Genomic DNA, 57,671 nt, shown 5'->3' with positions numbered 1-57,671 from the left:
CGCCGCCGGCGCCACCGGAGGAGTACGTAGACTCGCGATAGATCACGGGGACGTTAATGTCGAACTGCCAGCGTTGCGCTACGTTGTAGCGGGCGGTCAGGTCCAGTGTCCAGTTGTCGGCCTTGATGCGGTCCAGGTTGATGTTGCCGAGAAAAATCGAGTCCAGTGCCAGGAAGCCATTGAGCGTCAGCGCACGGGTATCGTAGTGCGTGTAGGTCAGGCCGGTTTCGACGCTGAACTTGCCACCGCCGAAGAACCCGCTGGCTTCGTCGTACAGGTTGGAAACGCTTTGTGCCGGTTCCGAGTCATCCTTGAGCGCCTGCCCGTAGGAGCTGCCCGTGGTTCCGGGCGCGCCGGTAGCCACCTTCTGGCCACTATTGGGCGATTCCGCGGGGGACTTGGTCAGGCGTTTGGGCGCAGGTGTCGCAGGAGCTTCTTCGACTTGTCGAACGCGCTGTTCGAGGACCATCAGCGCGTTCTGTTGTGCTTCGTAACGCTGTTTCAACTCCATGAGTTCTTGTTTTAGTGCTTCTACCTGGGGGTCCGGTGCTGCGTATAGCAATGGGGCCGGTGCCAGGCTACTCAGACAAACGATAACTCTGAACGTTAACGATCGGTGCATGGGTTAGCCGTCCCTTCTGACTACAGATGATGAGACTGAGCGTAGATCAGAATCCTTGAGTGCGAAGACCTTTGAGCTGGTCCAGGTTGCCGTTCAACGAGCCGGCTGTCGCCATGTTGTCGCGCAGCACGACATTCAACGATGTGAGGTTCCTGACCTGGTTGCTATTGCCGAGCAACGTCGTGTTCTGCATCAACCCGCCCTGGGCCAGGCGTTGCATGGTACTGCCCTGGTTGTTGTTGGCCATGATGTTAAGTTGCACCCCAGAACCGCTCGAGGAAACGCTCAGCGTGCCCGCGCCATTGGAACCGACCAAGGTCGAACCCGCGGCAAGTGCCTGGCCCTGCTGTTGCGTGGCTGGCGCCTGGTTGGCCTTGGTAACGTTGATATCGACGTTGTTGTAGGCACTGTTGTTGTCGCCGGCAGCCCGCACGACTTGAGTGACGCCTTCGGTGCTGTTGAGGCCGCCACCGCCGGTGACCGTGCCGGTGCCGGTGCTTTGGGTACGCGCTGAACCAGTGCCTTTTTCGTCGATCAACGACACATAGAATTGTGGCTTGATGGTCGACTGTTGAATTTGCATCGAGGACGTTGCCCCGATCACTTCCCCGTTGGCGTTTTGCCAGGTGCTGGTCATGGCAATCCCGAAACTGATGATCCGTCCCGGCAAGACATAACGCCCGCGCAGGCTTGCCAGTTCCTGGTCGTTCAACTCAATGGGTTTCAATATTTCTGCATGGATCGGCAGGCTGGCGGCCAGGCAAACGACGGCCAGCCAGATTGGAGTCTTCATTGGATACTCCCCGAGCATCATGCTCGCTTGTTATTAGAAGAAGTCGCTTTGTATGAATCCGAAATCCATCAACTCCGCGTCCTGCACCGGGCTGAAGGTATTGACGCGGTTCTTGGCAGTCAGTGGCAGGGGCGGGTCGAGCAATGCATTATTTTTGTCGTAGCCTTGGCCGATGACGGCAAAGATGATGCCGTTCCAGCCTTTGATAAAGTCATCGACTTTGTAGCGTTTATGCCCGAGTACCGGATCGCCGATATAGACCCAGTCGTTATGGACTCTTTGCATGACCACAAAGTGTTTGTAGCCACGGATGTCCATGAGTACCACCACCGGAATCCTGATCTCCTTCAAAGATTCAGGTGATACACGATAGCCACGCGCCCGCATCCCGAGACTTTCCACGTAGCGCTTCATGTCGAGCATGGAGAAACCCTGGACGCGGACCAGATCCTGATCGGAATGTGACAGCATGCCTTCGATGATCTGTTCTTCGTCTACGTCAAGCCAGTAGGCCTGGCGCAAGATGGTCGCAAGCGCAGCGGCGCCGCAACTGAAATCGGTTTTCTGCTGCACCAGGTCGGCAAATTTGCGCTCGCGAATGCTCTGGATCGGTTTGTACACCACCGCACCGCCTGGCAGGACAGACAGCGGCAGTTGTGCAGCCTCGATCACACTGGACACGCAAAGCAAGATTGCCAAGGCGATAATACGCATGGTGGGGACGCCTTCTGGTTGGGTTGAAAAGGCCCCCGGAAGGGGGCCTCGACTGACAGCATTAGAACGATTGGTTGGAGATGGCCAACGAGTTGCTTTGTTGGTTGCCCACACCAGCAGCCACGTTGACGCCCAGGTTGCCGCTGCCGCCGTTCACCGAACCGCTCAGGGTTGCAGTGTTGGTTACAGGGTTGGCCCAGCCGGTTGGAGTCAGCACTTGATAAGAGTAGGTGTTGCTCAAATCATAAGAGCTGCTTTCGCTCCAGCTTTTCGCTTTTGCGTACTCGGATTCGGACGACTTGCTGCCCGATTTGTCATACGACGACGCGTTGGCTTTCTCGAACGAAGTGTCGAACGATTTTTCGAACGAGGAATCGCGCGATTTGTCGTACGAGGATTCACGGGATTTGTCGTACGAGACATCGAGAGACTTGTCGAACGAGGATTCGCGAGACCTGTCGAACGAGGATTCGCGCGATTTGTCGTATGATTTGTCTACCGACACGTCAAGCGAAGCGCTAAGCGAAGCGGTAAGCGATGCATCGGACTCTCTGCTGCGGGTGCGATCGCCCCAGCCATTGTTGACGGTAGTGGAGTGGGAAGACGCCGCCGCAGCGTCCAGGGAAGCGTCCAGGGAAGCATTCAAAGAAGCACTCGATGAACCGCTTGCACTGCTGCTATTGGAACCACTTGCAGCGCTGCTGTTGGAACCGCTTGCATCCAGGCTGAAGGAACCGCTTGCGCTGCTGCTGTTGGATCCGCTTGCATTGCTGCTTTTGGAACCGCTTGCATCCAGGCTGAAGGAACCGCTGGAGCTAGAGTTTTTGGAACCGGCAGCGGCCCAGCTCGACGAAGCGCTTTGACTGCCGCTAGCCTCGAAGGATTTCTCGCGAGAGGCACTACCGCTTGCGGTTTTGGTAACCGTAATGGTATCCACGCGATAGGTCCGGTCAGCGGTGTTATTCACGATCAAGCCAGGACCGTCCTGGTTGGCGGAGGCGGTGGCTCTTGCGCTACCCAGTGGGGCATTGGTGTTGGCAATTGCCATGGTGTTTTTCTGCTGGTTCAGGTCGCCGCCAGCAATGTTGACACCCACGTTACCGCTGCTGCCATCGGCGGATCCACTCATCACGGCAGAGTTGGTTACGCCGAAGTTGTGGACGACGTTACGGTTGCTGGTTTGCCGCACGTCGGCGGAGGCAGTGGCCGTGCCGAACACGAAGCTGTTGTCGATCGCGGCGTTGTCGGAGGCTGCGTTGGCGATGGCGGCGGCGTTGTCTTGCTGGTTGCCGTTACCTGCCGCCACGTTGACGCCGACGTTGCCACTTGCGCCTTGGGCCGAACTGCTCATCTCGGCCGAGTTTTCTACCCCTTCATTCCAGATGCGATTGTTGGTGCTGCTCTGTCTGTCGTGAGCATTGGCAGTCGCACTGATAGGGATCATTTTTGCAGGAGGGGTGTGGTGGCCTCCGTTGTGATGATGGTTACCACGCCGATCGTTTTGCCCAGCTTGTACAGCAACAGCCATGACCGCAGCAATTGCGAAAACCAGAGGCTTTAATGCCATCGAAGGTTTCATGGTGATTCTCCGTACTTATTTTAGGTTAAGTGTTGTTATTACCTGTTTGGGTCAGTCCACGACCCGTACGCTGAGGGTGTTGGCCATTCGGTTTCCCACCCCGGCGCTCTGATTCAACTGAATGAGCCCACGGCTACCGGTGAAAGCCTGGTCACTGGTGGTGACCTGGCGATAGCCTGGTGCGGAGTCAGTTGGATCGGAGTTGGAGAGCAGCGTCACGTTCTGTTGCATGAGGACGCTGTCATCGATACTTTGCGGCTGTGCGCTGGTGCTGATCCGCAGCGCATTGGCTTGCTGGTTGCTGGCGCCCGCGCTCTGGTTGACGCCCAACGCGCCATTGCCATGGCTGAAGGAGTCGCCTTGAATGCTGGATCGGGCATCCATGTTGGGGTCGACAATGGTGCGTAACCGTTGGCGAATCTCTGTGGTCGCGCTGGCGTTATGACCCGCGGCGATGGCCCGGGCATTAGCCTGTTGCTGCAGGTCGCCGGCCGCCTGGTTGACCGCGAAGTTGCCTTGATACTGCGCGCCCGAACCGTCGATGTCGGCGTTATTGATGACGGGGACGGGGGATTGGGCGAAGGTCGATGCACTGCAAAACATGGCGATCATCAGCAGCGTACGATTCATCTTAACGGTCTCCCGTTATGATTCTCAGAGCGCCCAGGCCCTGCTGGACGTTTGAATTGACCATGTTGGCAATGCCGCTGCCGGAATTGCCCGAACGCCCGGCGGGGAGGTTGGAAAGTTGGGTCTGGGTGCTGATATTGCCGCCCAGGTTGTTGGTGTTTTGCGTCACCAGTCGGGAGATGCCTGCACCACTGGCAACGCCGGCAAAGTCACCGTCACTCAACTCGTTGGTTTGAGCGAGGACCTGTTTGGACGGGTTGGCATTGACGGTCGTGGGGTTAGGGTCGGGAACGAGCGGCGCAGTCGTCGCGTTGCGCACCTGGACATCACGCTTGATGATGATAATGCCGTTGTCCGCTTGTGCAGACAGGCAGGCCATTGAGCTCAGTGTGCATCCGACCAGCAGGAGGCTATGGATTTTGTTCTGGAGTTTCCCCACGGCGGCAATTCCTTCTGTAAGTGGAACGCTGGCCCTTATCAGCGTTGCAGGGGAAGAGAGCAGAAGGTGTGCCGGTTTTTGATTTGTCTTCAATAACAGTGGCTTGGCTTTAACTGTTGAGGTGGAGAAAAACACTTTGTAACGTCACTGAGACAAAGGCGCGCGAAAGTGCCGTCCATGCTGGCGGCATTGCTTGCTAAGGGCGTTTAGGGGGCGTTGTATCAGCGGCTTAACATTTTCTTGAGAAAATGCTTGAGCCGCTCTAGCTTGAGGGTTTGCGCGGGGCGAGGTGTTTCAGTAATGGACATTTTCTGGCAGGGCGGGGGCCGCCCTGTCAGGTGCGTAGCAAGTGTGTCACAGCCTCGAAAGCCATGTCCTTGCGTTGTTGCCAGTCACCTTGCAGTACCTGGTAAGGCTGGCGATGCAGGTCAAACCACTGGCGGCTGGCCTGGAAAAAAGCCTGGCGTTCTTCCAGTTGCGGCTGGCAACGCTGTCCGTCGTCATGCCAGGCCACGGTATCAGGGCTCAGCAGCAGGTGAAGGTCGTAATGGCGTTTCTGCAAAGCCCGTTCGATCCATGACGGGCAAGCGCCGAACAACGTTCGACTCCAAAGTACATTGCTTAACAGGTGCGTATCGAGAATCAACAGTGGCGGCTGTTTCGCCCGTGCCTGATCTTCCCAAGTAAGCTGGCCAAGTGCTATGGGCGTAATGTCTTCGTAGCAGGTTAGCCGGGCTTCATTCTCGATGAAATACCGAACATATTCGCCGACCAATATGCCGCCGAAATTGGCGTAAATCTCGCTCGAAAGCCAGCTTTTGCCACTCGATTCCGGTCCTGCCAGCACCAGCACCTTCATGGGCATAGCACCGGGTCGCTGCGCCATGTCCGCCAGCCTTGAATAGCCAACAGGGCGAACAACCCATACAGGGCAGCCGTCAGGTACATCCCCTTATAGAGGAACAAGCCGACGAAGACGCAGTCCAGGACGATCCACAACGGCCAGCATTGCAGGCGTTTTTGCGCCATCCACCATTGCGCCACCAGGCTGAAAGCCGTGAGGGCGGCATCTAGCCAGGGTTGTGCGGCATCGGTCCAGTGTGCCATGGCGGCGCCCAGCAACAGGCTGCCGAGCGCGCCCAGGGCCAGCCCCGAAGCCACCGCCTGCCCATCCAGCCGGCTGACCTCGCGTCCAAGATGCGCCTGGCCTGCGCGCGTCCATTGCCACCAGCCATAAATCTGCAGCGCGGCATATATCACTTGCAGCAACATGTCCGAATACAGCTTCACCTCAAAAAAGATCCAGCTGTAGATCAGCACCATGACCAGGCCGATCGGCCAGCACCAAGGGTTCTGCTTGACCGTCAACCAGACGGCGATGACGCCGAGGGTAGCGGCAAACAGTTCAAGCCCGGACATAAGTTTCCCTGGAAAATCGAAGAGGGGGCGAATTGTAACCGGATTACCGCGAAGAGGCTTGATGCAGCGTCTCTATCGGGGCCTGCAACACGACAGCATTAGGCGTACTTGTCTGCTAGGATTTCGTCCCGCACGCAAAAACCTGAAATCAAACTGATTTTTCACGAAACTCTGGAGATTTTTGCGTAGGCTTGTGCGCGCGGGACTCAACGACGCTGATTTACAGTAAACGGCTTTGAATAAATTAACGGGGCATGCGTCGACGCATTGCCTTTTGGGGGATTGATGGATCTTTGGACGGCCTTTCAGGCTTTGATTCTTGGCATTGTAGAAGGGCTGACGGAGTTCTTGCCCATTTCCAGTACCGGGCACCAGATTATTGTCGCCGACTTGCTCAACTTCGGTGGTGAGCGTGCCATGGCGTTCAACATCATTATCCAGCTCGGCGCCATCCTGGCGGTAGTCTGGCAGTTTCGTCGCAAGATTTTCGATGTGGTAGTGGGCCTGCCGACGCAGCCCAATGCCCGGCGCTTTACCGCCAACCTGCTGATTGCCTTCTTTCCGGCGGTGGTATTGGGGGTGATTTTCGCCGACTTGATTCACCACTACCTGTTCAACCCGATCACGGTAGCCACGGCATTGGTCGTGGGCGGCATCGTCATGTTGTGGGCTGAAAAGCGCCAGCACGAAGTACATGCAGAAAGCGTCGATGACATGACCTGGAAAGACGCCCTTATAGTCGGCCTGGCCCAGTGCCTGGCGATGATTCCGGGCACCTCGCGCTCAGGCTCGACGATCATCGGCGGCTTGTTGTTCGGCCTGTCGCGCAAGACCGCTACCGAGTTTTCCTTCTTCCTGGCCATGCCGACCATGGTGGGGGCTGCGGTGTACTCGGGGTACAAGTATCGCGACCTGTTCGTGCCTGCGGATTTCCCGGTGTTTGCGATTGGCTTCATCACGGCGTTCATTTTCGCGATGATCGCGGTGCGAGGCTTGCTCATGTTCATCGCCAGCCACAGTTATGCGGTGTTCGCCTGGTACCGCATTGCTTTCGGCTTGCTCATCCTGGCCACCTGGCAATTCGGTTGGGTTGACTGGACCGCGGCCAAGCCATGAATGGTGTCAGCGCGCGCAACGGGGCAAACATCCGCCACCTGCGCCTGAAGCTGCTGGTGTTTGCGATGGTGTGCGCGCTGCCGCTGTTCGGTTCGATGTCGTGGTGGCTGCAAGGGGGTTCACTGATTCCCCTGGCGGCCTACGGTATCGTCAGCGTGCTGGCGTTCCTGCTGTACTGGAGCGACAAGCGCAAAGCGCGCGTTGATCACTGGCGTACGCCGGAAAACGTCCTGCATGCGCTGGAATTCGCTGGCGGCTGGCCGGGCGCCTTGCTCGCGCAGCAAGTGTTTCGGCACAAGACGCGCAAGGTGTCCTTTCAACTGGTGTTCTGGATCATCGTGCTGCTGCACCAGGTGTTCTGGATCGACCAGCTGTTCCTCGAGGCGCAGCTGTTCTCACTGTTCTGATCGAGGCGCTGCTAGAGCAGCAGTCCGACCTGCGTGCGCTTGGGCAACTTGCTCACCACCAGTTGATGAGAACGCTTCAGCAAGCCTTGCAATTCCTCGGCGCCGAGCGGGTAGGGCGTGGTCATGATAATCCATTGTGCCCGGGCCAGATAAGGCGCCGGGTGAATGCCGGGACGGTCGCAGTGCCCCAGAAACAGGTCCTTGTCGACCTTGAAAGCCAGTGACTCGCTGCGCAGGTTCTGCAAGGCAAACATCTTGTTGCCGGCAATCGAAAATACCCGCACGCCACCCCATTTGTAATCTTCACGGGCACCCGGCAAAGCCAGGCAAAAAGCCGCTACGTCGGCCTCGCTCATGCGTCCTGCCTTCATATCAAGCGATCTCCACAGGCATTGAATGTTTCGATCAGATGGTCAAGCCAGGCGCGCACGGCCGGCATCACGCCGCGTCGATGAGGGTAGACCGCCTGCAACCAACCCCCGGGCAGCGACCACTCGGGCAGTAACTGTACCAGCGAGCCATATGCCAGCTCCTGCTCGCAATACATCATCGGCAGCGTCGTAAAGCCCTGGCCAGCCAGTGTGCAGGTCTTGCGCACGATGAAGTCGTCGATGCCCAGCCGCGCTTCAAGGGCCAGGTCGTGTTTTTTGCCCTGGCGATCGACCAGGCCAATGTGCACCAGGCGATCGGGTTCGAGGGCGCCAAGTACCGGCAGGTTTTTCAGGTCGTCGGGATGATTGATCTCGAGCCCCTCTAGAAAGGCGGGGCTGGCGACCATCAGCATCTGCGCCTGGCGCAGGCGGCGAGTCACCAACAGCGGGTCTTCATCACCCGGTTCGCGCACGCGTAATGCAACGTCTACACCTTCGGTCACCAGGTCGACGCGTCGATTGACCAGCATCACCTCCAGCTGCACTTGCGGATACTTCTCGAGGAAGTTGCTGATTACCCCTGGCAGCATCTCGTGAGCCAGGCCGACCGGGGAAGAGACCCGCAAGCGCCCACGGGGTTCGCTGGACATACTGGCCACCGCTTCGTCAGCCATTTCCGCTTCCAGTAGCATCGCCTGGCAGTGGCGCAGATAACGTTCGCCTACGGCAGTGAGTTTCAGTTGCCTTGTGGTGCGTTGCAGTAAACGTGCACCCAGGCGCTCTTCCAGCTCGGCGATGCGCCTGGACAAGCGCGACTTGGGAATCCCCAGTAAACGCCCGGCGGCCGCGAACCCGCCAGCCTCGACGACTTTGGCGAAGTAATAGAGATCATTGAGGTCTTGCATGGGCGTTTTCTCGATCGTTCTACCAGTGAGACAAACTATCGCATTGTTGCAGTCTAATCAGTTATTGGTTTGATCTGTAGGATTGTTTCCATCAGATCGCCCCTGACGGCGATCCTCACCTGGAGATCCCACATGAAACTGCTGCATATCGATTCGAGCATTCTTGGTGACAACTCGGCTTCCCGTCAGCTGAGCAGCGAAGTCGTCAAAGCCTGGCAAGCCGCCGAGCCGTCCGCCGTTGTGACCTACCGCGATCTGGCAGCCGACGCCATCAGCCATTTCTCCTCGACCACACTGGTTGCAGCGGGTACCACGGCTGAACTGCGCAACGCGGCCCAACAGCACGAAGCCGAACTGAGCGCGTCTACCCTGGCCGAGTTCCTCGCCGCGGATGCCGTGGTGATTGCAGCGCCGATGTATAACTTCACCATCCCGACCCAATTGAAGGCCTGGATCGACCGCATTGCCGTCGCCGGCCAGACATTCCGCTACACCGAAGCCGGCCCTGAAGGCCTGTGCGGTGGCAAGAAAGTGGTGGTCGTTTCGACTTCCGGTGGCCTGCACGCCGGCCAGGCAACCGGTGTTGCCCACGAAGACTACTTGAAGGTGCTGTTTGGTTTCATCGGCATTACCGACATCGAATTCGTCCGTGCCCACGGCCTGGCTTACGGTGACGAAGTGCGCGGTAAAGCGATGAGTGATGCCCAGGCACAAATCAGCGAGCAGCTGTTCGCCGCCGCATAAGGTTTGGATAAAGACCCCGCTGTCGCTGCAGGCAATCCCCAAAAAACTCTGTATTCTGTTCACGCAAGTGGCAGATGCGGAGTTTTTTGTTTCTCAGTATTGCTAATTGCGCTTGCAAAATTGTGGCCCGAGTCATGCAGTCGAGGCTTAACGTCTCCGTTCCGTAGCAAGGTGGGGCATCCCATGGTGCGTCTTTGTGCAGCTTTACTGATCTGTCTGCTCGCCAGCCTGAATTCAGTGCACGCCGCACCTGCGCCGCATCCTCACTGGAGCGTCGGTTTTCATGAAATGAGCTTTCTCGATCCGCTCGATCTGCAACCGATGCGGGCCATTGCGTTCTACCCTTCGAGCGCGAAGGAACACTCCAGTCGGCTTGAGGGCTACACCGTCGAAGCCGGCGAAGACACCAAAGTCGCCATGGGCCGGTTTCCAATGCTGATGCTGTCCCATGGCAACACCGGCACGCCATTGGCCCTGCATGACCTGGCCACGTCGCTGGCACGCAAGGGTTTTGTGGTAGTGGCTGTTATTCATCCCGGCGATAACTCCAAAGACCACAGCCGCCTTGGCACCTTGAGCAATTTGTACGGCCGGCCGATCCAGATTTCCGAAGCCATCACCGCGACCCTGGGCGATCCCATGCTCGCGCCTTATGTCAATGCCGAGCAGGTTGGCGTCATCGGCTATTCGGCAGGCGGCGAGACGGCATTGATACTGTCGGGCGCGACTCCGGACCTGGATCGTCTGCGCCGCTACTGCCAGGAGCGCCCGGACGATCGTGATGCCTGCAATACCCAGGGTGAACTGATTGTCGACCGCGATGATTTGCAACCGGTAGCCGACCCGCGCGTCCATGCATTGCTGCTGATGGCGCCACTGAGCCTGAAGTTCGGTCGTCATACCCTGGCCGATGTGCATGTTCCGGTGCTGCTTTACAGCGGCGATGGCGACAAGCTGGTGTACCCCGACAAGAACGCCGCCGCCCTGGCGCGCAAACTGCCCGTCGCCCCCGATTTCAAGCTGCTGGCCGGGGCCGGGCACTTCGTATTCATGGCCCCGTGCAATGACGAGCAGATCGTTGTCACGCCAGCCTTGTGCACCGATGCCGACGGTGTCGATCGAGTGGACATACACCGTAACCTGATCTCCGAAGCCGGACGCTTTTTTTCTCGCACACTGGGCAGAGCGACGCGAGCAGGAATGCAGACCGCCGATCAATGAATGGCAACCAGGCGCTTTTATAATTCGTTACTTGTTAGCCAAGGCTGTTTCCAGGGTTTGAACTCTGGCATTCAGTTCGCGAACGGATTCAATCAATGGTGCAACAAGTTTCTGATAGTCCACTTGCAGGTGATCACCTTCTGTGCGTACCAACTGTGGATAGACCTTCTGTACATCTTGTGCGATCAGGCCAACATCAGGCTGGTCGTTGTGCTTCCAGTTGAATGTCACGCCACGGAGTTTAAGCAGATTCTCCGTCGGGTTTTCCAGGCGCTGGACATTTTGTTTCAGGCGTTCATCGCTGAATGGGCAGCAATCGCCGCCAATGCCACCAGAGTCTGGCGGGCCGCCAACATCATAGCAGACGCCATTGTGGCAGATTTGCTGTTGAACCGAACTTTCGGCATTTGCAGTGGGGGCCAGTAAGAACGCCAGTATTGGAGTAAACACGGTTAGAGCTGTTCGCATCGTCTATTCTTTCCGAGTAAGAATTTAATGTAGGTGTGTCATCCGTGATTTTGTCAAAGTTGATGATTATAACAACGATGGCACTCTGCATTAATTGATGCGTGATATTGCGTGCTAATGTGTTTGCAAATGCTTATAGGGTTGTAATGGTGTATTTATTTAACTAGCAGGACTTGTGACCCGACGTGAAAGCAACAAAGTAAGACAAAGTCCGGTGACGGACAGCAACGCCGCGCACAAGAAGATCCACGGATACCCCAGGTTCAACGCCACCGCCCCCATCAGCGGGCCGGCAATCGCCAGGGCCAGGTCGAAAAACACCGCGTAAGCACTCAAGCCCGCGCCGCGACTGGCGTTGGGCACCTGCTTGATTGCCTCGACGCCCAGTGCCGGATACACCAGCGACAAGCCGAACCCGGTCAGGCCGGCACCGATCAAGGCATAGCCAGTCGAAGGCGCCAGCCACAGCAGCGCCAGGCCGATGGTCTCGATGGTCATACAGGCGATGGCCGACGGGAAGCCGCCAAATCGGCTAATGCTGGAAATGAACAGCAACCGGGCCAGGATGAAACATACCCCGAATACCGTCAGGCAATACGCCGCACCGCTCCAGCCTCGATTGATGTAATAAAGGGTAATAAAGGTGGTGAGGGTGCCGTAGCCGATCGAAGCCAGGCTGAGGCTTGCGCCAAACGGTGCAATGCGCCCGAACACCGCCCAAAAGGGCAGGCGCTCACCGCGCACGACCGGCACCGACGGTTTGTTGCGAATCAGCAGCAGCGCCGCCAGGGCCAGCACCGACAGGGCGATACCCAGGCTGGCAAACCCCAGTTGACCGACCATCACCACCCCCAGCGGCGCCCCGATGGCAATCGCCCCGTAGGAGGCAATACCGTTCCAGGAGATCGAGCGCGCGGTGTGTTCGGCACCCACCTGTCCCATGCACCAACTGATGGTGCCGACCCCGATCAGCCCTTGGGCGATGCCCAGCAAAAGGCGTCCGGCGATCAGGACCAGCAAGCTGATTAAAGGTGCGCTTTGCAACAACACCGACAACAAAGTCAGCCCGCCACTCAGCACAATCCCCGACAGGCCATAAACGATCGCGCGCTTGGTACCGACATTGTCCGACATGCGCCCGGCCATGGGCCGGCTGAGCAGGGTAGCCAGGTATTGCGAGCCAATGGTCAGCCCTGCGACGACGGCACTGAACCCGAGCTGTTCATGGACGTATCCTGGCAACACCGCAATGGGCAGGCCAATGCAGAGGAAGGCGACAAAGGTATAGAAAACGATGGAAACGATCTGCAGGGTGATCGCCATGGAGCTTTGCGGTGGCTGTTCTTGCGCAGACATGAAGGGCTCGTTCGCGGGCGGCGGCAGGAGAACTGCATGATGGAGTGGCGGCGAGATAAAAGAAAGCAGGCTAACTAATTAGGCTTGAGATTTGATCGTTCCTACGCGCTGCGTGGGAATGCCTCAACGGACGCTCCGCGTTCGGCTCTGGATTGGGACGCGGAGCGTCCCGGGCTGCATTCCCACGCAGAGCGTGGGAATGATCTAAAACGTTCGGATAACGCATTCATCCAGATTTCACGCGTTATCGTTAACGTCCATCGCGAGCATGCTCGCTCCTACAGGCTGCTCTTAGAACACTACGCCCTGGCTACGCAGGTAGTCGTCATAGGTGCCGCTGAAGTCAGTCACGCCATTAGGGCTCAACTCGATGATGCGGGTTGCCAGGGACGACACGAACTCGCGGTCGTGGCTGACGAAGATCAGCGTGCCCGGGTAGTTTTCCAGCGCCAGGTTCAGCGCCTCGATGGATTCCATGTCCAAGTGGTTGGTTGGTTCGTCCATCACCAGCACGTTCGGCTTTTGCAGGATCAGCTTGCCAAACAGCATGCGACCTTGCTCACCACCGGAGATGACCTTGACCGACTTGAGGATCTCGTCGTTGGAGAACAGCATCCGGCCCAGGGTGCCACGAATGATCTGCTCGCCCTGGGTCCACTGGCCCATCCAGTCGAACAGGCTGACATCGTCTTCGAAGTCGTGGGCGTGGTCCTGGGCGTAGTAGCCCAGCTCTGCGCTTTCGGTCCATTTTACGGAGCCGGCATCCGGGGTCAGTTCGCCCATCAAGGTACGCAGCAGGGTGGTCTTGCCGATGCCGTTCGGGCCGATGATCGCCACGCGCTCGCCAGCTTCGACGGTGAAGCTGAAGTTCTTGAACAGGGTCTTGCCATCGAAGCCCTTGGACATCTGCTCGATGGTCACGGCCTGGCGGTGCAGCTTCTTGGTCTGCTCGAACCGGATGAACGGGCTCACGCGGCTCGAGGGCTTGACCTCGGCCAGCTGGATCTTGTCGATCTGCTTGGCACGGGAAGTGGCCTGCTTGGCTTTCGAGGCGTTCGCCGAGAAGCGGCTGACGAAGGTTTGCAGTTCGGCAATCTGGGCTTTTTTCTTGGCGTTGTCCGACAGCAACTGCTCGCGGGACTGGGTCGCCGCGGTCATGTACTCGTCGTAGTTACCCGGGAACAGGCGCAGCTCACCGTAGTCCAGGTCGGCCATGTGGGTGCAGACGCTGTTGAGGAAGTGACGGTCGTGGGAAATGATGATCATGGTGCTGTTTCGCACCGTGAGGATGGATTCCAGCCAGCGAATGGTGTTGATGTCCAGGTGGTTGGTCGGTTCATCGAGCAACAGCACTTCCGGATCGGAGAACAGGGCCTGGGCCAGCAACACCCGAAGTTTCCACCCTGGAGCCACTTCGGACATCGGGCCGAAATGCTGTTCCAGCGGAATTCCCAGGCCCAGCAGCAGTTCACCAGCACGGGATTCGGCGGTGTAGCCGTCCATTTCGGCGAATTCGGTTTCCAGCTCGGCCACGGCCATGCCGTCTTCCTCGCTCATTTCCGGCAGCGAGTAGATGCGATCGCGCTCGGCCTTGACCTTCCACAGCTCTTCGTGACCCATGATCACGGTGTCGATCACGGTGAATTCTTCGTAGGCGAACTGGTCCTGGCGCAATTTACCCAGGCGCACGTTCGGCTCCAGCATGACCTGGCCGCCGGACGGCTCGAGGTCACCGCCCAAGATCTTCATGAACGTCGACTTGCCGCAACCATTGGCCCCGATCAGGCCATAGCGGTTGCCGCCGTTGAATTTGACCGAAACGTTTTCGAACAACGGCTTGGCGCCGAACTGCATCGTGATGTTAGCTGTAGAAATCAAAGGTTTTTCCTGCGAAGCATTCAGAGTAGCTAGGGTTGCGGCAGTACCGATTCAGTACCCGTTAACGCTGTTCGACCATGGGACGTACATCCCGGTCAGCAGCGCAAGATCCATCTGGCAATAAGTGGACAGCAGCATTGGGAGCGCTTGGCCCGAGTCGAAGTGCGCTGAGGCCGGGATTTCCCGTCATCAACCAAGGGGGGCGCGTAAAGTTTGGCGGCGATTGTACTGGTCTGGCCATATAAACGATAGGGCAATAAGGCCGCACCGACGCATTGACGGTATCAACGGACAGATTTTCACATCTCAAGGCTAACAATTGGTTACGGACGATGGCTAAAATGCCATCTTTCACTGATGCCAAACGTTGGCGTCGGCTCAAGGACGGGCCACCGGGCCCGTTGTCTGGTTTTCAGGCACTACTCAGGCTCCGCAGGCTATTGGTTGCCAGGGAGCGCAGTTTGCTCACCTCTGACGTGTGACGATTTTCGTGAAACTCATCATTGCCGCTGTCTACGTTATATCCATCGCGTATGTCCATCTGCGTGGCCGTGTACGCCACAAACTGGGCCGTCAGCTGAGCGACCACTCGACGTTCCTGGCGCCGATCAATTGCTTGCTTTATCTGTTCTCGAAGATCCCTAACAAGCCGTTTCTCAACCCGGCGGACTTTCCCGACCTCGCGCCACTGCAGACGCATTGGGAGGAGATTCGCGCCGAAGGCCAGAACCTGCTGAAGGCGGGGGAGATCAAGCGCTCCAATGATTACGATGACGTCGGCTTCAACTCCTTCTTCAAGACCGGCTGGAAGCGCTTCTACCTCAAGTGGTACGGCGATAGCCACCCATCGGCCATGAAGCTTTGCCCGCGCACCACCGAATTGGTACAGAGCATCGGCTCGATCAAGGCGGCGATGTTCGCCGAATTGCCGCCGGGTTCGAAACTGGTTCGCCATCGTGATCCGTATGCCGGCTCCTACCGCTATCACCTGGGCCTGGAGACACCTAACGATTCGGGCTGCTACATCAACGTCGACGGCGAAAACTATCATTGGCGCGACGGTGAAGCGGTGATGTTCGACGAGACGTTCATTCATTACGCACACAACACCACCGAGCAGAACCGCATCATTCTGTTTTGCGATGTGGAGCGCCCGATGAAGTACCGCTGGGTGGCCGCATTCAACCGCTGGTTCAGCCGCAATGTGATGGCGGCTGCCGGTGCGCCGAATGAGGCGGGCGACAAGACCGGAGGCATCAACCGCCTGTTCGGCAAGATTTACAAGATCCGCTTGAATGGCAAAGCCTTGAAAAAGCGTAATCGCAAGCTTTATTACCTGCAGAAGTGGGCCTTCTTTGGTGGGTTGCTGGCGATTTTTGTCCTGGTTTGATTTTCGTTTGTCAAAACTGACGTCATCGCCGGCGAGCTCGCTCCCACAGGTTTTGTGGCCACCGCCTATCTTTGCAGGAGCTGGCTTGCCAGCGATGAGGCCGGAACGTTCAACCCCTCACTTGCTGACTTTTTTCCGCGCCGCCGGTTTTGTCGGCGACTTGGCCTTGGCTGTCTCCTTGCTTGCGCCCTTGCCCCCCAGGCTACGCTTGAGCAACTCAGTCAAGTCAATGACATCCGCGGTCTTGCGCTCCTCCTCGCCAGTGGCTGTTTCAACATCCTCGATTTTGCCTTCATGGGCTTTCTTGTCCACCAGGGCCATGATCTTGTCTTCGAATTCGTCCCGGTAATCCTCCGGCGACCATTCGACGCTCATGTCCTCTACCAGGCGCTTGGCCATGTCGAGTTCGCCCTTGGCCAACTCGGCCTTGGTCACATCCGGTCCTAATGCCAACTCGTCCAGACTGCGCACTTCCGCCGGCCAGCGCAGCTTCACGAGGACCATGGCCGATTCCAGCGGCATCAAGGCCGCGAGGTATTGGCGGGTATGCAGCACCACGCGGGCCAGCGCGACTTTATTGGTTTTGGTCAAGGTTTCACGCAACAGGGCATAGACCTTGCCGCCGCGTTTATCCGGTGCCAGGTAGTAGGGCGTGTCGATGTTCTGCAGCGGGATTTGCTTGCTGTCGACAAAGGCAAAGATATCGATAGTCTGGGTCGAGAGTGGATGCGCCGAGCGAATCTCCTCCTCGCTGAGCACCACATATCGACCTTTTTCGTATTGCACGCCTTTGACGATGTGCTCTTTGGTGACTTCCTTGCCGGTGACTTTATTGACGCGTTTGTAGCCCACCGGGTCCATGCTGCGACTGTCGAGCCAGTCGAAATCCACCCCGTGGGAGGACGTCGCCGAGACCAGCGCCACAGGGATATGCACCAGCCCGAAACTGATCGCGCCTTTCCAGATTGCCCGTGCCATGGTCGTCTTTCCGAAAGTGATGTTCAGGTGACCTTGGGCCTCGTGCAAAAGTTTCAGCGGCCTGCAGGCCGTGTGGGGCTGTGCGTCGACGTCGTGTTACATCTTGCCGGGAAGTTTGGGTTAACAAATCCCGATCCCAGGCGTAGCGTGCTATGGACGAATCTATTCACGCATCCTTCGCGAGGCTCGCCAATGAACCGATACGTACCTGGCCTTATCGTGCTGGCATTGAGCGGCGTACTCGGTCACATGGCCCAGGCCGGCACCGCTTCGCCCGGCGCTCCGATACAGTTGGCGCAAAACCTGCCGGGCAGCACCCACAACAATCCCTACAACAGTCCGATCCGCCGGGCCAACCCAAACAGCATGCAAGGCACACAGCCCAGTGCCCCGGCCATCCGCGGGCCGAACACCGTACCCGTGCCACGACCGCCCACCCTTGACAACGGCGGCATCGGCAATCGCTACCCCCAGGATCGCTCGGCCCCCAGCAGTGCCCCGAAGTTCATCCCCAATCCACCGCCCCGTAGCCCTTGAAGGACAGGGCTGGCGTCCTGTTGGCCCATCCCATGACAAAAGGAATCGTGCATGTTGCGTAGTAGCCTCCTGAGCACTTTTTTTGCCAGCACCTTGTTAGCCGCCAGCGCGCCTGTTCTGGCAGCAACCACCCAGGACATGCAAAGCGAGCAGGGCACCCTTGAGGTGACGCTGATCGCCTCGGGACTTGTACACCCCTGGGCGCTGGCTTTTCTGCCGGACCGGCAGGGCATGCTGGTCACCGAGCGACCGGGCAACCTGCGTGTGGTGACGGCCGACGGCAAGTTGTCAGCACCGCTCAACGGCGTGCCCAAGGTCTGGGCCAAGGGGCAGGGCGGCTTGCTGGATGTGGCGCTGTCGCCTGACTTCAGGCAAGACCGGATGATTTACCTGTCCTATGCCGAAGGCGGCGGCCAGGGTGGCAAGGCGGGTACTGCGGTTGGCCGCGCACGGTTGTCCGAAGACCTGACGACCCTGAAGGATTTCCGGGTAATTTTCCGTCAGGAGCCCAAGCTCTCGGTGGGCAACCATTTTGGCTCGCGGCTGGTTTTCGACCGGGACGGCTTCCTGTTCATTACGCTGGGGGAAAACAACGACCGGCCCACCGCCCAGGACCTCGACAAGTTGCAGGGCAAGGTCATAAGGATCTATCCCGACGGCCAGGTGCCTGGAGACAACCCCTTTGTCGGACAGGCCGACGTGCGCCCGGAAATATGGGCCTACGGCGTTCGTAACCCACAAGGCGCGGCGCTCAATCCTTGGACCGGCACGCTCTGGGAAAACGAACACGGTCCCCTGGGCGGTGATGAGGTCAATATCATCGAGCGCGGCAAGAATTACGGTTGGCCGCTGGCCACCCACGGCATCAATTACTCGGGCCAGCCGATCCCGGAAGCCAAAGGTAAAACCGCCGAAGGTACTCGTGGGCCAAATCATGTCTGGGAAAAGTCCCCCGGGCTGAGCGGCTTGGCATTCTACGACGGCGACCGCTTCAAGGACTGGCAGCACAACGCGTTCATTGGCGCGCTGGTGACCCGGGAATTGATTCGCCTGCAGTTCGACGGCGACAAGGTGATTCACGAAGAACGCTTGCTGGGCGAACTCGACAAGCGCATCCGCGATGTGCGGCAGGGGCCGGATGGGTATTTGTATGTGCTGACCGATGAAGAGGACGGAGCGTTGTACAAGATAGGGTTGAAATAACGCTTACCCGATCGTTCTCACGTTTGGGAGCGATCGGGTAGACCGGGCTCAAAATGGCAGTTATTCCTCGACAGCCTTCTCAACCTTGCTCGAGGCCGACCAGACCCGGTAGCGAACCTCGATGTCCTTGGGCACATAGAGCACGATCGGCAGTTTGCTGTTGTAGCGCAGCATGAAACCGTCACCGACCACCGGCACGAAATCCTGCTGGCGCTTGCCATCCGGGCAGGCCATCAGCGTGCTCATCGGGCCGATGACTTTTTCCAGGCGGTAGAACGGATACCCCCAACCTTCGAGGTTCTTCTCGTCGAGAATGCCACCCAGGCGTTGGCGATTGCAGTCGACTTCCAAGATCTTGCCAGCAAGGATCTGGACCTGAAAGTCGTCTTCACGGGTTTGCGGGGCGAGGTGGATGACCTGACGACTGAAACCCTTTTCAGGTTTCGGAAAGGGTGCAACATCTTCGAGCTTTGCCCCATGGGCGATGCTCGACAGCGTGACGGCGATCAGCCCGATGGTGGTGCTGATGGTCGATGAACCCATGATGCCTCCTTGCGTATGTGTAGGTGAGCCGATTCTTGATCGGCCGGGCGCCATTCTCGACGCCGGCAGCGGCCAATGCAAATCCCTTGCCTGAACATGCAATTTGCAGGGCCTTCATCAACCTTTTTTGCAATTTGCATGACCGTAATCACGAGTCCTTACAATAACCCCTTGAATTACCGATGAGCTGCACAGCGAGATTCAAGGCATGTTTTATGCTGTAGCTGTTCTCAAGCTGACCGGGATTCCATATGAGTCAGTGTCGATGATTAATTGGCAGTCTCACAACGGAGAAGGTCGCCATGTTTCTTTCTGCCTTGGAACTTCGCAACATCATTGAAAGCAGTTTTCTACCGAGACGCTGTCAATGCACGCTGTCGCCGGACATGTCCATGACTGTAAAAGTGTATGCCGATGGGGAGACCGATCAGCTCGATCTGGTAAAAACCGGAATCGATGCCCATCAACTCAATGGCTGTCGGGAAATCAACGAGCTGATAGCTGTCCTGCGTACCGATCTTCAAAAGCATTACACAGAACCCGGGCATAACCAGGGGCTGCGTAAAGCGTTTTAAGCCGGCATTTCATGCTCTACCGATTCGCGCCGGGGCGGGAAAACCCCAGATCCGGCGCGTCTGTTTTTAACTGCGAGCAACTATTTTGGTCCTTTCCCTTCAGTTTTGATAACTGCAGGCGTCAGACAGTTTTCGGTAGGCGATTTCTGCAGGTTGACCCGACTGTGAGTCGATGTATTTCATCGTCGCTGTGATCACTTCGCAATCCAGGGTGGTGGGTTCGTTCAGCGCAATCACTTTGCCCACGTGCAACGGCATGCCGTAGTGGTAGGAAGGCACGTTTTGTGTGGACGTGGTGTCGTTGGCCTGTGCAATGCCGGTCGATGAGGCACAGAAAAGGGCGATTGAAACGAGCAGGGCGCGCGAGTTCATGAGGCAATCTCCAGTGCAGTCGCAAGTTAGCTCGACGTGTCGTCGAACCTGCCGCACTGGGCGTCAGAGGGCTCTGAGGGCGTGCGGTCCAGTAGAGTGTTGGACTGCGCGATTAAGCATTGGTTAACTTCGCTGAACGCCACCTGTCGTACTGCCACTACCGTTCGGCGGCATTTTTCCATCAAACCGGATCACTATTGAGACTAAAGTCGTCTGCAGCAAGAAAAAGCCTTCTGCCATCATTGCCGTTCACCCCCGCGTGTTCACTTCAGCCCGATCCTCTACTGGTCCGGGGCGAAGGCTATTTCTGGCTGATTGCGCCCTGGCGCAATCGCTGCATTGTTGGAGCTTTTTTTTAATGCGTCCCCCTTTTACGTTCATCCGCGCTCGCCAGTCATTCGGCTTCGGCGCCCTGGTCCTGTGCGCCGGTTTTACCGGGCCGGTTCAAGCGAGCGGTTTTATCGATGACACCACAGCGAAAATCGAATCACGTACGGTGTATTTCAACCGCGATTTTCGTGACGGGCACACCTCCAACAAACAGGGCGCGTCCAAGCGCGAAGAGTCAGCCCAGGGTTTCATTCTGAATCTGCAATCGGGGTACACCGAGGGCACGCTCGGGTTCGGTGTCGATGCATTGGGCATGGCGGGATTCAAGCTCGATTCCAGCCCAGACAGCAGCAACAGCGGCTTGCTGCCGTCCAGCGGCAGTAACCCGCGTGGTTCGGCGGATGAATACACCAAGCTGGGCCTGACCGCCAAGGTGCGCGTTTCGCAAACCGTGCTGAAGTACGGCGCGCTGCTGCCGGATGTGCCGCTGCTCAAGTACAACGACGGTCGCTTGCTGCCAACCATGTTCAACGGTGCGATGCTCACGTCCAGGGAAGTGCAGGATCTGAATTTCATGGCCGCGCGCCTGGACAAGTATACCGCCCGGGACTCCACCGACTCCCAGGACATCCGCCTGCACTGCAAGAACAAGCGTTATGCCTGCAACATCACGGCCAACCATTTCGACATGTACGGCTTCGATTACCGGATCAACGAGCGGCTGACAGCCCAGTATCACTACGCGGAACTGGAAGACATCTACCGTCAGCACTTCCTCGGCCTGCTGGCCAGTCAACCCCTGGGTGGCGGTGTGCTCAAGGCCGATCTGCGCTTGCTCAAGAGTGCCGACAGCGGTGCTGCCCGCGCCGGCTCCATTGACAACCGCGCGCTGAGCACGATGCTCGCTTATGCCAACGGCGGCCATACGTTCAGCGCGGGCTGGCAGCGCATGAATGGCGACAACTCGATGCCGTACCTCGATGGTAGCAATCCGTATCTGGTCAACTACGTGCAGGTCAACGACTTCGCCGCAGCGCAGGAACGTTCGTGGCAGCTGCGATACGATTACGACTTCAAGGCCATCGGCATCAACGGCCTGACCTTCCTGACCCGCTATGTGAACGGTGACCACATCAAGGTGCCCGGCAGCGATCAGGAAGGCAAAGAGTGGGAGCGTGACAGCGAGCTCAAGTATGTGGTGCAGGGCGGGACGTTCAAGGATGTCAGCCTGCGGTTGCGCAATGCGACCTACCGCACCAACTACGAGCAATATGCCCGGGATGTGGATGAGACGCGGCTGATCGTCAGCTACAACTTTTCGATCCTGTAGGAGCTGCCGCAGGCTGCGATCTTTTGATCTTGCTTTTAAAAATCAAAAGATCGCAGCCTCGTTGCACTCGACAGCTCCTACAGGGGAGGTGCGTCAGGTCAACTGATGCCGATACGGCAAATCCGGCCCGGTCTTGCTGCACGTCAGCGCCGTCGCCTGCACCGCAAACCTCGCCATCTCATCGATCTGCTGGCGACTCAATTGGCGAACGCCTTCGACCGAATCCAGCCCCTGCTCGGTCAGCCAGGTAATCAACGCCGCCTGGAAGGTATCGCCAGCGCCCACGGTGTCGGCGATGGTCACCGTGCAGGCCGGCACCGACCACGAACCATGGCTTCGACTGAATACGCTCGCACCTTCGCCGCCACGGGTCAGGAATACCAGTTGACAGCGGTGTTGCAGCCAGCCCTCTATAACCTGCGCCGGGTCCTGCCCGGGGTACAGCAAACCCAGGTCCTCATCGCTGACCTTGATCAGGTCGGCATGCTCGACGAGGGTCGCAATCCGCGAACGCCACAGCTCGATGTTTGGCTGCGGATTAAGCCGCACGTTCGGATCAAGGCTGATCAAGCGCTTGCCGCTTTCCCGGCGCACCAGCTCCAGCAGCGTGTCGGCAATCGGTTGCACCACCAGGGAAAACGAGCCGATGTGCAGGCCGCGCACTTGCGACCCCAACGCCGGCAGATGCTCGGGTTTGAGTTGTCGATCCGCGCAGCCTTCGCCGCGAAAGCTGTAGTGGGGCGAGCCATTGGCCCCGAGCGCCACCATCGCCAGGGTGGTCGGTGCAGCAAAATCCACCAGGTAGTCCGTGCGTACGCCTTCCTCCTCCAGCACCTGGAGCAAGCGCCGGCCAAGGTAGTCGGTGGACAACCCGGCGAACAACGCAGCCTCCACGCCCAGGCGGCGCAAACCCACTGCGACATTGAACGGCGAGCCACCGGCGATGGCCTTGAAATTCACTTTTGAAGCCAGGCCGCTGGCGTCGTTTTCACTGAAGAAATCGAACAGCGCTTCGCCACACACCAGATACATAGTTGTTCGCTCTTTATAGGGTTGCGACATGTTGTCGATAGCGTTCATAGGCCAGCTGCGAGGCCGCCACGTTTTGCGCGATCGGCATGCACACGCCTTCGGCGCCGATGGGGACCTGGGCAACAAGCGCATTGAAACGCTCGATATCCAGATCGAACAGTGCTCGAATCGACTCCGTGGCGTTGGTCAGGTTCATGGTGCAAATCAATGGCAACCAACCGCCGGCCGGCAACGCGGCCTGCAGACGCCCGCTGGGGTCGATGTCGCGCAGCAGCTGCAAATCCCATTGGCGAGTACGCACGTTGAAGTAAACCGTGCCCGAGGCATCGCCATACTCAGTGCAACGACGACCGGTGGAAATGCCCGCGCACCAAAGGGCAGGGGAAGCCGTGCTGGCGATAGATGATGGACAACCCGTTATGGTCGTCCATCAATTCGTAGGAAGGGTCGGTGACACGGGGCGTTCGGCTCATGTCGGAGCGTCTTCTTTATGGCGGTTCTTGGCTTCAATCCATTGCGCCATGTATTGCGTGCTCTTGTGTTGATGATGACGCAGCATGCTGCCGGTGAAGTTGTCTCTCCTGATCGAAGCCAGGTGTTGGCGGCAGTGCTCGAGCCGTGCAATCAGCGCCGGCCCATGAATGCGTGGCTGATAACGGCTCGCCAGCAATTCCAGGCCCTGGGCCTGGGCCTTGAGCCATTGCGTCTTGTCCTGGTAGAGCTGCACGGCACTATCGGCAAAGGACCTGGCAGTGCGGGTGATCGCCCCCGGCCATGGCTCAGCTGCGTGCATGCCCTCCGCGCCGATGGGCGTGGTGACATTCGGTGTGCCACAGAGCATTGCGTCGACAATCTTGCCTTTGATCCCCGCGCCAAAGCGCAACGGTGCCATGCACACCCGTGCCGCCGACATCACCTGCAAGGCGTCCTCAGCCCAGTTCATCACATGAAAGCCCTGCGCCGCGTTATGCAGCGCGGTCGCCTTGGGCGGTGTGTAGGCGCCGTAGATGTGCAGTTGAGCGGCGGGTAATTGCTGGCGAATCATCGGCCAGATAGTGGTCTTGAGCCAGAGCACCGCATCCCAGTTGGGGGCATGGCGAAAATTGCCGATGTGAATAAAGTGCGCCCGGTCCTCGAACGGCACCGGCGCATGGGTGGGCAGGTCCACCATCAGCGGGCACCCATGCAACAGGCTGCGCGGCAGCTTGAAGTGTTCGACCAGCAACTCGATCTCGACTTCGGAGATCATCAGGCTCAAGTCGCAACGATAAATCGCTGCGATCTCCCGCTGGGCCAGATCGGTCTCGGCCATGAGCTCAAATTCCTCACGCAGTGCCGGCGCGAAGAGCTCGCTGAAATCATTGCCGTCTTCGCTTGCCTTCAAGCGGTTCTTGAGTCGTTGCTGGCGCGCATCGCGAAGGCTTTGCAGGTCGGAGGTCTCGAGAACTCGCAGTGCTTCGGGGCAGTGTTTCTCGACGCGCCAGCCAAACTGTTCCTCCATCATGAAACGATCGAACAAGACGATGTCCGGGGCCAGTTCGCTGATGAAGGTGTCGAAACTGCTGTTGTTCAGCTCGATCGGTATTTCACGGATACCCAGCGCCGTCAGGTCGGCCCGATGTTCGCCGCTGCCGGCCGGGCTGCTGAATGTGACGTGCCAGCCTTGCTGCAGGAAGCTTTCGAGGATTTGCATCATATGCCCGCCAGCCGCCGAAGAGCGGGGCTCGGGCCAGACGTAACCAATAACCAGGACTTTGGTTGCGTGGGACTGACTCATGAACCGGAATTCCTTGAAACGAGCATGGCGCTGGAGAGGTAAAGGAGGCCGGCGATAAAGCGGCGCCCGAAGTCAGGCATTATCGAGGATACCCTTGACCTTGTCCCGCAACTGATCGATGGAAAACGGTTTGCCTATGAGATGCATGCCTTCGGGTACATCGATGTTCTCGGCATAACCGCTGGCGAACAGGATGGGCAGTCCAGGGCGCAGCAACCGGGCCTGGGTGGCCAGTTCTCGGCCGTCCATGACGGGTAAGCCCACGTCAGTCATCATCAGGTTGATGTGCTGGTTCTCATTCTCGAGAATCGCCAGCGCCTGCTCGCTGCTATCGGCCTCAAGGACCTTGTACTCCAGCTCCTCCAGCACGTCGACGATCAACATGCGCACGATGGCATCGTCTTCGACGACCAGGAGGGTGGGGGTATTGGCGGTCATGATGGGGTTCTCGGAAAGGGTGGATGGCTTTTTCGGCCGACCAGAATCGCCGGCTCTCTTGCATGAGTAAGTGAGGGGTCCCGACAAGTTCCCGATAGGCTATAAAAAGAAGGGTCGGCCCGCATTAGGGCAAAGGATAACCGCTGCGTTGGCGCAACAGCAGTTGAAAGTGCATTTTGCGGCCAATCCCGCGAGAAAATTCGATCAGTGCGTCAGTTTTGGGGCAAACTCCTTGGTTTTCACCCGTTCAACAAGGCTTAACTATGACCACTGAGTCTTCGGTTGATCAGCAGCGATTCCGCAAGCTCCTTAGCCGCAACATCAGTCTGCCGCTGGGCGTCGGCGCCATCAGTGCGGTTTTTTTCGTTTCGCTGATCACTTATCTGCTGTCGACGATCCAGTGGGTCGAGCACACCGACCGGGTGATCAATAACGCCAATGAGGCGGTCAAGCTGACGGTCGACCTGGAAACCGGCATGCGCGGCTACCTGCTCACCAGCGACGATAAATTCCTCGAACCCTATGAAACGGCGAAGCCACGCATCGAGGTGGTGCTCAACACCTTGCTCGAACTGACCGCGGACAACCCGGTCCAGACCGACCGCTTGCACAGGCTGGAGTCGTTGCAGCAGGAGTGGGCCGGTTACGCGCAATCGATGATCGATCTGCAGCGAAGCAACGGTGACTATCGTGGCGCGGTCAAGGCCGGCAAAGGCAAGCGCCTGACCGATGAAATCCGCAAGCAGTACGAAGACGTGATCGACATGGAGCAGCAGTTGCGCGCCACGCGTAACGAGGAAGTGCGCCGTACCACGATCTGGAGCATCACCCTTTATCTGTTATTCATTGCCGGCATCAGCGGGTTGCTGGCCTACATCGGCCGTCGCGATCTGCTCAATCTGTCGCAAAGCTACGCAGCGACCCTGGCGGCGCAACAGGCCAGTGCCCAGCGGCTGGAGCAACAGGCCTGGCTGCGCAATGGCCAGACCCAACTGGCCGAACAAGTGCTGGGGCAACTGTCGCTCAACCTGTTGGGGCGCAACATCCTGCAGTTCTGCGCGCAGTACCTGGGCAGTGCCGTGGCGGCCATTTATGTGCGCGAAGAACACGGCGGCCTGCGCCGCGTGGCGTCCTATGGGTTTTCCCGAGAGCAGGAGGCGCGTGAGCAGCAAATCTACAGTGACGAAGGCATTGTCGGCCAGGTGGCGCAACAGGCCCACCTGATTCGCCTGGACGATGTGCCCAGCGACTACTTCAAGGTCAGTTCCGGGCTGGGCGAAGGTTTACCGCGCAGCGTGCTGGTGGTCCCGACCAGCGACGACGAGCGGGTCAACGGCGTCATTGAGCTGGGCTTCCTGCGCCCGTTGACCGACCGTGACATCGATTTGCTGGAGCTCATTGCCGGTAACATCGGCACCTCCATCGAGGCGGCGCGTTATCGCCAGCGTTTGCAGGAAGTGCTGGCTGAAACCCAGCAACTCAACGAAGAGTTGCAGGTTCAGCAGGAAGAGCTCAAGACCGCCAATGAAGAGCTGGAAGAGCAGTCGCGGATTCTCAAGGAATCCCAGGCGCATCTGGAAACCCAGCAGGTCGAGCTCGAACAGACCAACGAACAACTTGCCGAACAGGCGCAGGTGTTGGCCGAGCAACGTGACGCCATGGACCTCAAGAATACCGAGCTCAACCAGGCCCAGGCCCAGCTCGAAGAGCGCGCCGAAGAACTGCAGCGTTCGAGCAAATACAAGTCCGAATTCCTCGCCAACATGTCCCACGAGTTGCGCACGCCGTTGAACAGCTCGCTGATCCTGGCCAAGTTGCTGGCGGAAAACCCGCAGGAAAACCTGAGTGCCGAGCAGGTCAAGTTCGCCGAGTCGATCTATTCGGCGGGCAACGACTTGCTCAACCTGATCAACGATATTCTCGATATCTCCAAGGTCGAAGCCGGCAAACTGGAGATACGCCCGGAAAACACCAGCGTTGCGCGCCTGGTGGACGGCTTGCGCGGGATGTTCCAGCCGCTGGCTGCGCACAAGCAACTGGATTTCCAGGTCGAGTTGCAGGACGGTGCGCCAACCATGATGTACACCGACCGCCAGCGCGTGGAGCAGATCATCAAGAATCTGCTCTCCAATGCCGTCAAGTTCACCGAGAAAGGTCGGGTCTCCCTGACCGTGAGCGCGGCGTCGAACCAAGGCATTGCCTTTGTCGTCAGCGATTCGGGGATCGGTATTGCCGCCGATCAACAGGAAAGCATTTTCGAGGCCTTTCGCCAGGCCGATGGCACTACCAATCGTCGTTATGGCGGGACCGGCCTGGGCCTGTCGATTTCCCGTGACCTGGCCGCGCTGCTCGGCGGCTCGATCAATGTCTCCAGCACGCCGGGGCAGGGCAGCCAGTTCAGCCTGATCCTGCCGCAGCAATACGTGGAACATGGCGACGAGCCCGTTGAGCGGATGCATGCCATGCCAACCCACGCTCCAACCCCGGTTGCGCCCATTGCGGTTGCGCCGGCGGTGGTCCAGGAGATCGCGCGGTTCGCCGATGACCGCCTCAAGGCACCCTTCACCGTGCGTTGTATCCTGGTGGTGGAGGACGAGCCGAATTTTGCGCACATCCTTTATGACCTCGCCCATGAACTGGGTTACCAGTGCCTGGTGGCCCATGGCGCCGACGAGGGCTACGACCTGGCCAGGCAATACATTCCGGACGCCATCCTGCTGGACATGCGCCTGCCGGATCATTCCGGGCTGACGGTGCTGCAACGCCTGAAGGAACACGCAGAGACCCGGCATATTCCCGTGCATGTGATTTCGGTCGAAGACCGGGTCGAAGCGGCGATGCACATGGGAGCCATCGGTTATGCGGTCAAGCCGACCACCCGCGAAGAGCTCAAGGACGTGTTCGCGCGCCTGGAGGCCAAGCTGACCCAGAAGGTCAAGCGTGTGTTGCTGGTCGAGGACGACGACTTGCAGCGCGATAGCATTTCCCGGCTGATCGGCGACGATGACATCGAAATCACCGCCGTCGGCCTGGCGCAGGATGCCCTGGCACTGCTGCGGAACACCGTGTTCGATTGCATGATCATCGACCTCAAGCTGCCGGACATGCTCGGCAACGACCTGCTCAAGCGCATGTCCAGCGAGAACATCTGCTCGTTCCCGCCGGTGATTGTCTATACCGGGCGCAACCTGACCCGGGACGAAGAGGCTGAGCTGCGCCGGTATTCGCGCTCGATCATCATCAAGGGCGCGCGCTCTCCCGAGCGCCTGCTGGACGAAGTGACACTTTTTCTGCACAAAGTCGAATCACGGTTGTCCCATGACCGGCAGAAGATGCTCAAGACCGCCCGCAGCCGTGACAAGGTGTTCGAGGGGCGCAAGGTGTTGCTGGTGGACGACGATGTGCGCAACATTTTCGCCCTCACCAGTGCGTTGGAGCAAAAGGGCGCCGTCGTGGTCATCGGCCGCAACGGGCGTGAAGCGATTGAGCGATTGAATGAATTCGAAGACATCGACCTGGTGCTGATGGACGTGATGATGCCGGAAATGGATGGTTTCGCCGCCACCACCTTGATTCGCAAGGAGGCGCGCTGGCGCAAACTGCCGATCATCGCGGTGACGGCCAAGGCCATGAAAGACGATCAGGAGCGCTGCCTGCAGGCCGGCGCCAACGATTACCTGGCCAAGCCCATCGACCTCGATCGCCTGTTCTCGCTGATTCGTGTGTGGTTACCGAAGATGGAACGCATTTAAGTGCAGAGCAATCATTCAGGGGAGCGCAGCAGCGAAATCGAATTGCGCTTGTTGATCGAGGCGATCTACCTCAAGTACAGCTACGATTTTCGCGATTACTCCGGCGCCTCGATCAAGCGCCGGGTGACGCACGCCTTGAGCCAGTTCGAGTGCAATACCATTTCGGCATTGCAGGAAAAAGTCCTGCACGACCCGACGGCGTTCATGCAGTTGCTGCAACTGCTGACGATTCCGGTCAGTGAAATGTTTCGCGACCCTTCGCACTTCCTGGCCATCCGCCGCGAAGTGGTGCCGTTGCTCAAGACCTACCCTTCGCTGAAGATCTGGATCGCCGGGTGCAGCACCGGTGAAGAAGTCTATTCGATGGCCATCCTGTTGCGCGAAGAGGGCCTGCTCGAGCGCACGATCATCTATGCCACTGACATCAATCCGCGTTCGCTGGACAAAGCCAAGCAAGGGATTTTCTCCATGGAGAATGTCCGCGCCTACACTTCCAACTACCAGCAGGCCGGCGGCAAGTGCTCCTTCGCCGACTATTACACGGCGGCGTATGGGTTCGCGATTTTCGACAAGTCGCTGTGCGAAAACGTGACCTTCGCCGATCATAGCCTGGCGACGGACAGCGTATTTTCAGAAACTCAGTTAATTTCATGTCGTAATGTATTGATTTACTTCAATAAAAAATTACAGGATCGCGCTTTCGGCTTGTTTCATGAGTCACTTTGCCACCGCGGTTTCCTCGCTCTGGGCAGCAAGGAAACGCCAGATTTTTCAGCCTTCGGCAACCAGTTCGAGCCGTTGGTCAAACAAGAACGGATCTATCGCAAATCATGAACAGCGCAACGGGCTTACCTTCAATAGAAGCGATTGTGATCGGTGCGTCGGCTGGCGGAGTTGAGGCGCTGCTCAGTATCCTGGGTCCGCTGCGACAAGGTTTCGCATTGCCGATCATCGTGGTCCTGCACCTGCCGGGCGAGCGCCGTAGTCACCTGGTGGACGTCTTCGCCAGGCGTGTCTCGCTGCCGGTCGTGGAGGCCACGGACAAGACCCCGGTTGAAGCCGGTACCCTGTATTTCGCCACGCCCGGGTATCACTTGTCGGTGGAGCGGGACCGCAGCTTTTCCCTGAGCCTGGAAGACCGGGTGCATTATTCGCGGCCGGCCATCGACTTCCTGTTCGAATCGGCTGCCGATGCCTACGGCGCGAAGCTGGCCGCGGTATTGCTGACCGGCGCCAACCAGGATGGCGCCAAGGGTATGTCCCAGGTCAAGCAGCATGGCGGGCTGACCATCGTCCAGGACCCGGGCGAGGCCCAGGTCGCGACCATGCCCCAAGCGGCACTGAATATCCTGCAGCCCGATCACATACTCCCCATACGCGGCATCGGCCGTTTGCTTGTCGAGCTGGAACGAATCGCATGCTAAGTAATATCCAGGCCAAACTGCTGATCGTCGACGATTTGCCAGAAAACCTATTGGCACTCGAAGCGCTGATCAAGCGTGAAGATCGCATCGTCTACAAGGCTTTGTCGGCCGACGAAGCCTTGTCGCTGTTGCTGCAACACGAATTCGCCATTGCCATCCTCGACGTGCAGATGCCCGGCATGAATGGCTTCGAGCTGGCCGAGTTGATGCGTGGCACGGAAAAGACCAGGAACATCCCGATCGTGTTCGTCAGTGCCGCCGGTCGCGAGCTGAACTACGCGTTCAAGGGCTACGAAAGCGGCGCCGTCGATTTCCTGCACAAGCCCCTGGATATCCAGGCGGTCAAGAGCAAGGTCAATGTCTTCGTCGACCTCTACCGCCAGAGCAAGGCCATGAAACAACAGGTCGAAGCGCTGGAACAGAGCCGTCGGGAGCAGGAAGCGTTGCTCATGCAGTTGCGCAGTACCCAGCTTGAGCTGGAGCAGGCGGTGCGCATGCGCGATGACTTCATGTCCATCGTTGCCCATGAAGTGCGCACGCCGCTCAATGGACTGATTCTAGAAACCCAGTTGCGCAAGATGCACCTGGCCCGGGACAACGCTGCTGCCTTCACCCTGGACAAGATGCACGCCATGGTCGATCGCGATGAACGGCAGATCAAAAGCCTGATCCGGCTGATCGAAGACATGCTCGATGTGTCACGTATTCGTACCGGCAAGTTGTCGATTCGCCCGACACACTTTGATCTGGCGGCGCTGGTTCGCGGTTTGTTGCACAATTTTGCCCCGCAGATCGAGGCCGCCGAAACGTCGGTCAGCCTGGACGCCGAGCAATCGGTGATGGGCGATTGGGATGAGTTTCGTATTGAGCAGGTGATTTCCAACCTGCTGACCAACGCCCTGCGTTATGGCGCCAAGAGCCCGATCAACCTGAAGGTGTACAGTGAGAACGGTGAAGCACGGGTGGAAGTCCGTGATTTTGGAATCGGCATCAGCGAGGAGAACCAGCAACGGATTTTCCAGCAATTCGAGCGCGTCTCGGCCAACCATGTCGCCACCGGGCTGGGCTTGGGGTTGTTTATTTCCGAACAGATAGTTGCCGCCCATGGCGGTACCATTACCGTCGAAAGCCGGATTGGCGAAGGCGCCCTGTTTCGCGTTTGTCTGCCGCTGTAGGAAAACCGCGCGATAAACGCAACCTCTGATCGACCTCGGGGTCGTATCAGCAGCTATTGACCGAACAAAGGCTTCCCATGAGTGAAGATGCACAAGATGTAGTCCTCGTCGTCGAGGACGATCCCTCAATCCTGATGGTGCTGTCGGCCTATCTGTCGGGAGAGGGCTACCGGGTGCTGCAAGCCGAAAACGGCGAGCAGGCCTTCGAGATCCTCGCCAGCAAGCCACACTTGGACATGATGATCACCGATTTTCGCCTGCCCGGCGGGATTTCTGGCGTGCAGATCGCCGAGCCCGCGGTGAAGCTACGGCCTGAGCTCAAGGTGATTTTCATCAGCGGCTACGCCCAGGAAATTCGCGAGACTGATAGCCCGATTACTCGCAAGGCACCGATTCTTGAGAAACCATTCGATCTGGACACGTTGCAGGAACTGATGCAGGACATGCTGTCCTGATCGGGTAGGAGCTGCCGCAGGCTGCGATCTTTTGATCTTGCTTTTAAAGATCAAAAGATCGCAGCCTGCGGCAGCTCCGACAGGGGATGGTTGTGTTCGACGCTTGCGCATCGGCGCGTTCAGACACGAATCATCTCCTGCACCTTCGCCGTCAACAGATCGAAGGTAAAAGGCTTGGTGATCATCTGCATGCCCGGATCGAGGAACCCGCCGCGCACCGCCGCATGTTCGGCATAGCCGGTAATGAACAAGACCCTCAGGTCCGGCCGCAGTTGCCGGCCGATTTCCGCCAGTTGACGACCATTCATGCCGGGCAGTCCGACGTCGCTGATCAGCAGGTCGATGCGTTGGGCCGAGTCGAGGATCGGCATCGCACTGTCGGCATCGCTGGCCTCGACAAAGGCATACCCCAGATCTCCCAGCACGTTGCTGACCAGCAGTCGCACCGCCGGATCGTCCTCGACGATCAAAACGGTCTCGCCATTTTTCGCGTAGGGGGCGTGTTCGATGTTGACCGGGTTGTCCTGGGGCAGGTCACCCCCAAAACGCGGTAGATACAAGTTCACCGTGGTGCCTGCGCCGACTTCACTCTGAATGGCGACATGCCCACCCGATTGCTTGCTGAAACCATAGATCATCGACAAACCCAGGCCGGTGCCCTGGCCGATGGGCTTGGTGGTGAAGAACGGGTCGAAGGCCCGGTTGATGGTGCTTTGCGGCATACCGCAGCCATTGTCGGTGACGCTCAGTACCACATAGTCGCCTGGCGCGAGATTACCGTAGGGCTTGGTGAAATCGGCATCCAGGTGGCGGTTCGAGGTCTGCACCAGCAGTTTTCCACCATCGGGCATGGCGTCGCGGGCATTGATGACCAGGTTGAGCAGGGCGCTTTCCAGTTGATTGGGGTCGGCTTCGGCGACCCATAGCTGATCGCTCAGTTGCATGTCCAAGTGAATGCTTTCATTGATGCTGCGTTGCAACAGTTCGCCCATGGAGACCACCAGGTTATTCATCTCCACGGGCTTGGAGTCGAGCGACTGGCGACGGGAAAACGCCAGCAGACGATGAGTCAGGCTCGCCGCACGATTGGCCGACGTCACGCCAAGGTCGATCAGGCTGTCCAGATCCTCTGTGCGCCCCCGGGCCAGTCGCCGGCGCAATAACTCCAAACTGCCGATGATGCCGGTCAGCATGTTGTTGAAGTCATGGGCAATGCCACCGGTGAGTTGGCCGACCGCCTCCATTTTTTGCGACTGGCGCAGTGCTTCTTCATTGTGGCGCAGTTGTGCGGTGCGCTCTTCAACCTGTTGTTCCAGGGTCTCGAGGGTGTTTTGCAGGCGCAGTTCGCTCATGCTCAAGTCCACCAGCCGATCCCTGGCTTCATACTGTCGCCTTCGGCCGCGCAAGGCGGCGGCGACCAGGCTGATTAATGTTTCGGGGTGGAAGGGTCGTTCGAGGAACGTGACATTGCCCAGGAGGGGGCCAAAGCGTGACGCCGGATTATGTTCCGGGCCACCATGGTGAGTCAGCAATACGATCGGCAAATCAGACCACGCCGGTTGCTGCTCGATCAGGCTCAACAGGGGTTCGAGATCGCTGCGCAGCAAGGCTTCGGAAGACATGAGCAACAAGCCGGCTCCTTGCTCAACTTCGAGGCAAAGCCCCGGCAGATCAGTACTGACGACTCCGCCGAAGCCCGCTTCATTGAGCAGCATCAAGGCGATCTGACTGTCCCGCCCCAAGGGGGCAAGAATGATCGCACGCTCGGACGTCGCTTCATTGACCGTCACGGGATTTCATCCCCGAGCAGAGGATTGCTGGCACCCAAATAGGTCGGGACTCCGCGCAATACGCCCTGGAAGGTTTCCAGCGGTTCGCCGATGGTCATGCCTTTGGTGCTGATTTTGTATTCGCGGATGGTCGATTCATGGCTGCCTGTGCGTTTCTTGATGATGGAAATGGCTCGCCGCACCTTGCCCAGGGCTTCGAAGTAGCGCAGCAGAATGACCGTATCGGCCAGGTACGTGATGTCTACCGGGGCCTGCATGTCACCGACCAGGCCATGCTGGGCGACTGTCATGAACGTCGCCGCGCCTTTGCGGTTGAGGTACAGCAGTATTTCGTGCATGTGCAGCACCAGGGCGTTCTCTTCCGGCATCGCCGCTTGATAGCCGTTGATGCTGTCGATTACCACGGTCTTGATATCGCCTTCATCGACGCAACGACGAACCCGGTGGGAAAATTCGCCGGGGGAGAGTTCAGCGGCGTCCACTTGCTCGATCAGCAAGTTGCCGGTGGCTTGCAATGCACTCAAGTCGATGCCGATTTTCTTCATGCGAGCGAACAGCAAGCCAAGCTCTTCATCGAAGATGAACAGAGCCGCCTTTTCGCCCCGGGCCACGGCGGCGGCGGCGAAAATCATCGATATCAAGGATTTTCCGGTGCCGGCCGGGCCGAGAATCAGCGTGCTTGAGCCCGTCTCGACGCCACCGCCGAGCAGCGCGTCCATTTCGCGGATGCCGCTGGTCAACTGCTGTCGCTGGTAGGCACCCCGGTGCTCCGCGGCCACCAGGCGTGGGAACACGTGTACGCCGTCACCCATGATGGTGAAATCATGATAACCGCCGCGGTATTTCTGGCCACGGTATTTCACCACGCGAACGCGCCGGCGCTCGGCGCCATAGTTCGGCGTCAGTTCCTCCAGCCGAACCACTCCGTGGGCCACGCTGTGCACGGTCTTGTCCAGGGATTCGGTGGTCAGGTCGTCGAGCAGCAGCACCGTGGCCTCATAGCGCACGAAATAATGCTTGATGGCGAGGATCTGTCGACGGTATCGCAGTGAGCTTTGCGCCAGCAGGCGAATCTCGGAGAGGCTGTCGAGCACGACGCGGGTCGGCCTGACGCGTTCGACGACTTCAAAAATCTGTTTGGTCGCCTCACCCAATTCCAGGTCCGAGGAGTACAACAGCGATTGCTGGTGCTCGGCGGTCAGCAGGCTTTCGGGGGGCGTCAGTTCGAAGATATGGACGTTATCGTCCAGCTCCCAGCCATGGGATCGCGCACCCTGGCGCAATTCGCGTTCGGTTTCGGACAGGGTGATGTACAACGAGCGCTCGCCGGCTTGGGCACCGGCCAACAAGAAGTGCAAGGCGACCGTGGTCTTGCCGGTTCCGGGTTCGCCCTCAAGCAAGAACACGTGGCCGCGGGACAGTCCGCCATTGAGGATGTCATCGAGACCAGTAATCCCTGTGGCGGCTTTAACGCTGATCAACTCGTTGGATGTAGACAAAAAATGCCCTCTCATGACTAGGGGAAACGAGGCAGCGGACCGATGATGGCGAGCTGCCTGTTCACTTGACCTTGGGTCGCGAGGAGCGTTCAACTTTTTTGAGAGGCGTTGGGTGTGCACTCGCACCGTAGGAGCGAGGCTTGCCCGCGAAGAACGAGACGCGGTAACGACTGATACACCGAAGCGCCTGGTTCGCCGGCAAGGTTCCTACGTCGGTAACCTGTTTTATAGCCCTTGCTGCAGGGCCGGATCATCCGGGTTCATCTGTTCCAGCTGCGCCAGCAATATCTGCACGTTCTGCAATTGCCCGCTTTCTTTCCAGTAGTTGATCAGCAACACCCGTGCGCGGCGATCGTTCGGGTGGCGCTGGACGATTTCCTGCAGCTGTTTCTGCGCCGCTTCCAGTTCCTGCTCGCCATGCAGCGTGGTGGCCAGGTCGTAGCGGTAGTCCTTGTTGTTCGGCTCAAGCTCCACGGCCTTGGACAATCCGAGCAGGGCGAATTCGCTTTGGCCGTGATGCAGCAGCCAGAGCCCCAGCGCATGTTGCAGATAGGCCGAGTCGGGCTGGGCCTTGAGTTGTTTGGCCAACAGTTGCCGGGCCGCGTCGCTCTGGCCCTGTTTGTCCAGTATCTCAATCTGCATCACCAGCGCCGGCAGATTGCCCGGGTCCAGACGCAAGGTGTGTTCGAGCGCCTGTTGTGCCTTCTTCAGTTGGGCATTGTGCAGGTACAGGCGCGCCAGTTGATACTGATTGTCGGCACTTTCAGGGGCGTCTTTGAGAACCACCTGCCAGGCGTCGATAGCCTGCTCCAGCGCGCCGAAATACAGGCCAAGATCATCGGGCGACAGGCCCAGCAACGCATTGACGGCGGCCAGGCGCACGCTCTGTTCGCCGTCATCGAGCAAGGGCCCCAGCAGTAGGCTGCGCTGGCCGCTGGGCACCAGCCCGCTGATGCTTTTGATCGCCGCGATACGGACCTCGGGCGCCTCATGCTGCAAGTCTGCATCCGCCAGTTTCAGCGCCACGGAGCTGGGGTAGTTGGGCAGTTCGGCCAGCAGCCAGACGCGCCGCTTGGGTGATATGTCCGGGCGGGCCAGTTGCTGGTAGAGCACCCGCGCGGCCCCCGGCTGGCCGTTTCGGGCTGCCGTCAGTGCTTCGCTGTACCCGCGCTTGATGGTTTCGGGTACTACCGGGGTGCTGCTGCGCAGGAACATCCAGGCAAGGCCGATGGCAAACAGGACACAGAGGCTGATGAGCAAATAGCGGCGGGACTGGGTCATGCAGAATCCGGAAGCTGACAGGCTTTGGCAAAGCTGTCAGCTTCGGTCAGGCGGCGCCTGGAGTCAAACCCTGACTGCGATACTCAAACCTGTCCAGACCTCGCGGCTATGACTACGCTTGCTGGAGTGGATTGGACAGGCATTCCCATGCAAGCGCTGCTGCAATACTTCAAGGCGATGCTCAACCCTGGGCGCGGGGTGCTGCTGTTCGCCTTGAGAACCATCGCTGCCGGGCTGTTGACTCTCTATCTGGCGTTCGTATTCGACCTCGAACAGCCCAAGTGGTCGATCATGGCCGTGGTCATCATCAGCCAGCCCCTGGCCGGCATGGTGCTGGCCCGCAGTTTCGGTCAGGTCATCGGAACCACCCTGGGAGCGGCAGTGGCCGTGGTAATCATGGCGCTATTCCCCCAGGCGCCGCTGCCTTTCATCATGACCTTGTCGCTGTGGCTGGCGTTGTGCACCGCCGGTGGCACCTTGTTGCGCTATACCAGTTCCCAGGCGTTTGTCCTCAGCGGCTACACGGCGGTGGTCGTGGGGCTGTTGGCGGTTCCCGATCAGGACGGGACCTTCCTGCTGGCCGTGACCCGCGTGACCGAGACGTTGCTGGCAGTGGCCTGCGTCTGCATCGTGAGCCTGCTGACCGCGCGCCCGGAAGCCGTGGCCGAGGAGTATTTCGACAGGATCGACCAGGTGATCAAGCTGCTGGCAACCCATGCCAGCGCCGTTATTCGTACCGAGGAAAGCGAGGAAGACTTCCACCGTCGGCAAATGCAGTTGCTGGGGCAGATCAGCGCATTGGAGGGTGTGCGCCGGCACCTCTATTACGATGCGCCGCGCTTGCGCAGCGCCGACGACCTGGTGCAATTGCTCGGCAACCAACTGGTGCTGCTGACGGCAAGACTCACCGCCTTGCGCCACCAGCGCGAACTGTTGCTCGAACGCTGGGAAGGTGAGCTCCCCAAGGAAATACAGCAACTGCTCGCCGAAGAACTGGTCTTGCTCGACGAACTGGCCCGGCAGGGGCGCGCGATACCTGGTGAGCAGCGGCGCCAGTTTGCTGCGTTGCAACAGCGTTTCGATGCACTGGCGTACCGCTCGGAGCAATTGATCGAGCCCTTGAAGGCCACCTTGCGCTCGCTGTCCTGGTCCTTACGCTGGGAGCAGGCGCGCATGCTGCAGCAGCTTGAAATGATTTTGGAGTTGAGCGATGTGATCCAGAGCGGGCGCAAGGCCAGTAGCGTTTTTCGTGGCCAGGCCAACCCTCTGCACCTGGACTTCACCCTGGCGACGATGAATGCCATCCGCGCTTATTGCGCACTGATGGTGGCCGGGCTGATCTGGATCGAAACGGGATGGGACGGCGCGCGGGGCGGGATGGTCGTGGTGGGGATTCTGTGTTCGCTGATGGCGACGTTTCCCCGGCCACTCCTGGCTGCCCAGAGCTATGCTCGGGGGCTGGCGCTGGCATTGGTGCTGTCGGCGGTGCTGCAGTTCGCGCTGGTCCCGATGATCAGCAGTTTCGAGCTCCTGGCGCTGCTGCTGGCGCCCTTGCTGTACGCGGTCGCCGTGGGGTTGTCCAGCCCGGCCACGACGGGCACGGGGATTGGCCTGGGGTTGATGACGTGCCTGTTGTTGGGCCCGCAAAACACCGGCACAGGCCAAAACAGCGCCATCCAGTGGTTCGAGTTTGCGGGCGCTTATGTGTGCGCCGCGACACTGGCGTTGAGTGTCTATGCCCTGATCTTCCCCTTCAGGCCTGTGCTGCGGATTCGCCGCTTGTTCAAGGAGAACTGCGAGCAGGTCTACGCCTTGCTGAAAACCCCCGCCACCGATGAAAACCAGTTCGCCTTCGAGAGTCGTATGGTCGACCGCCTGACCATGATGCTGGGACTGTTGCCCGCCATCGAGGACAAGCCATCGCGTGACCTGTTCGATGTCAGCCTGGGTTGCATGGCGCTGGGCATCGCCTTGAACCAACTGCGGCAACAGGGGCAGAACAACGCATTGCTCAGCCCGGGGTTGCAACGTCGACTATTCGCCACGGTGCGAGAAACCGGGAGGCTGGTGGCCGGTCGGCGCGACATTGGAGTGGACCAGGTGCTCGACAGCCTGCACGCCTTGGGCGATGACCTGGACGCGCTGCATTCCAGTGTTCATGAACACCTCTGGTCGGTGTTTCGCATGCGCGTGGCGTTGTTGATCGTGGTGTCGTTCCTGGAACGCCACCGTCGCCACTTCGAACCCGCCACCTTGCAGGGAGTACCCGAGCTTGCCCATTGATCTGGAAATAGGCGGCGTCTACCTGCCACCGATCGCCCAGGCGTTGCTGCTGGGGGTACCGGTTTTCCTGGTGCTGGACTGGATCCTGCGGCGTCTCGGGGTGTTGCAGTTCGTCTGGCATGAAGCCTTGTTCGAAGGCGCGTTGTACGTCTGCGTGTGCGCGACGTTGATCCTGGTGATGGGAGCCTGATGCCGTGAAGAAGATCCTTGCCCATCTCACCACGGTGGCGGTAGTGGTGCTGGCTTTCGTGCTCGGCTGGTTTGCCTGGGAGCACTACACCCGTGCACCCTGGACCCGCGACGCACGAGTGCGTGCCGATGTGGTGACCTTGTCCGCCGATGTCGCGGGACGCATCGTCAGCCTCGGCGTGCAGGATAACCAGCATGTGCAGAAGGACCAGTTGCTGCTGGAAATAGATCCTTCACGCTACGCCCTGGCGGTCGAGCACGCCAAGCGTTCGGTGGAAGTGGCGAAGGCCTCGCTGGGGCAGTCCGAGGCAACCATCGTCGCCAGCCAGGCCCTGCTCAAGCAGCGCCAGAGCGAGGAGCGGCGCCGGCGGACCCTCAAGGAGCGCTCGGCGATTTCTGGCGAAGAGTGGGAAAAATCCAGCACCGATGTCTCGGTGGCCCAGGCCGATTTGCTGCGCAACCAGGCCAACCTGGGGTTTGCCCAGGCCAATGTGCAACTGGCGATCGCCGCACTGGCCGAGGCCGAACACGACCTGGAACGCACCCGTGTCGTATCGCCGATCAGCGGCTACGTCACCAATCTTTTGACCCGCCAGGGCGACTACGCTACCGCTGGCGGTCCGCTTGTGGCCCTGGTCGACAGCGATTCGTTTTACGTCAGCGGCTATTTCGAAGAAACCAAACTGCCGCGAATCGGAGAGGGTGATCGGGTCGACATCGAGCTGATGAGCGGCGAACGTTTCGGTGGCACTGTGCAAAGCATCGCCTTTGCCATTGCCGACCGGGAAAACCTGCCGGGCGGCCGCTTGCTGGCGAACATCAACCCCAGCTACACCTGGGTCAAGTTGGCGCAGCGGGTGCCGGTGCGGATCAAAATCGACGAAGACTATGCCCGTAGAGACAAATTGCGCGCCGGTACAACGGCTACCGTGACGGTTCGGGAGAACCACAACGCCCAAGATCACCGCTGACCCCTGTAGGAGCTGCCGAAGGCTGCGATCTTTTGATTTTGAAAAGCAAGATCAAAAGATCGCAGCCTTCGGCAGCTCCTACAGTGGGGTGTTGTCTGCTGGATGGGTAAAAAAAGCCCCGCGACCGAATGGGGCGCGGGGCAAAAAATTGGTTGGTTGCGGCCAACCAAAGGAGCTCTGTATTGCTCGGGGCGGCGTTCCGACGACAATGCGTTAAATCAGGTGCCCAACGGCGCCCTCGGGTTTTTCGCGAGCATGCTCGCTCCTACAACCGTCTCTGGTTGCCAGCCGCCACCGAGGGCCTTGTAGATCGCCACGATGCCGCGGTACAGGTCGACTTCGGCCTGGGCCTGGGTGTCTTCGGCCGCCAGGCGTTCACGCTGGGCATCGAGCAGCACGAGGAAGTCGGCGGTGCCCTCGCGGTAGCGGATTTCGGCGAGGTCGGCGGCTGAACGGCTCGATTCGCTCTGGCGAATCAGCGAAATCAGTCGCTGCTGGCGTTTGCCGTAGTCGCTAAAGGCGTTTTCCGACTCTTCCAGGGCCAGCAACACTTGCTGCTCGTAAGTCGCCAGGGCGCCTTCGGCATCGGCGTCGGCGCCGCGTATGCGGGCCTTTACACTGCCCAGGTCAAACGCCGCCCAGGTGATGCTCGGGCCCAGTGCCCAGGCGTTGGCCGCCGAGGAACCGATCTGCGAGCCACGTCCGGCGGTCCAGCCGAGGAAGCCGCTGAGGCTCACCCGTGGAAACAAGTCGGCTTTCGCCACGCCAATGCGCGCCGTGGCCGACGCCAGTTTGCGCTCGGCGCTGAGGATGTCCGGACGGCGTTGCAACAACTCGGCGGGATCACCGATCGGCAAGGCCTTGGCAATCGCTGGCAAGTCTTTCGGGCCCAGGTCCACGGTCAACTTGTCCGGGCGCTGGCCCAGCAGGGTGGCGATACGGTTTTTCTGTCGCACCTGCTCGGCCTGCAACTGCGGCACGCTGGCTTCGACCGAAGCCAGGCGCGCATCGGCACGTTCCACATCAAGCTGGTCGCCGACGCCGGCATCCCGCAGGCTGATGGTGATCTTGCGCGACTCCTGCTGGTTGTTCAGGTTGGCCAGGGCAATTTTTTCCCGCAGTTGTGCACCGCGAAGCTGGCCATAGGCGTCCACCAGTTCGGCAATCATGGTCACTTGCAACTGGTACAGATCAGCCTCGAGTGCCTGTTGCTCGGCATCCGCCGATTCCAGGTTGCGCTGGATGCGGCCGAACAGGTCGATCTCCCAGGCCATGTCCAGCCCCAGGTCATAGCGTTCGCTGTTGACACGGTCGGTGGTCTCGCCAGGAATCTGCCCTTTGCCCAAGTCACTGCTGACCCGGCTGGTGATCGTCGGCATGGCGTCATTGCTGACGTCATCGCGGATCGCCCGGGCCGCTTTCCAGCGAGCGAAGGCGACACGCAGGTCACGGTTGCCCTTGAGGGACTCGGTCACCAACTGGTTGAGGGTCGGGTCTTCGAACTGCTGCCACCAGATGCCTTCGAACCGCGAACGGTCGAAGTTCTTCTGGCCGGCTGCGCCCTGCGTGGCCGTGGTGATGTTGGCCGGTTCAAGGGCTTGGGTTTTATAGTCCGGGCCGACGGCACAGGCGCTCAGCGCCAGTACCAGCAGGCTTGGCAGGAAAGCTTTCAAACTCATCAATGCGACTCCAGCTTCAGGGCACGGGCGGCTTTGCGCGCTTGACCACGCTCGACAAAGTTGCGAATCAATACGTAGAACACCGGCGTCAGCAGCAGGCCGAAGAAGGTCACCCCGAGCATCCCGGAGAACACCGCTACACCCATGGCGTGACGCATCTCGGCACCGGCACCGCTGGAGAACACCAGGGGTACCACACCCATGATGAATGCAAAGGAGGTCATCAGGATTGGCCGCAGACGCAGGCGGCACGCTTCCAGTACCGCCGCCAGCGGGTTCATGCCTTCGAGCTGTTTATCCTTGGCAAACTCGACGATCAGGATCGCGTTCTTACAGGCCAGTCCCACCAGTACGATCAAGCCGATCTGGGTGAAGATGTTGTTGTCGCCTCCCGAAGCAATCACACCGGTAATGGCTGACAGCAGGGTCATCGGGACGATCAGGATCACCGCCAGTGGCAGGCTCCAGCTTTCGTATTGGGCCGCCAGCACCAGGAACGCCAGCAGCACGCAGAGCGGGAACACGAACAGTGCGGTGTTGCCGGACAGGATCTGCTGGTAGGTCAAGTCAGTCCATTCGTAGGTCATGCCGTTGGGCAGTTCTTCCTTGAGCAGTTTCTCGATGGCTTTTTCCGCCTGGCCGGAGCTGTAGCCGGGGGCTGCGGCACCGTTGATTTCAGCGGTGATGAAGCCGTTGTAGTGCATCACACGATCGGGGCCCGAGGTGTCACTGACCTTGATGAAGGTCGCCAGCGGGATCATCTCGCCCCTGTTGTTGCGCACCTTGAGTTGGCCGATCTGGTCGGATTCGAGGCGGAACTGTTGTTCGGCCTGAACGTTGACCTGATAGGTGCGACCAAAGCGGTTGAAGTCGTTGGCATACAGCGAACCCAGGTAGATCTGCAGGGTGTCGAAGATGTCGCTGACGGCCACGCCGTGGGTCTTGGCTTTCTCCCGGTCGATGGCGGCATCGACCTGAGGCACGTTCACCGTGTAGCTGGTGAACAACCCGGCCAGTTCCGGAACGTTGTGGCTCTTGGCGATGATGTTCATGGTTTCCTTGTACAGCTCTTCGTAGCCCAGGTTGCCCCGGTCTTCGATCTGCAGGCGGAAACCGCCGATGGTGCCCAGGCCTTGTACCGGTGGCGGCGGGAAGATCGCCATGTAGGCTTCCTGGATGCCGGCGAACTGCCCGTTCAAGGCACCGGCAATCGCGCCGGCGGACATGCTCGGATCTTTGCGCTCATCGAACGGCTTGAGGGTCACGAACACGATGCCGGCGTTCGGGCTGTTGGTGAAACCGTTGATCGACAGGCCAGGGAAGGCCACCGCACTTTCCACGCCAGGCTGTTTCAGGGCCAGGTCGGACATGCGCTTGATCACGTCTTCGGTGCGGTCCAGGCTCGCCGCATCCGGCAATTGAGCGAACGCCACCAGGTATTGCTTGTCTTGGCCGGGTACGAAACCGGTCGGGGTGCTGGAGAAACCGAAGAACGTCAGCACCATCAGGCCGGCGTACAGCAGCAGGGCGATGCCGCTGGAGCGGATCACGCGGGCAACGGTGCCGACATAACCATGGCTGGCTTTTTCAAAGAAGCGGTTGAACGGACGGAACAACCAGCCGCCGAACAGCTTGTCCAGGACCTTGGAGAAACGGTCTTTCGGCGCGTCATGACCCTTGAGCAACACAGCGGCCAGGGCTGGCGACAGGGTCAGGGAGTTGAAGGCCGAGATCACCGTCGAAATTGCGATGGTCAGGGCGAACTGCTTGTAGAACTGGCCGGTCAAGCCGGAGATGAACGCTGCCGGAACAAACACCGCACACAGCACCAGCGCCGTGGCAATGATGGGGCCGGTCACTTCACGCATGGCGCGCTTGGTGGCTTCGACCGGGGTCAGCCCGAGCTCGATATTACGCTCGACGTTTTCCACCACCACGATCGCATCGTCCACCACGATACCAATCGCCAACACCAGGCCAAACAGCGACAACGCGTTCAACGAGAAGCCGAATAGATGCATCACGGCAAAGGTACCGATCAGCGAGACCGGCACCGCCACCAGCGGAATGATCGAGGCGCGCCAGGTCTGCAGGAACAGGATCACCACCAGCACCACGAGGATCAGCGCTTCGAACAGGGTGTGGACCACCGCCTCGATGGAGCCGCGCACGAAGATCGTCGGGTCATAGACGATGCTGAAATCCATGCCTTCCGGGAAGTTCTTCTTCAGCTCGGCCATTTTCGCCCGAACTTCGTTGGAGATCTCGATAGCATTGGAGCCCGGGCGCTGGAAGATCGGGATCGCCACCGCCGGCTGGTTGTTCAGCAGCGAACGCAGGGCGTATTGGCTGGAGCCCAGTTCAACCCGAGCGATGTCTTTGAGGCGAGTGATTTCACCATCGTCGCCGGAGCGAATGATGATGTTCTCGAACTCTTCCTCATTGACCAAGCGGCCCTGAGTGTTGACCGACAACTGGAAGCTTTGCGCATTCGGCGCAGGTGGCGCACCCAAGGCACCGGCAGCCACCTGGCGGTTCTGTTCACGGATGGCGGTTACCACGTCGGTGGCGGTCAGGTTGCGCGAAGCGGTCTTGTTCGGATCGAGCCACACGCGCAGCGAATAGTCGCCCATGCCGAACAGCTGCACATCACCGACACCGCCCAGGCGCGCCAGCTCATCCTTGATATTGAGGATCGCGTAGTTGGACAGATACAGCATGTCGTAGCGTTTGTCCGGCGAGGTCAAGTGCACGACCATCGTCAGGTCGGGCGATGCCTTGTCCACCGTGATACCAATGCGCGTCACTTCCTCGGGAAGTTTCGGTTCGGTGCGGGTCACGCGGTTCTGCACCTGCACCTGGGCGTTGTCCAGGTCCGTGCCCAGGGCGAAGGTGATGGTCAGGGTGATCTTGCCGTCGGCAGTCGACTGCGAGGACATGTACAGCATGTTCTCGACGCCGGTGATCGCTTGCTCCAGGGGAGCTGCCACGGTTTCACCGATGACTTTGGGGTTGGCACCAGGGAAGTTGGCACGGACCACAACGGTCGGTGGCACCACTTCCGGGTATTCGCTGATCGGCAGCTGGAACAGCGAGATGGCACCGGCGATCAGGATTAGCAGCGACAGCACCGCGGCGAAGATCGGCCGTGAAATGAAAAATTGGGAAAAATTCATCGGAGTCGTTATCCCTTAACCGCGTGGGGTCGCAGCAGCCACTTTCACAACCGCACCCGGCGCAACCCTGGCAGGGGCGACTTGGGGCAGGTTGCTGGCTTCCAGCGCTTGTCGTTGTTGGGCCAGGGCCGCGAGGGTTTGCTCGCTGGCCATCGGGATCACTTCAGGGGTGACCGGCGAACCCGGGCGTACCCGCTGCAAGCCCTTGACGATGATGGTGTCGCCCGTGTTCAGGCCGTTACGCACGATGCGCAAGCCTTCGATTTTGGGCCCCAGCTCCACGGCGCGATAAGCCGTGTTGTTGTCAGCATCCATCACCAGCACAAACTTCTTGCCCAGGTCCGTGCCCACCGCCTCATCGTTGATCAACATGGCGTTGTAGGTGCCGCTGCCCACCAGTTTCAGGCGAGCGTAAAGGCCAGGGGTGTAACTGCCGTCGCTGTTGTCGAATACGGCGCGACCACGGATGGTGCCGGTTTTCGGGTTGACCTGGTTGTCGACGAAGTTCATCTGGCCCAGGTGCGGATTGCCGTCTTCATTGGACAGGCCCATGTACACCGGGGTGGTGGCGCCGCGTTTGCCCTGGCGGGCGAGCTGCGTGTACTTGAGGAACACGCGCTCGTCGGCATCGAAGTAGGCGTAGACCTTGTCGGTGGAAACCACGCTGGTCAGCGGGGTGGTGTCCGCCGTCACCAGGTTGCCGGCGGTGATTTGCGCACGGCTGACGCGACCGCTGATAGGGGCGGTGACGCGGGTGAAACTCAGGTTCAATTTGGCCAGATCAAGCTGCGCTTGCAGGGCGCCGACCGCGGCACGAGCCTCTTGGGCAGCACTGGTGCGCGAATCGGCCAGCTCGGCGGAAATCGCATTGCTGGTGCGCAGGCGTTCGCCACGCTGGGCTTCGTTTTCGCTGCGGGTGGCGTTGGCGCGGGCCTGGGCCACCAAGGCCTCGAGGCGACGGACCTCGGCCTGGAACGGACGCGGATCGATCTGGAACAGCAGGTCGCCTTTCTTGACCAGGGCGCCTTCAGTGAACGTCACTTCATCGATCTGGCCCGATACCCGTGGACGAATCTCTACGGTTTCCGGCGCCTCAAGGCGCCCGGTGAATTCGTCCCATTCGTTGACCGGTTGCTCAAGCACCTTGGCCACGCTGACCTTGGCCGCGGAAGGGGTAGCGGCAGTCTCTGGCGTCTTGCCGCAAGCGCTCATCACCACTACGGCCAACACGGCCAACGGCAAGCGCAAATGTTTGAGTGACTGTTCCATGGATGCATCCGCCAATGTATTTAAGATTGGCGAATGATGCTCGGCAGGGTTGTATCGCACGAATCGAATGGGGCGAAGGTAACTATCATTCGGAATGATAGGAGAGAGCCGGGCAGCTCTCTAGCCTGCGCCTTGCGTCAGACGGTGATCAACCCGGTTGATGGCGATTGTGTGTTTCCAGATTGGCAATGGTCTGCTTTGGATCGAGTCGCGGCCATTCGCGAGCAGGCTCGCTCCCACATTAGATTTAAGCAATGCCGTGGGAGCGAGCCTGCTCGCGAAGAGTCTATCAGCCTCGATAAATCAATCGGATCAGGCCAGACTATCCGGATCGCCAAAAAACATCTGTATCCGCGATCTCAACCAACGCTCCCCCGGATCATTGTCCTGGGAACCGCGCCAAGCCATGTGCAATTCAAAGCTGCGCACCGGCAGCGGTGGATCTTCCGCCCGTACACCACCAGCCGCCGTCAGTGCATCGGCCGTATAGTCAGGCACGGTGGCCACAATGTCGGTGCCGCTCAACAGCGTGCCCAGCCCGTTGAATTGCGGCACTGCCAACACCACATGACGTTTGCGCCCGAGCTTTTCCAGTTCTTCATCGATAAAGCCGCTCAGGTCACCGGCGAACGACACCAGTGCATGGGGTCGCGCGCAGAAGTCGTCCAGGCTCAAGGGCCCGGGCACGGTGTCGGCGCGCAGCAGTTTTGGCGAACTGCGGCGCAATACTTTGCGCTTGGCATTGGCTGGCAGGTCAGTGGTGTAGCTGACGCCAATGGAGATTTCTCCGGAGGCCAGCAAATTGGGCATCAATATGTAGTTGACCCGTCGCACTACCAGCACGATCCCCGGCGATTCGGCGCGCAGGCGCTTGAGCAGCATGGGCAGCAGGGCGAATTCGACGTCGTCCGACAGCCCTATGCGAAATACTGCGGTGCTGGTGGCGGGGTCGAATTCGGCGGCACGGCTGACGGCGGTGGAGATCGAATCCAGGGCCGGGGAGAGCAGGGCGAAGATCTCGACCGCGCGTGCGGACGGCTCCATGCTGCGGCCGGTGCGCACGAACAACGGGTCGTCGAACAGCCCGCGCAAGCGCGAGAGCGCCGCACTGATGGCGGGCTGGCCGAGGAACAGCTTCTCCGCGGCGCGGGTCACACTGCGTTCGTGCATCAGGGTTTCGAACACGATCAACAGGTTCAGGTCGACACGACGCAGGTCATTACGATTCATCTTGAGTCCTGGCAGAGTCAGCAAACTTGACGTGAGCGGCCATATGGGAACAATGGCCAGCAGGAATATTACGGGGAAAGGCTGGTACTCTGCACCGAGTAATTCATTTTTCCCACATCGGCTGCTCTGGTTTCCTACGACATTTGACGAGGATGCTGCAGCTGCGGAATCAATGACAGGCATGTCGACTATTAATAGCCACTGATAGTGTTGGGTTAAAAGCCCAGCTAGAGTTCAAGGCATTAGAGGTTCAATTGGCGAGGTTTGCGATGTCCCGCACGATCCGTTTTCACAAGTTTGGTCCAGCCGAGGTGCTCAAATGCGAAGAGCATGCGGCGGCTCTGCCTGCTCCGGGCGAAGTGCAGGTGCGCGTCGAAGCCATTGGCATCAGCTGGTATGACACCCTCTGGCGCCAAAACCTGGCGTCATCCCACGCCCGTCTGCCTGCCGGTATCGGCCAGGAAATGGCCGGTGTCGTCACAGCCGTCGGTGAGGGTGTCGATGACCTGGAGGTCGGTGACAAGGTTGCCAGTTTCCCGGCCCAAAGCCCCAACGATTATCCGGTCTACGGCGAACTGATCGTTCTGCCGCGTTCGTCGGTAACGCGTTACCCGGACGTGCTCAGCCCGATTGAAGCCAGCGTGCATTACACGCCGCTGTTGATTGCCTATTTTGGTTATGTCGACCTGGCGCGGGTCAAACCGGGGCAATTCGCCCTGGTCACCGACGCCAGCCATTGCGCCGGCCCTTCGTTCGTGCAACTGGGCAAAGCCTTGGGCGTACGAGTGATCGCCGCGACCAAAACTGCGGAGGAGCGTGAATACCTGCTGTCGTTGGGTGCCGAGAAAGTCATCGTCACCGAGGAAGAAGACCTGTTGATGCGCATCAACAAGATCACCGACAACCGCGGTGTGGATGTGGTGTTCGATGGTTTGGGTGGCCCACAGATGTCGTTGCTCGGTGATGTCCTGGCGCCCCGCGGCAGCCTGGTGCTGTACGGCCTGCAGGGCGGTAACCAGACACCATTCCCGGCGTGTGCGGCGTTCCAGAAGAACATTCAGTTCTTCGTGCACTGCATCGGCAATTTCACCGGCAAGCCGGAACTGGGCATCATCCAGGACCAGGTCGCGCTGCAACGTGCCTTGCGTGACATCAACCAGCTGACCGCCGATCGCGTGCTACTGCCGCTCAAGACCCGGGTTTTCCCATTCGCCGAGTTTGTCGAAGCGCACCGCTACATGGACGAATGCCCATGCCGCGAAAGGGTTGCGCTGCAAGTCGAACCTGCTTGACCCCTGCAAAAGAGTCCGTGCCTGCACGGACTCTTGCGTTTTTAGCGCTTTGCCTCCCCACATGAGACGTTCCACCGGCCTGTAGGTGGATCGGTTCAGCAACTGAACCGGTTTTTGCTCTCGATCTGTAGCTTCTAATCAACATCCAAGTACTGATAATTGCATGATTACTTTCATCTCAAGGAATGAGTCATGGCCAGGTATCTTGCCGACACTTTTCAGTGCGCGTCGTTGACGCATGTTCGACAACTAGTGATTTTCTGCGTGGTCGGCACATTATTACGAGAAGCTACTTTCCTCATTTTTTGTATTAAATGTCTGTGGGACGCTGTCGGAAATTTCCTAGGATCCCGAAGGCAATCGCAACAAACCCCTGCCAAGCTACTGTGCGCCAGTCCTTGCGGGCCTATCAGGCTTGCAGTGATCAATTATTTCAAATGATGACAAAAAACTTTATTGTTAGCATTTGGTAATAAAGTTCAGTAATTAATCTCTCTTCGGGCATTCCTTGCGCTATGCGTGAAGTTGTTTGCGTTGTGTCGAACTTTTGAATATCAGGTAAATAGAAATGAGCCATATCCATGATCAGGCGATGAATAATGTCTATCAACAAGTGCTGCAACGCTTGTTGAGTTTTTTTTCACGAGCCGAGCGCACGGCTTTGCAGTTGTTGATCCAGCGCCTGGCCGTGGCTGCCGGAGGAATGGATCGAATAGGTAATTACAAGGTATTGGTGGTCCAGTGCGGATCGCGGGACAGTTGCTACACCCTGGCACTGCTGCGAGCCGCACAGTTGACAATCGCCACCCGCGCGCCCACGACATTCAAGCTGCGCTTGGCGACCCTGCGGCTCAATGGCATGAGCCAGCTGGGACTGGATAACATCCATCGAAGCTACAACGCCTTGTTCATCTACGACGATCCCCGGGTCGATGTGCTGATGGTTGATAACAGGGAAGTGCTGGCGTTCGATCACCGCGCGCCGGTCTCGCGCGCCGCACGTGAATCCAACCGCATGAACCTGCTACTGATCGGCCATCGTGGCGTCGTGGACGGACCGCTTGAGCTGTGGGACGACAGTTTCCTGGCCACTGGCGAGTTCCATGGTCAGATCGCCCGCTGGAACAATGGCGTCGATGCCTTGGTCAGTGGCGACTCACCGCGCCAGCAGAAGCGGTTCATCGAAGGGCTCAAGCGCGCGGCCGCCAAGGCTGGTCTGGCATCGTCGAACCGTCATGAGGCGGCGGATTACGGCGGGTTGTTCATGTTGCTTGATGAGTTCGGCAGCGACTGTTATCAGGCCTTTTATGAAGGCTACGGCCAGGAGGCCTGGCGTCCGGCAGAACAGTTTGAGGCCTGTCGCCGCACGACCTACATCGATATCCACGACGTGCTGGTCAGCCAGCTTGAAGAGCGTTGGCCGATACTGACCGAGTTTCTCGGGTATCAGCCCGATGAGCTGGCAGCTCATCTTGGTGAAAATCAATATGTCAGTGTGGCGGTCTCGGCGCACTTGCGGGGTTTGCAATCCTGCTTCGTCCAGGGCAGCACGTACTTGGCAGGTGTTACACACTACCTGCAGCGCGCCTTGGTGATGATGCGGCGTAACCAGCTATCGGAACGCTTATGTGAACGGGCAGACGGCGCATATGGCAACCCCTACAAGCTGGCCGGCCAGCGCGCACTGATCGCCGACGAGGCTTATCAGAGCCTTGGCCTGAACGAGGCACAATGGGTGTGCCTGCTGTTTGCGCCTTTTATCGGGCAAGGTGCGTCACTGGAGCGCTTCCTGCGCCAATGTCACCCGGGCATGCTCGTGGCCTTGCCCGAGTTGCATCGGGCCATGCAGGGGCATCCAGTGGCGGAGCAGATCCTGCAGTGGATAGTCGATGTCAGCGGCCTGCCTGTCAGCCTGGTCGGCAAGTTGTATCGCATGGAACCGTTGGTGCAGGAGGCCACGTCGATGAGCCCGCCCCACAGCCCTGTCTCGGAACCCGAGCAGGCAAGCGACGAGGCGTCGATGACCGGTGAACGGTCGGCAGGGCGTTGAACATGCGCATGTTGCCGGCCTCTTCGAGTGAGCGTGACCGCTACCCCCACGCAAGCGATCCCCTGCCATGAAAGGACAACGTGAAACCGATTTCGCCTATCAGTCGGTCTACCGATACTTGACCTGCCTGATCAGCGAGCTCGTCAGCGACAGCCGGGTACGACTACCATCCTTGCGTGAACTGGCCGGGCGCCTGAGCGTTTCGATCTCGACCATCCAGTATGCCTATGCGCTACTGGAAAAGGAGGGGCGGGTGTATTCGGTGGCCAAGTCCGGTTACTACGCGTTGCCGGTTGCCCCTACCAGCACGCTCTACGATGGCAGCGACTTGCTCGAGAGTGTGTATGTCAACGCCCGCCTGCCCGCCATGCTGGTCCTGAGCGCGGATGAGCCGGCCTTGCTGCAACCGCTCGACAGCCCCTTGTTGCTGCTGGAAAGGGAACTGCTGCGCCAATACCCGCGCCAGCCACAGCCGTCTGCGCAGCCCTGTGGCGAGCTGGAACTGCGTACCGCATTGGCGGCGCGCTATACCACCTCTGCGGTGCGCTGCTGGCATGCCGATGATGTCTACATTGGCGCTGACCTGCGCGGCGTGCTGGAAATCCTCATCGTCGTGTTGGATCTCAAGGATGCCGCGGTGGTCGTCGAGTCGCCCTGTGACTGGGCGATACTGCGCTTGTTCCAGGCGGCCGGTGTGAAGGTGATCGAATGGCCGTTGCTGGGCGACGGTAGCCTGGACGACAAGTGCCTTCGGGACCTGCTGGAAGCCGAGCCGGTACGCCTGGTGATGGTGTCGTCCGGGCTGAACATGCCCCGAGGCAGCAGGGCACCCGATGAGAACCGGCAGGTGATCGCGAACTTGCTGGAGCGGTATGGCAGTTGGGTACTGGAAAACGATTGTTATGGAGAACTCGGGTTTGAGCCCGATCAGCGGCGATTTCGCGATCTGTTGGCCCCGGAGCGCTTGATGGTGTTTTCCACGTTCGAAAAGATCATCGGCCCGGAAGCCCCTTATGGCTACCTGCTCTCGCGCCATATGAGCAGCGAGCTGCAACGGCAATTCCTGTTGCGCGCCTTTCGCTTGTCGCCGATTCGCCAGAAAGCCATCGCCCGCTTGTACAGCAACGGACGCATCGATCAACACCTGCAGGTACTGCGCCGACGCCTCAAGGACGGCAAGGAGCAAATGGCCCGGATGCTCCAGGAGCGCCTGGGTGACGCGTTGCAGTTCGTCGAGCCCCAGGGCGGGGCGACGATCTGGCTGCGCTCGTTGCGCCAGGTCGATATGAGCCGGGTGTTTCAGCGATTGCTCAGGCAGCAGGTGGTCGTTGCGCCCGGCGAGTTGTTCAGCCTGCAAGGCTTGCATGGGCAACACTTGCGCTTGAGCCATGGCGTTGGCAGCGACCAGGAACTGGCCGCCGCGCTGGGCTTGCTGGGGGACGCCTTGCGCCTTGAAGCCGTTGATTGACCCTTTGCAAAATGATGCCAATGGAACGATTCCATCGAGCGCTGGATAAACTGCATCGCGCTATGGTCAAACTGCCAGTAAACTCCGCTTCTACTCCTGAACTCTATTCCAGAGGTATTGCATGACACTCAGTCCTTTTGCGGGCAAACCGGCACCGGCAGAATTGTTGGTAGACATCCCGCGACTGGTCACGGCCTATTACACCGGCCAACCCGACGCCGCCATTTCGACCCAGCGGGTGGCCTTCGGTACGTCCGGGCACCGAGGCAGCTCGTTCGACTTGAGTTTCAACGAATGGCACGTCCTGGCAATCAGCCAGGCCATTTGCCTGTATCGCGAGGCCCAGGGCATCAATGGCCCTTTGTTCGTCGGCATCGACACCCACGCATTGTCCACGCCGGCGGGTGCCAGCGCCCTGGAAGTGCTGGCGGCCAATGGCGTGACGGTGATGATCGCCGAGGGTGACGAATACACGCCGACCCCAGCGGTTTCCCATGCGATCCTGTGCTACAACCGCGGCCGTACCTCTGGCCTGGCGGATGGCATCGTCATCACCCCGTCCCACAACCCGCCGCAAAGCGGGGGCTACAAATACAACCCGACCAATGGCGGCCCGGCCGATACCCACATCACCAAGTGGATCGAAGCCAAGGCCAACGAACTGTTGGCGAACAAGCTCGCCGGGGTCAAGCGCATCAGCTACGAGCAGGCGCTGAAGGCCAGCACCACCCATCGCCACGACTACCTCAACACCTATGTCGCCGACCTGATCAACGTGATCGATTTCGACGCCATTCGTGATGCCAAGCTACGCTTGGGTGTTGACCCCCTGGGTGGTGCGGGCGTGCGCTACTGGTCGGCGATTGCCGAGCATTATCGCCTGGACCTGGACGTGGTGAACCGGCAGGTCGACTCGACTTTCCGTTTCATGACCGTCGACTGGGATGGCCAGATTCGCATGGACCCATCGTCCAGCCACGCGATGCAGGGGCTGATCGGCCTGAAAGAGCGCTTCGACGTGGCCTTCGCCTGCGACCCGGATCACGACCGCCATGGCATCGTGACTCCCTCTGGCGGCCTGCTGGCGCCGAACAACTACCTGGCCGTGTCGATCGATTATCTGTTCCAGAACCGCCCGCACTGGCGAGCCGATGCCGCGGTGGGTAAAACCGTGGTCAGCAGCGGCTTGATCGACCGCGTGGCCAAGCGCCTGGGACGCCGCCTGTACGAAGTGCCTGTGGGCTTCAAGTGGTTTGCCGATGGCCTGTTCGACGGCTCCCTGGGTTTTGGTGGCGAAGAAAGCGCGGGGGCTTCGTTCCTGCGCAAGGACGGCAGCGTCTGGTGCACGGACAAGGACGGTCTGATCCCGGCCTTGCTGGCGGCTGAAATGACTGCACGTACCGGTCGCGACCCAAGTCAGGCCTACCGCGCGCTGACCGATGAACTGGGCGAGCCGTTCTCGGTACGGGTGGATGCCAAGGCCAACCCGGAACAAAAGGCCCTGTTGAGCAAGCTGTCACCGGATCAGGTCACCTCGACAACACTGGCGGGTGAGCCGATCCAGAGCATTCTCAGCCATGCACCGGGTAACGACCAGGCCATTGGCGGCCTTAAGGTCATGACCGAAAATGGCTGGTTCGCGGCGCGTCCGTCGGGGACCGAGGATATCTACAAGATCTACGCGGAAAGCTTCGTCAGCGACGACCACCTCAAGCAGTTGGTCGCTGAGGCACAGACCCTTGTAGATGGCGCTATTTCTGCGAAATGATTGATGGCCGTCTTCGCGAGCGTCACGTGTCTGTAGGAGCGAGCGGGCGGCGATCCGACTTGCCCGCAAAGAAGGCAGCATGAACACCGTTGTACTCCAGCCAAATAAAAAAGGGCGACCTCCCACGGTCGCCCTTTTTTTGTTCGATTTACTGAATCAAGCCAGATCCACCAACACGATCTCACTGTCCTCGATAGCCGTCACCCGCAACACCTGCTCTTGGGCAACCGCAACACCGTCTCGAGCTTGTGCACGCAAGCCATTGACTTCAATGACACCCGTGGCCGGCACCAGGTACGCGCGACGACCGTTCTCCAGGCGATACTCAGCGGTTTCGCCGGCCTTCAGGTTTGCCGCCACCAGGCGCGCATCGGCGCGGATTCGCAGGCTTTGATCGTCCCCGGGCTTACCGCTGGCCAGGGTAACGAAACCTTCGCGCTGGCCCTTGGGAAATGGCTTTGCGCCCCAGGAAGGTGCCAGGCCGGATTCATTGGGAATGATCCAGATCTGAAAGATCTTGGTCGGCGTAGCTTCCAGGTTGTATTCGCTGTGGGCAATGCCGGTGCCGGCGCTCATCACCTGAACGTCACCCGCTTCAGTGCGACCCTTGTTGCCCAGGTTGTCCTGGTGAGTAATTGCGCCTTCACGGACATAGGTGATGATTTCCATGTCCCGGTGCGGGTGCTGCGGGAAACCGGTGCCCGGGGCAATCACGTCATCGTTCCATACCCGCAAGTTGCCCCAGTTCATGCGCTTGGGGTCATGGTATTCGGCGAACGAAAAGTGGTGATGAGCATCCAACCAGCCATGGTGAGCGCCGCCAAGCGAGTTGAAAGGTCTGAGTTCAAGCATGATCGTCTCCTGAAAGGTTCGTCATGGGGCGCAAGGCCTGGCCACGAATCGAGACCGGTTGTTGATGACCGGCATCATCCATCAGGCAACAATCGATAAAAAGCGTAAAAAATGCCGCATAATAATCGATAAATTAGATAGGAAGTGCGCTCGAAAGCGTCTCATCCAGCCTTCAATATCGCCCATAAGTCGATGAGTCATAAGCATTTCACTAGAACTAAAAAGCAAATACAGACACCATAGCCCTCAACAGCCTCACACCCTGGAGTCCGTCCGCGTGCCGCAACACACCCCCGATCTTCCGCCTGAACTTCGCCCGCTGGCCGAGATGCCATTGCTCAAGCGCCTGGCCGCGCGCTTTTTTGGTCATGGCCTGACGCGCCTGCGCGCACAACACCGCGCGTCTTGGTTGCACGGTCAGGCAGACGGTTTTCGTAGCGGTCATAGCGCCGGGGTGGACTACGGATACAAAGAAGGCAAGCTCGAGGGCCTGGAAGAGGGCCGGCAAGTCTTGCTGATTCGCGACTCACGCTGCACCGAGCACCGGCCACCCAATATCGATGTCCATCTTTTCGACGATTGGCGCCTGCCATTGACCGCCGAACTGAAGAAACGCATGAAAGCCGACGTCGCCCGGTTGCTGCCGGCACACGCCCAGCCCAGCGCTGCGCAGTGGAAAATGATCTTCAGTGATACGCCATCGACGTCGGTGATTGCCGGTGCGGGAGCGGGCAAGTCGACGACGCTGGTTCTGCGTATCCTGCTGCTCAGTCACTACCTGGGGTTCGAACTGAGCTCGATGACCGTGGTGACGTTCACTCGTGAGTCGCGCAAGGACTTCATCAATAAACTAATTGAGCTGTTTGCGCTCTGGGGGCATGCACTGGGTGTGCGCGAGGCGCGTGACCTGGTGCGCACCTTCCATTCGCGCATATTGCCGATGGTTCGCAGCCTGCCGGGCTTCGAGCGGCTGCAAGCCTTCGAAAACCTCAGTCACCGAGCGCAAGGCGCGGATGACGAAGTGGACAGCAACCCCTTCGATCTACGCATCAATGACGCCCAGCGTCAGCAACTCAATGCCTGTTATCACGCGTTGCACACTCGCGATGAGCGTTTTCGCGAGCTGATCAAGCCATTGTCCCGCCACGCTTTGCAACTCAAGGAGCTGGAGCGCGACCACCCCGATGTACAGAAGCGTATGGCCGTCACCGAACTGGCGGCCAAACGCGATGAAGAGCTCTGCGACCTGGTGGAAGACTTGTGGTTTCGCGCTGGCGCCTGGCCGATCAAAGGCATAGAGCCCAAGCGCCAGGCTTTCGATATCAATGGCAGCACCTTTCACTGCCACGGTTACATTGCCTCGCTGGACGCTTGGGTGGTGCTGGGATTCGACCCTGGTGAAAATCCGCAACTGACCCGGCCAAATGCCAAGCTTACGTTGCGTGCGGAAACCGCGGTAAAGCGCACGTTGTTTCAAGCTTTCTGTCGTAAGCCATTGATATGGCTTGATAATTACGAGTCATCAAAGCGTGTGCTGGCGTCCCTTGGGGGGGATGCCAGCGCCGGGCCTGGCTTCGATTACAAGGTCAAGGGAGAGCTGGCGTCCGCGCCATTGCTGGACTGTTTTGTCGCTGCCGCCGGGTTCATTGAAAACCTCGGCCTGGATGTGCCGACGGCTGTGGGCCAGATGAGCTTTGCCAAGGATGACCCGGACCGCTTTTTCTTCGAGGCCTTGAGTCTGTACTGGCGCGCCCTGGAAGACCATTTGCTCGACCAGAAACCGCCGGTCATGACTTACAACCGCATGTTCGCGCTGTTTAGCGAACACTCCCCGGAAAACCTCAAGCTGCTCAGTGACGAGCTCTTGCGGCCGCTGTCGCACTTGATGATCGACGAGTTCCAGGACGTTTCACCGCAAATTGTCTCGTGGATCCGTGCCAGCCTGGCCGAAATCCGCAGTCGCGGGCCGGCGATGCACGTCGGGCGCGGCGCCCAGCATTCTTCATTGCTGTGCGTAGGCGATGACTGGCAGTCGATTTACGGCTGGCGTGGCAGTTCGCCGACCTATTTCATGGAGTTCAACAAGACGTTCTCGTCGCCAAGCACCACCAAGGTGATGCTCAGCGACAATTATCGCAGCCACCAGCACATCATTGACGCCGCCGAGTACATCGTGCGTGCCGCGCCTGCGATCGCGGGCAAGAAGGCCAAGGCCAGTGGCGAGCCAAAGGCCTTGCTGCCGGTCAATGTGCTGGACCGAGACGATCAGGGGATGGCCGAGCGCTTGATGGAGCACTATCGCAAAGGCGATTCAATCTTGATGCTTTATCGAAAAAGTAGCGATAAGTCATTGATAGAACAACATATTAAGCCTGTACTTAATGTTGATTCTAGCTTGCCGTTTGAAGCACGACGCCTCAAGCAACTGACCTATCACAGCGCCAAGGGCCTACAGGCTGACGCGGTATTCCTGCTCGGCGATTGCCAGCACCTGACCCGTTCGCCCTACAAAAACCAGGTGTACCGTATGGCGGGCCTGGGCAAGGCTGGCGACACTGAGCCTTATGACAATGCCCAGAAAGACGAGATTCTGCGCCTTGCATACGTGGGCATTACCCGGGCGGTAAGTCATTGCTATTGGTATGTCGATGCGCAGGACACCCAGGCGGTGAACATGCCCAAGGCGTCGGACCGGATCGGCAAGGGCAAGGCGTTTTTCGCCGATCATCGGCGGGCCAAAACGCCGGCATGACCCATGTAGGAGCCTGCGGTGCGGCTCTTACAAGGTATACATTTACCTCTCTACATACGATCAAATACGCCAAAGCGAGACGGCCTTATAGGGACGTGATTGCAGATCTGTCCGCGTTCTGATCGTTCCCATGCTCTGCGTGGGAATGC

Annotated in this window: 49 protein-coding genes and 2 pseudogenes (1 of these 51 running past the window's edge); 22 read left to right on the top strand and 29 right to left on the bottom strand. The window is 59.2% G+C overall.

Annotation, left to right across the window (positions count from 1 at the left end):
• From PG5_RS10785 to pnuC, 8 genes are all read right to left on the bottom strand, one after another.
• On the bottom strand, nt 1-622 hold the 5' end (the start) of the coding sequence (locus PG5_RS10785) for a hypothetical protein (protein ID WP_042955334.1). Its footprint begins 659 nt before the window's first position; only the first 622 of its 1,281 coding nucleotides appear in the window; its start codon is at nt 620-622; its stop codon lies off the left edge, out of view.
• A 46-nt stretch (nt 623-668) separates the two neighbouring features.
• A complete protein-coding gene (locus tag PG5_RS10780) occupies nt 669-1,415 on the bottom strand; it encodes a hypothetical protein (protein ID WP_020797152.1) in 747 nt (248 codons plus the stop codon).
• A gap of 33 nt (nt 1,416-1,448) precedes the next feature.
• Nucleotides 1,449-2,129 carry a C39 family peptidase gene (locus tag PG5_RS10775; protein WP_020797151.1) on the bottom strand — a complete coding sequence of 227 codons (681 nt, stop codon included), beginning with the start codon at nt 2,127-2,129 and terminating at the stop codon, nt 1,449-1,451.
• 61 nt (nt 2,130-2,190) lie between these two features.
• Nucleotides 2,191-3,708 (bottom strand): hypothetical protein, encoded by a 1,518-nt coding sequence (locus PG5_RS10770; protein ID WP_020797150.1) that lies wholly within the window; start codon nt 3,706-3,708, stop codon nt 2,191-2,193.
• Between the two features lie 51 nt (nt 3,709-3,759).
• Nucleotides 3,760-4,338: a hypothetical protein gene (locus tag PG5_RS10765; RefSeq protein WP_020797149.1), complete on the bottom strand. Its 579-nt coding sequence runs from the start codon at nt 4,336-4,338 to the stop codon at nt 3,760-3,762.
• A gap of 1 nt (nt 4,339) precedes the next feature.
• Entirely contained in the window at nt 4,340-4,717 is a 378-nt protein-coding gene (locus PG5_RS10760) for a hypothetical protein (protein ID WP_020797148.1), read from the bottom strand.
• A 394-nt stretch (nt 4,718-5,111) separates the two neighbouring features.
• On the bottom strand, nt 5,112-5,636 hold the full coding sequence (locus tag PG5_RS10755) for an AAA family ATPase (RefSeq protein WP_020797147.1): 525 nt from the start codon (nt 5,634-5,636) through the stop codon (nt 5,112-5,114).
• The gene (gene pnuC / locus PG5_RS10750) at nt 5,633-6,196 is read right to left on the bottom strand and encodes a nicotinamide riboside transporter PnuC (RefSeq protein ID WP_020797146.1); all 564 of its coding nucleotides are present in this window, start codon (nt 6,194-6,196) and stop codon (nt 5,633-5,635) included. The genes PG5_RS10755 and pnuC overlap by 4 nt, the downstream gene beginning before the upstream one ends.
• A 285-nt stretch (nt 6,197-6,481) precedes the next feature.
• On the opposite strand from pnuC, the gene PG5_RS10745 reads away from it, so the two are divergent.
• Nucleotides 6,482-7,312 (top strand): undecaprenyl-diphosphate phosphatase, encoded by an 831-nt coding sequence (locus PG5_RS10745; protein WP_020797145.1) that lies wholly within the window; start codon nt 6,482-6,484, stop codon nt 7,310-7,312.
• Nucleotides 7,309-7,719 carry a DUF1294 domain-containing protein gene (locus PG5_RS10740; RefSeq protein WP_020797144.1) on the top strand — a complete coding sequence of 137 codons (411 nt, stop codon included), beginning with the start codon at nt 7,309-7,311 and terminating at the stop codon, nt 7,717-7,719. The genes PG5_RS10745 and PG5_RS10740 overlap by 4 nt, the downstream gene beginning before the upstream one ends.
• Nucleotides 7,720-7,730: 11 nt before the next feature.
• On the opposite strand, the gene PG5_RS10735 is transcribed toward PG5_RS10740, so the two are convergent.
• Nucleotides 7,731-8,090 (bottom strand): MmcQ/YjbR family DNA-binding protein, encoded by a 360-nt coding sequence (locus tag PG5_RS10735; RefSeq protein ID WP_020797143.1) that lies wholly within the window; start codon nt 8,088-8,090, stop codon nt 7,731-7,733.
• Nucleotides 8,087-8,995 (bottom strand): LysR substrate-binding domain-containing protein, encoded by a 909-nt coding sequence (locus PG5_RS10730; RefSeq protein WP_020797142.1) that lies wholly within the window; start codon nt 8,993-8,995, stop codon nt 8,087-8,089. Before PG5_RS10730 ends, PG5_RS10735 begins: the two co-directional genes overlap by 4 nt.
• 132 nt (nt 8,996-9,127) lie before the next feature.
• Between PG5_RS10730 and PG5_RS10725 the strand changes: the two genes are divergently transcribed.
• Together PG5_RS10725 and PG5_RS10720 are read left to right on the top strand one after the other, a co-directional pair.
• Nucleotides 9,128-9,739 (top strand): FMN-dependent NADH-azoreductase, encoded by a 612-nt coding sequence (locus tag PG5_RS10725; RefSeq protein WP_020797141.1) that lies wholly within the window; start codon nt 9,128-9,130, stop codon nt 9,737-9,739.
• Nucleotides 9,740-9,922: 183 nt separating this feature from the next.
• Nucleotides 9,923-10,960: a dienelactone hydrolase gene (locus PG5_RS10720; protein ID WP_020797140.1), complete on the top strand. Its 1,038-nt coding sequence runs from the start codon at nt 9,923-9,925 to the stop codon at nt 10,958-10,960.
• 27 nt (nt 10,961-10,987) lie between these two features.
• Here the strand turns inward: PG5_RS10720 and PG5_RS33335 are convergent, their stop codons facing one another.
• From PG5_RS33335 to PG5_RS10705, 3 genes are all read right to left on the bottom strand, one after another.
• Nucleotides 10,988-11,428 carry a tail fiber domain-containing protein gene (locus PG5_RS33335; RefSeq protein WP_080725356.1) on the bottom strand — a complete coding sequence of 147 codons (441 nt, stop codon included), beginning with the start codon at nt 11,426-11,428 and terminating at the stop codon, nt 10,988-10,990.
• A gap of 159 nt (nt 11,429-11,587) precedes the next feature.
• Nucleotides 11,588-12,784: an MFS transporter gene (locus tag PG5_RS10710; RefSeq protein ID WP_020797138.1), complete on the bottom strand. Its 1,197-nt coding sequence runs from the start codon at nt 12,782-12,784 to the stop codon at nt 11,588-11,590.
• Nucleotides 12,785-13,075: 291 nt separating this feature from the next.
• On the bottom strand, nt 13,076-14,662 hold the full coding sequence (locus tag PG5_RS10705; protein ID WP_033044478.1) for an ABC-F family ATPase: 1,587 nt from the start codon (nt 14,660-14,662) through the stop codon (nt 13,076-13,078).
• Nucleotides 14,663-15,152: 490 nt separating this feature from the next.
• Between PG5_RS10705 and lpxO the strand changes: the two genes are divergently transcribed.
• On the top strand, nt 15,153-16,052 hold the full coding sequence (gene lpxO / locus PG5_RS10700; protein WP_033044479.1) for a lipid A hydroxylase LpxO: 900 nt from the start codon (nt 15,153-15,155) through the stop codon (nt 16,050-16,052).
• 117 nt (nt 16,053-16,169) lie between these two features.
• On the opposite strand, the gene PG5_RS10695 is transcribed toward lpxO, so the two are convergent.
• Nucleotides 16,170-17,030: a Ku protein gene (locus PG5_RS10695; protein ID WP_020797136.1), complete on the bottom strand. Its 861-nt coding sequence runs from the start codon at nt 17,028-17,030 to the stop codon at nt 16,170-16,172.
• A 192-nt stretch (nt 17,031-17,222) separates the two neighbouring features.
• Here PG5_RS10695 and PG5_RS10690 point away from each other — a divergent pair, with 192 nt between their 5' ends.
• On the top strand, nt 17,223-17,567 hold the full coding sequence (locus PG5_RS10690; RefSeq protein WP_033044477.1) for a hypothetical protein: 345 nt from the start codon (nt 17,223-17,225) through the stop codon (nt 17,565-17,567).
• 51 nt (nt 17,568-17,618) lie between these two features.
• Nucleotides 17,619-18,770 (top strand): PQQ-dependent sugar dehydrogenase, encoded by a 1,152-nt coding sequence (locus PG5_RS10685; protein ID WP_020797134.1) that lies wholly within the window; start codon nt 17,619-17,621, stop codon nt 18,768-18,770.
• Nucleotides 18,771-18,830: 60 nt separating this feature from the next.
• Here PG5_RS10685 and eco read toward each other — a convergent pair whose 3' ends face one another.
• Entirely contained in the window at nt 18,831-19,313 is a 483-nt protein-coding gene (eco, locus tag PG5_RS10680; protein ID WP_020797132.1) for a serine protease inhibitor ecotin, read from the bottom strand.
• A 302-nt stretch (nt 19,314-19,615) separates the two neighbouring features.
• On the opposite strand from eco, the gene PG5_RS10675 reads away from it, so the two are divergent.
• A complete protein-coding gene (locus PG5_RS10675; protein WP_020797131.1) occupies nt 19,616-19,888 on the top strand; it encodes a DUF1652 domain-containing protein in 273 nt (90 codons plus the stop codon).
• A 99-nt stretch (nt 19,889-19,987) separates the two neighbouring features.
• On the opposite strand, the gene PG5_RS10670 is transcribed toward PG5_RS10675, so the two are convergent.
• Entirely contained in the window at nt 19,988-20,260 is a 273-nt protein-coding gene (locus PG5_RS10670; protein ID WP_020797130.1) for a DUF2790 domain-containing protein, read from the bottom strand.
• Between the two features lie 358 nt (nt 20,261-20,618).
• On the opposite strand from PG5_RS10670, the gene PG5_RS10665 reads away from it, so the two are divergent.
• Nucleotides 20,619-21,920, top strand: a complete 1,302-nt coding sequence (locus PG5_RS10665; RefSeq protein WP_020797129.1) for an OprD family porin — start codon at nt 20,619-20,621, stop codon at nt 21,918-21,920.
• 93 nt (nt 21,921-22,013) lie between these two features.
• Here the strand turns inward: PG5_RS10665 and PG5_RS10660 are convergent, their stop codons facing one another.
• The 5 genes and pseudogenes from PG5_RS10660 to PG5_RS10645 form a co-directional block, all read right to left on the bottom strand.
• A complete protein-coding gene (locus PG5_RS10660) occupies nt 22,014-22,952 on the bottom strand; it encodes a carbohydrate kinase (RefSeq protein WP_020797128.1) in 939 nt (312 codons plus the stop codon).
• 85 nt (nt 22,953-23,037) lie between these two features.
• Nucleotides 23,038-23,307: pseudogene (locus PG5_RS10655) on the bottom strand (xylulokinase); the annotation flags it as partial.
• Nucleotides 23,303-23,425 (bottom strand): annotated as a pseudogene (locus PG5_RS34150) (AraC family transcriptional regulator); the annotation flags it as partial. The pseudogenes PG5_RS10655 and PG5_RS34150, both read right to left, overlap by 5 nt.
• Nucleotides 23,422-24,729: a glycosyltransferase gene (locus PG5_RS10650; RefSeq protein WP_020797125.1), complete on the bottom strand. Its 1,308-nt coding sequence runs from the start codon at nt 24,727-24,729 to the stop codon at nt 23,422-23,424. The gene PG5_RS10650 and the pseudogene PG5_RS34150, both read right to left, overlap by 4 nt.
• 72 nt (nt 24,730-24,801) lie before the next feature.
• Entirely contained in the window at nt 24,802-25,167 is a 366-nt protein-coding gene (locus tag PG5_RS10645; RefSeq protein WP_020797124.1) for a response regulator, read from the bottom strand.
• Nucleotides 25,168-25,430: 263 nt separating this feature from the next.
• On the opposite strand from PG5_RS10645, the gene PG5_RS10640 reads away from it, so the two are divergent.
• From PG5_RS10640 to PG5_RS10620, 5 genes are all read left to right on the top strand, one after another.
• A complete protein-coding gene (locus PG5_RS10640; protein WP_020797122.1) occupies nt 25,431-28,919 on the top strand; it encodes a response regulator in 3,489 nt (1,162 codons plus the stop codon).
• Nucleotides 28,920-29,753 (top strand): protein-glutamate O-methyltransferase CheR, encoded by an 834-nt coding sequence (locus PG5_RS10635; protein WP_020797121.1) that lies wholly within the window; start codon nt 28,920-28,922, stop codon nt 29,751-29,753. It abuts the gene before it with no gap.
• Nucleotides 29,750-30,343 (top strand): chemotaxis protein CheB, encoded by a 594-nt coding sequence (locus PG5_RS10630; protein ID WP_042955333.1) that lies wholly within the window; start codon nt 29,750-29,752, stop codon nt 30,341-30,343. Before PG5_RS10635 ends, PG5_RS10630 begins: the two co-directional genes overlap by 4 nt.
• Nucleotides 30,337-31,518: a hybrid sensor histidine kinase/response regulator gene (locus PG5_RS10625; protein WP_020797119.1), complete on the top strand. Its 1,182-nt coding sequence runs from the start codon at nt 30,337-30,339 to the stop codon at nt 31,516-31,518. Before PG5_RS10630 ends, PG5_RS10625 begins: the two co-directional genes overlap by 7 nt.
• A gap of 77 nt (nt 31,519-31,595) precedes the next feature.
• Nucleotides 31,596-31,973, top strand: a complete 378-nt coding sequence (locus tag PG5_RS10620; protein WP_020797118.1) for a response regulator — start codon at nt 31,596-31,598, stop codon at nt 31,971-31,973.
• A gap of 119 nt (nt 31,974-32,092) precedes the next feature.
• Here PG5_RS10620 and PG5_RS10615 read toward each other — a convergent pair whose 3' ends face one another.
• From PG5_RS10615 to PG5_RS10605, 3 genes are all read right to left on the bottom strand, one after another.
• Complete coding sequence (locus tag PG5_RS10615) at nt 32,093-33,763, bottom strand: ATP-binding protein (protein ID WP_020797117.1); 1,671 nt, start codon at nt 33,761-33,763, stop codon at nt 32,093-32,095.
• Nucleotides 33,760-35,262: an ATPase domain-containing protein gene (locus tag PG5_RS10610; RefSeq protein WP_020797116.1), complete on the bottom strand. Its 1,503-nt coding sequence runs from the start codon at nt 35,260-35,262 to the stop codon at nt 33,760-33,762. Before PG5_RS10610 ends, PG5_RS10615 begins: the two co-directional genes overlap by 4 nt.
• A gap of 225 nt (nt 35,263-35,487) precedes the next feature.
• Entirely contained in the window at nt 35,488-36,543 is a 1,056-nt protein-coding gene (locus PG5_RS10605) for a lipopolysaccharide assembly protein LapB (protein WP_020797115.1), read from the bottom strand.
• A 147-nt stretch (nt 36,544-36,690) separates the two neighbouring features.
• Here PG5_RS10605 and PG5_RS10600 point away from each other — a divergent pair, with 147 nt between their 5' ends.
• From PG5_RS10600 to PG5_RS10590, 3 genes are read left to right on the top strand one after another with little or no spacing between them, the layout of a single operon-like run.
• Nucleotides 36,691-38,826, top strand: a complete 2,136-nt coding sequence (locus tag PG5_RS10600; RefSeq protein WP_020797114.1) for an FUSC family protein — start codon at nt 36,691-36,693, stop codon at nt 38,824-38,826.
• Nucleotides 38,816-39,016 (top strand): DUF1656 domain-containing protein, encoded by a 201-nt coding sequence (locus PG5_RS10595; RefSeq protein ID WP_008061285.1) that lies wholly within the window; start codon nt 38,816-38,818, stop codon nt 39,014-39,016. Before PG5_RS10600 ends, PG5_RS10595 begins: the two co-directional genes overlap by 11 nt.
• 4 nt (nt 39,017-39,020) lie before the next feature.
• Nucleotides 39,021-39,986, top strand: a complete 966-nt coding sequence (locus PG5_RS10590) for an HlyD family secretion protein (protein ID WP_020797113.1) — start codon at nt 39,021-39,023, stop codon at nt 39,984-39,986.
• A 218-nt stretch (nt 39,987-40,204) separates the two neighbouring features.
• On the opposite strand, the gene PG5_RS10585 is transcribed toward PG5_RS10590, so the two are convergent.
• The 4 genes from PG5_RS10585 to PG5_RS10570 all read right to left on the bottom strand — a co-directional run bounded on the left by PG5_RS10585 (nt 40,205) and on the right by PG5_RS10570 (nt 47,340).
• Nucleotides 40,205-41,665 (bottom strand): efflux transporter outer membrane subunit, encoded by a 1,461-nt coding sequence (locus PG5_RS10585; RefSeq protein WP_020797112.1) that lies wholly within the window; start codon nt 41,663-41,665, stop codon nt 40,205-40,207.
• Nucleotides 41,665-44,841, bottom strand: a complete 3,177-nt coding sequence (locus PG5_RS10580; protein ID WP_020797111.1) for an efflux RND transporter permease subunit — start codon at nt 44,839-44,841, stop codon at nt 41,665-41,667. Before PG5_RS10580 ends, PG5_RS10585 begins: the two co-directional genes overlap by 1 nt.
• Before the next feature lie 15 nt (nt 44,842-44,856).
• A complete protein-coding gene (gene mexE, locus PG5_RS10575; protein WP_020797110.1) occupies nt 44,857-46,110 on the bottom strand; it encodes a multidrug efflux RND transporter periplasmic adaptor subunit MexE in 1,254 nt (417 codons plus the stop codon).
• A 312-nt stretch (nt 46,111-46,422) separates the two neighbouring features.
• Nucleotides 46,423-47,340, bottom strand: coding sequence for a LysR family transcriptional regulator (locus tag PG5_RS10570; RefSeq protein ID WP_020797109.1), 918 nt, complete (start codon nt 47,338-47,340; stop codon nt 46,423-46,425).
• 269 nt (nt 47,341-47,609) lie between these two features.
• On the opposite strand from PG5_RS10570, the gene PG5_RS10565 reads away from it, so the two are divergent.
• From PG5_RS10565 to pgm, 4 genes are all read left to right on the top strand, one after another.
• Nucleotides 47,610-48,632: a zinc-dependent alcohol dehydrogenase family protein gene (locus PG5_RS10565; RefSeq protein WP_020797108.1), complete on the top strand. Its 1,023-nt coding sequence runs from the start codon at nt 47,610-47,612 to the stop codon at nt 48,630-48,632.
• 568 nt (nt 48,633-49,200) lie between these two features.
• On the top strand, nt 49,201-50,682 hold the full coding sequence (locus PG5_RS10560) for a hypothetical protein (RefSeq protein ID WP_020797107.1): 1,482 nt from the start codon (nt 49,201-49,203) through the stop codon (nt 50,680-50,682).
• A 67-nt stretch (nt 50,683-50,749) separates the two neighbouring features.
• Nucleotides 50,750-52,150, top strand: coding sequence for a PLP-dependent aminotransferase family protein (locus PG5_RS10555; protein WP_020797106.1), 1,401 nt, complete (start codon nt 50,750-50,752; stop codon nt 52,148-52,150).
• Nucleotides 52,151-52,271: 121 nt separating this feature from the next.
• Nucleotides 52,272-53,918 carry a phosphoglucomutase (alpha-D-glucose-1,6-bisphosphate-dependent) gene (gene pgm / locus PG5_RS10550; protein ID WP_020797105.1) on the top strand — a complete coding sequence of 549 codons (1,647 nt, stop codon included), beginning with the start codon at nt 52,272-52,274 and terminating at the stop codon, nt 53,916-53,918.
• Nucleotides 53,919-54,074: 156 nt separating this feature from the next.
• Here pgm and PG5_RS10545 read toward each other — a convergent pair whose 3' ends face one another.
• Complete coding sequence (locus tag PG5_RS10545) at nt 54,075-54,770, bottom strand: pirin family protein (protein WP_020797104.1); 696 nt, start codon at nt 54,768-54,770, stop codon at nt 54,075-54,077.
• Between the two features lie 277 nt (nt 54,771-55,047).
• Between PG5_RS10545 and PG5_RS10540 the strand changes: the two genes are divergently transcribed.
• Nucleotides 55,048-57,522, top strand: coding sequence for a UvrD-helicase domain-containing protein (locus tag PG5_RS10540; protein WP_020797102.1), 2,475 nt, complete (start codon nt 55,048-55,050; stop codon nt 57,520-57,522).
• Nucleotides 57,523-57,671: the final 149 nt, after the last annotated feature.

The organism is Pseudomonas sp. G5(2012), from assembly GCF_000408945.1.
GTDB lineage: Bacteria > Pseudomonadota > Gammaproteobacteria > Pseudomonadales > Pseudomonadaceae > Aquipseudomonas > Aquipseudomonas umsongensis.
This window is presented reverse-complemented; position numbering and strand designations above follow the sequence as displayed.

Coding starts and splice junctions, on each gene's coding strand:
- PG5_RS10780 (WP_020797152.1), bottom strand. CDS start 1,415: ATGAAGACTCCAATCTGGCTGGCCGTCGTTTGCCTGGCCGCCAGCCTG.
- PG5_RS10775 (WP_020797151.1), bottom strand. CDS start 2,129: ATGCGTATTATCGCCTTGGCAATCTTGCTTTGCGTGTCCAGTGTGATC.
- PG5_RS10770 (WP_020797150.1), bottom strand. CDS start 3,708: ATGAAACCTTCGATGGCATTAAAGCCTCTGGTTTTCGCAATTGCTGCG.
- PG5_RS10765 (WP_020797149.1), bottom strand. CDS start 4,338: ATGAATCGTACGCTGCTGATGATCGCCATGTTTTGCAGTGCATCGACC.
- PG5_RS10760 (WP_020797148.1), bottom strand. CDS start 4,717: ATGGCCTGCCTGTCTGCACAAGCGGACAACGGCATTATCATCATCAAG.
- PG5_RS10755 (WP_020797147.1), bottom strand. CDS start 5,636: ATGAAGGTGCTGGTGCTGGCAGGACCGGAATCGAGTGGCAAAAGCTGG.
- pnuC (WP_020797146.1), bottom strand. CDS start 6,196: ATGTCCGGGCTTGAACTGTTTGCCGCTACCCTCGGCGTCATCGCCGTC.
- PG5_RS10745 (WP_020797145.1), top strand. CDS start 6,482: ATGGATCTTTGGACGGCCTTTCAGGCTTTGATTCTTGGCATTGTAGAA.
- PG5_RS10740 (WP_020797144.1), top strand. CDS start 7,309: ATGAATGGTGTCAGCGCGCGCAACGGGGCAAACATCCGCCACCTGCGC.
- PG5_RS10735 (WP_020797143.1), bottom strand. CDS start 8,090: ATGAAGGCAGGACGCATGAGCGAGGCCGACGTAGCGGCTTTTTGCCTG.
- PG5_RS10730 (WP_020797142.1), bottom strand. CDS start 8,995: ATGCAAGACCTCAATGATCTCTATTACTTCGCCAAAGTCGTCGAGGCT.
- PG5_RS10725 (WP_020797141.1), top strand. CDS start 9,128: ATGAAACTGCTGCATATCGATTCGAGCATTCTTGGTGACAACTCGGCT.
- PG5_RS10720 (WP_020797140.1), top strand. CDS start 9,923: ATGGTGCGTCTTTGTGCAGCTTTACTGATCTGTCTGCTCGCCAGCCTG.
- PG5_RS33335 (WP_080725356.1), bottom strand. CDS start 11,428: ATGCGAACAGCTCTAACCGTGTTTACTCCAATACTGGCGTTCTTACTG.
- PG5_RS10710 (WP_020797138.1), bottom strand. CDS start 12,784: ATGTCTGCGCAAGAACAGCCACCGCAAAGCTCCATGGCGATCACCCTG.
- PG5_RS10695 (WP_020797136.1), bottom strand. CDS start 17,030: ATGGCACGGGCAATCTGGAAAGGCGCGATCAGTTTCGGGCTGGTGCAT.
- PG5_RS10690 (WP_033044477.1), top strand. CDS start 17,223: ATGAACCGATACGTACCTGGCCTTATCGTGCTGGCATTGAGCGGCGTA.
- PG5_RS10685 (WP_020797134.1), top strand. CDS start 17,619: ATGTTGCGTAGTAGCCTCCTGAGCACTTTTTTTGCCAGCACCTTGTTA.
- eco (WP_020797132.1), bottom strand. CDS start 19,313: ATGGGTTCATCGACCATCAGCACCACCATCGGGCTGATCGCCGTCACG.
- PG5_RS10675 (WP_020797131.1), top strand. CDS start 19,616: ATGTTTCTTTCTGCCTTGGAACTTCGCAACATCATTGAAAGCAGTTTT.
- PG5_RS10670 (WP_020797130.1), bottom strand. CDS start 20,260: ATGAACTCGCGCGCCCTGCTCGTTTCAATCGCCCTTTTCTGTGCCTCA.
- PG5_RS10665 (WP_020797129.1), top strand. CDS start 20,619: ATGCGTCCCCCTTTTACGTTCATCCGCGCTCGCCAGTCATTCGGCTTC.
- PG5_RS10660 (WP_020797128.1), bottom strand. CDS start 22,952: ATGTATCTGGTGTGTGGCGAAGCGCTGTTCGATTTCTTCAGTGAAAAC.
- PG5_RS10650 (WP_020797125.1), bottom strand. CDS start 24,729: ATGAGTCAGTCCCACGCAACCAAAGTCCTGGTTATTGGTTACGTCTGG.
- PG5_RS10645 (WP_020797124.1), bottom strand. CDS start 25,167: ATGACCGCCAATACCCCCACCCTCCTGGTCGTCGAAGACGATGCCATC.
- PG5_RS10640 (WP_020797122.1), top strand. CDS start 25,431: ATGACCACTGAGTCTTCGGTTGATCAGCAGCGATTCCGCAAGCTCCTT.
- PG5_RS10630 (WP_042955333.1), top strand. CDS start 29,750: ATGAACAGCGCAACGGGCTTACCTTCAATAGAAGCGATTGTGATCGGT.
- PG5_RS10625 (WP_020797119.1), top strand. CDS start 30,337: ATGCTAAGTAATATCCAGGCCAAACTGCTGATCGTCGACGATTTGCCA.
- PG5_RS10620 (WP_020797118.1), top strand. CDS start 31,596: ATGAGTGAAGATGCACAAGATGTAGTCCTCGTCGTCGAGGACGATCCC.
- PG5_RS10605 (WP_020797115.1), bottom strand. CDS start 36,543: ATGACCCAGTCCCGCCGCTATTTGCTCATCAGCCTCTGTGTCCTGTTT.
- PG5_RS10600 (WP_020797114.1), top strand. CDS start 36,691: ATGCAAGCGCTGCTGCAATACTTCAAGGCGATGCTCAACCCTGGGCGC.
- PG5_RS10585 (WP_020797112.1), bottom strand. CDS start 41,665: ATGAGTTTGAAAGCTTTCCTGCCAAGCCTGCTGGTACTGGCGCTGAGC.
- PG5_RS10580 (WP_020797111.1), bottom strand. CDS start 44,841: ATGAATTTTTCCCAATTTTTCATTTCACGGCCGATCTTCGCCGCGGTG.
- mexE (WP_020797110.1), bottom strand. CDS start 46,110: ATGGAACAGTCACTCAAACATTTGCGCTTGCCGTTGGCCGTGTTGGCC.
- PG5_RS10570 (WP_020797109.1), bottom strand. CDS start 47,340: ATGAATCGTAATGACCTGCGTCGTGTCGACCTGAACCTGTTGATCGTG.
- PG5_RS10565 (WP_020797108.1), top strand. CDS start 47,610: ATGTCCCGCACGATCCGTTTTCACAAGTTTGGTCCAGCCGAGGTGCTC.
- PG5_RS10560 (WP_020797107.1), top strand. CDS start 49,201: ATGAGCCATATCCATGATCAGGCGATGAATAATGTCTATCAACAAGTG.
- PG5_RS10555 (WP_020797106.1), top strand. CDS start 50,750: ATGAAAGGACAACGTGAAACCGATTTCGCCTATCAGTCGGTCTACCGA.
- pgm (WP_020797105.1), top strand. CDS start 52,272: ATGACACTCAGTCCTTTTGCGGGCAAACCGGCACCGGCAGAATTGTTG.
- PG5_RS10545 (WP_020797104.1), bottom strand. CDS start 54,770: ATGCTTGAACTCAGACCTTTCAACTCGCTTGGCGGCGCTCACCATGGC.